Annotated in this window: 50 protein-coding genes (1 of these 50 running past the window's edge); 22 read left to right on the top strand and 28 right to left on the bottom strand. The window is 41.0% G+C overall.

Annotated features, from left to right (window positions below):
* Nucleotides 1-872: the 5' portion of a beta-N-acetylhexosaminidase gene (locus tag BLQ57_RS11760; RefSeq protein WP_087939796.1), read on the bottom strand. The gene continues 742 nt to the left of window position 1, outside the view; 872 of the gene's 1614 nt are visible here — the first part of the coding sequence; its start codon is at nt 870-872; the stop codon falls past the left edge of the window.
* A 241-nt stretch (nt 873-1113) separates the two neighbouring features.
* Here BLQ57_RS11760 and BLQ57_RS11755 point away from each other — a divergent pair, with 241 nt between their 5' ends.
* A complete protein-coding gene (locus BLQ57_RS11755) occupies nt 1114-2571 on the top strand; it encodes a Gfo/Idh/MocA family protein (protein ID WP_087939797.1) in 1458 nt (485 codons plus the stop codon).
* 35 nt (nt 2572-2606) lie between these two features.
* Here the strand turns inward: BLQ57_RS11755 and BLQ57_RS11750 are convergent, their stop codons facing one another.
* From BLQ57_RS11750 to BLQ57_RS11730, 5 genes are all read right to left on the bottom strand, one after another.
* Nucleotides 2607-4235 carry an OmpA family protein gene (locus BLQ57_RS11750; protein ID WP_169712750.1) on the bottom strand — a complete coding sequence of 543 codons (1629 nt, stop codon included), beginning with the start codon at nt 4233-4235 and terminating at the stop codon, nt 2607-2609.
* A gap of 14 nt (nt 4236-4249) precedes the next feature.
* The gene (locus BLQ57_RS11745) at nt 4250-5221 is read right to left on the bottom strand and encodes a deoxyhypusine synthase family protein (RefSeq protein ID WP_087939799.1); all 972 of its coding nucleotides are present in this window, start codon (nt 5219-5221) and stop codon (nt 4250-4252) included.
* A 99-nt stretch (nt 5222-5320) separates the two neighbouring features.
* A complete protein-coding gene (locus BLQ57_RS11740) occupies nt 5321-5926 on the bottom strand; it encodes an OmpH/Skp family outer membrane protein (protein ID WP_240507814.1) in 606 nt (201 codons plus the stop codon).
* Nucleotides 5927-6021: 95 nt separating this feature from the next.
* Nucleotides 6022-6924, bottom strand: coding sequence for a histone deacetylase family protein (locus BLQ57_RS11735; RefSeq protein ID WP_087939800.1), 903 nt, complete (start codon nt 6922-6924; stop codon nt 6022-6024).
* A 51-nt stretch (nt 6925-6975) separates the two neighbouring features.
* Nucleotides 6976-7524, bottom strand: coding sequence for a hypothetical protein (locus tag BLQ57_RS11730; protein WP_394331266.1), 549 nt, complete (start codon nt 7522-7524; stop codon nt 6976-6978).
* A 104-nt stretch (nt 7525-7628) separates the two neighbouring features.
* On the opposite strand from BLQ57_RS11730, the gene BLQ57_RS11725 reads away from it, so the two are divergent.
* Nucleotides 7629-8063 carry an AlbA family DNA-binding domain-containing protein gene (locus BLQ57_RS11725; protein ID WP_087939802.1) on the top strand — a complete coding sequence of 145 codons (435 nt, stop codon included), beginning with the start codon at nt 7629-7631 and terminating at the stop codon, nt 8061-8063.
* Here BLQ57_RS11725 and BLQ57_RS11720 read toward each other — a convergent pair.
* Nucleotides 8052-8417, bottom strand: coding sequence for a phage holin family protein (locus BLQ57_RS11720; RefSeq protein ID WP_087939803.1), 366 nt, complete (start codon nt 8415-8417; stop codon nt 8052-8054). The two genes, BLQ57_RS11725 and BLQ57_RS11720, sit on opposite strands and share 12 nt — an antisense overlap.
* A gap of 134 nt (nt 8418-8551) precedes the next feature.
* Between BLQ57_RS11720 and BLQ57_RS11715 the strand changes: the two genes are divergently transcribed.
* Both BLQ57_RS11715 and BLQ57_RS11710 read left to right on the top strand, forming a co-directional pair.
* A complete protein-coding gene (locus BLQ57_RS11715) occupies nt 8552-9301 on the top strand; it encodes an acyl-CoA desaturase (RefSeq protein ID WP_087939804.1) in 750 nt (249 codons plus the stop codon).
* A 151-nt stretch (nt 9302-9452) separates the two neighbouring features.
* On the top strand, nt 9453-9782 hold the full coding sequence (locus BLQ57_RS11710) for a BlaI/MecI/CopY family transcriptional regulator (RefSeq protein ID WP_087939805.1): 330 nt from the start codon (nt 9453-9455) through the stop codon (nt 9780-9782).
* A gap of 824 nt (nt 9783-10606) precedes the next feature.
* On the opposite strand, the gene BLQ57_RS11705 is transcribed toward BLQ57_RS11710, so the two are convergent.
* Complete coding sequence (locus BLQ57_RS11705; protein WP_087939806.1) at nt 10607-13825, bottom strand: S41 family peptidase; 3219 nt, start codon at nt 13823-13825, stop codon at nt 10607-10609.
* 173 nt (nt 13826-13998) lie between these two features.
* Between BLQ57_RS11705 and tyrS the strand changes: the two genes are divergently transcribed.
* Nucleotides 13999-15291 (top strand): tyrosine--tRNA ligase, encoded by a 1293-nt coding sequence (gene tyrS, locus BLQ57_RS11700; protein ID WP_087939807.1) that lies wholly within the window; start codon nt 13999-14001, stop codon nt 15289-15291.
* 141 nt (nt 15292-15432) lie between these two features.
* Complete coding sequence (locus BLQ57_RS11695) at nt 15433-16128, top strand: TetR/AcrR family transcriptional regulator (RefSeq protein ID WP_087939808.1); 696 nt, start codon at nt 15433-15435, stop codon at nt 16126-16128.
* A 61-nt stretch (nt 16129-16189) separates the two neighbouring features.
* On the opposite strand, the gene BLQ57_RS11690 is transcribed toward BLQ57_RS11695, so the two are convergent.
* The gene (locus BLQ57_RS11690; RefSeq protein ID WP_087939842.1) at nt 16190-17683 is read right to left on the bottom strand and encodes a peptide MFS transporter; all 1494 of its coding nucleotides are present in this window, start codon (nt 17681-17683) and stop codon (nt 16190-16192) included.
* Between the two features lie 345 nt (nt 17684-18028).
* On the opposite strand from BLQ57_RS11690, the gene pckA reads away from it, so the two are divergent.
* From pckA to BLQ57_RS11675, 3 genes are all read left to right on the top strand, one after another.
* On the top strand, nt 18029-19630 hold the full coding sequence (gene pckA / locus BLQ57_RS11685; RefSeq protein ID WP_087939809.1) for a phosphoenolpyruvate carboxykinase (ATP): 1602 nt from the start codon (nt 18029-18031) through the stop codon (nt 19628-19630).
* A 246-nt stretch (nt 19631-19876) separates the two neighbouring features.
* Nucleotides 19877-20314, top strand: a complete 438-nt coding sequence (locus BLQ57_RS11680) for a peptidylprolyl isomerase (RefSeq protein ID WP_087939810.1) — start codon at nt 19877-19879, stop codon at nt 20312-20314.
* A gap of 119 nt (nt 20315-20433) precedes the next feature.
* Nucleotides 20434-21033: a hypothetical protein gene (locus BLQ57_RS11675; protein WP_087939811.1), complete on the top strand. Its 600-nt coding sequence runs from the start codon at nt 20434-20436 to the stop codon at nt 21031-21033.
* On the opposite strand, the gene BLQ57_RS11670 is transcribed toward BLQ57_RS11675, so the two are convergent.
* The 6 genes from BLQ57_RS11670 to BLQ57_RS11645 all read right to left on the bottom strand — a co-directional run bounded on the left by BLQ57_RS11670 (nt 21030) and on the right by BLQ57_RS11645 (nt 27778).
* A complete protein-coding gene (locus BLQ57_RS11670) occupies nt 21030-21728 on the bottom strand; it encodes a TrmH family RNA methyltransferase (RefSeq protein ID WP_087939812.1) in 699 nt (232 codons plus the stop codon). The genes BLQ57_RS11675 and BLQ57_RS11670 overlap by 4 nt on opposite strands.
* Nucleotides 21729-21746: 18 nt before the next feature.
* Nucleotides 21747-24359 (bottom strand): DNA gyrase/topoisomerase IV subunit A, encoded by a 2613-nt coding sequence (locus BLQ57_RS11665; RefSeq protein ID WP_087939813.1) that lies wholly within the window; start codon nt 24357-24359, stop codon nt 21747-21749.
* A 4-nt stretch (nt 24360-24363) separates the two neighbouring features.
* Nucleotides 24364-24561: a hypothetical protein gene (locus BLQ57_RS11660; protein WP_139162718.1), complete on the bottom strand. Its 198-nt coding sequence runs from the start codon at nt 24559-24561 to the stop codon at nt 24364-24366.
* A 96-nt stretch (nt 24562-24657) separates the two neighbouring features.
* Nucleotides 24658-25287, bottom strand: coding sequence for a SatD family protein (locus BLQ57_RS11655; RefSeq protein ID WP_087939815.1), 630 nt, complete (start codon nt 25285-25287; stop codon nt 24658-24660).
* A gap of 98 nt (nt 25288-25385) precedes the next feature.
* On the bottom strand, nt 25386-27272 hold the full coding sequence (locus BLQ57_RS11650) for a DNA topoisomerase IV subunit B (protein ID WP_087939816.1): 1887 nt from the start codon (nt 27270-27272) through the stop codon (nt 25386-25388).
* An 11-nt stretch (nt 27273-27283) separates the two neighbouring features.
* The gene (locus BLQ57_RS11645) at nt 27284-27778 is read right to left on the bottom strand and encodes a DNA topoisomerase IV (protein ID WP_087939817.1); all 495 of its coding nucleotides are present in this window, start codon (nt 27776-27778) and stop codon (nt 27284-27286) included.
* 297 nt (nt 27779-28075) lie between these two features.
* Here BLQ57_RS11645 and BLQ57_RS11640 point away from each other — a divergent pair, with 297 nt between their 5' ends.
* Nucleotides 28076-28459: a hypothetical protein gene (locus BLQ57_RS11640; RefSeq protein WP_087939818.1), complete on the top strand. Its 384-nt coding sequence runs from the start codon at nt 28076-28078 to the stop codon at nt 28457-28459.
* On the opposite strand, the gene BLQ57_RS11635 is transcribed toward BLQ57_RS11640, so the two are convergent.
* Genes BLQ57_RS11635 through BLQ57_RS11625 form a run of 3 tightly spaced genes read right to left on the bottom strand, consistent with a single transcriptional unit; the run spans nt 28440 to nt 30765 of the window.
* Entirely contained in the window at nt 28440-29375 is a 936-nt protein-coding gene (locus BLQ57_RS11635) for an ROK family protein (protein ID WP_087939843.1), read from the bottom strand. The two genes, BLQ57_RS11640 and BLQ57_RS11635, sit on opposite strands and share 20 nt — an antisense overlap.
* Nucleotides 29376-29417: 42 nt before the next feature.
* On the bottom strand, nt 29418-29906 hold the full coding sequence (locus BLQ57_RS11630; protein ID WP_087939844.1) for a YkgJ family cysteine cluster protein: 489 nt from the start codon (nt 29904-29906) through the stop codon (nt 29418-29420).
* Between the two features lie 28 nt (nt 29907-29934).
* A complete protein-coding gene (locus BLQ57_RS11625) occupies nt 29935-30765 on the bottom strand; it encodes a CvfB family protein (protein WP_087939819.1) in 831 nt (276 codons plus the stop codon).
* Nucleotides 30766-30944: 179 nt separating this feature from the next.
* On the opposite strand from BLQ57_RS11625, the gene BLQ57_RS11620 reads away from it, so the two are divergent.
* Together BLQ57_RS11620 and BLQ57_RS11615 are read left to right on the top strand one after the other, a co-directional pair.
* Nucleotides 30945-31835, top strand: a complete 891-nt coding sequence (locus tag BLQ57_RS11620) for a 3-hydroxybutyryl-CoA dehydrogenase (RefSeq protein ID WP_087939820.1) — start codon at nt 30945-30947, stop codon at nt 31833-31835.
* Nucleotides 31836-31859: 24 nt separating this feature from the next.
* The gene (locus BLQ57_RS11615) at nt 31860-32477 is read left to right on the top strand and encodes a deoxynucleoside kinase (RefSeq protein ID WP_087939821.1); all 618 of its coding nucleotides are present in this window, start codon (nt 31860-31862) and stop codon (nt 32475-32477) included.
* Nucleotides 32478-32512: 35 nt separating this feature from the next.
* Here BLQ57_RS11615 and BLQ57_RS11610 read toward each other — a convergent pair whose 3' ends face one another.
* The 3 genes from BLQ57_RS11610 to BLQ57_RS21155 are packed head-to-tail and all read right to left on the bottom strand — an operon-like array spanning nt 32513 to nt 33800.
* Nucleotides 32513-33190 (bottom strand): DUF7255 family protein, encoded by a 678-nt coding sequence (locus BLQ57_RS11610; RefSeq protein ID WP_087939822.1) that lies wholly within the window; start codon nt 33188-33190, stop codon nt 32513-32515.
* 5 nt (nt 33191-33195) lie between these two features.
* On the bottom strand, nt 33196-33654 hold the full coding sequence (locus BLQ57_RS11605; RefSeq protein WP_087939823.1) for a DUF2452 domain-containing protein: 459 nt from the start codon (nt 33652-33654) through the stop codon (nt 33196-33198).
* The gene (locus BLQ57_RS21155) at nt 33651-33800 is read right to left on the bottom strand and encodes a hypothetical protein (protein ID WP_169712751.1); all 150 of its coding nucleotides are present in this window, start codon (nt 33798-33800) and stop codon (nt 33651-33653) included. The genes BLQ57_RS11605 and BLQ57_RS21155 overlap by 4 nt, the downstream gene beginning before the upstream one ends.
* Before the next feature lie 161 nt (nt 33801-33961).
* On the opposite strand from BLQ57_RS21155, the gene BLQ57_RS11600 reads away from it, so the two are divergent.
* The 3 genes from BLQ57_RS11600 to ggt are packed head-to-tail and all read left to right on the top strand — an operon-like array spanning nt 33962 to nt 38399.
* Complete coding sequence (locus tag BLQ57_RS11600; protein ID WP_087939824.1) at nt 33962-34297, top strand: Hpt domain-containing protein; 336 nt, start codon at nt 33962-33964, stop codon at nt 34295-34297.
* Nucleotides 34298-34318: 21 nt separating this feature from the next.
* Nucleotides 34319-36694, top strand: coding sequence for a S9 family peptidase (locus BLQ57_RS11595; RefSeq protein ID WP_087939825.1), 2376 nt, complete (start codon nt 34319-34321; stop codon nt 36692-36694).
* A complete protein-coding gene (gene ggt, locus BLQ57_RS11590) occupies nt 36687-38399 on the top strand; it encodes a gamma-glutamyltransferase (RefSeq protein WP_087939826.1) in 1713 nt (570 codons plus the stop codon). The genes BLQ57_RS11595 and ggt overlap by 8 nt, the downstream gene beginning before the upstream one ends.
* A 44-nt stretch (nt 38400-38443) precedes the next feature.
* Here the strand turns inward: ggt and BLQ57_RS11585 are convergent, their stop codons facing one another.
* Nucleotides 38444-39934 (bottom strand): calcineurin-like phosphoesterase C-terminal domain-containing protein, encoded by a 1491-nt coding sequence (locus tag BLQ57_RS11585; RefSeq protein WP_087939827.1) that lies wholly within the window; start codon nt 39932-39934, stop codon nt 38444-38446.
* Nucleotides 39935-39945: 11 nt separating this feature from the next.
* A complete protein-coding gene (locus BLQ57_RS11580; protein ID WP_087939845.1) occupies nt 39946-40965 on the bottom strand; it encodes an alkaline phosphatase D family protein in 1020 nt (339 codons plus the stop codon).
* Between the two features lie 239 nt (nt 40966-41204).
* Between BLQ57_RS11580 and BLQ57_RS11575 the strand changes: the two genes are divergently transcribed.
* Both BLQ57_RS11575 and BLQ57_RS11570 read left to right on the top strand, forming a co-directional pair.
* Nucleotides 41205-42266 (top strand): alpha/beta hydrolase, encoded by a 1062-nt coding sequence (locus tag BLQ57_RS11575; RefSeq protein WP_087939828.1) that lies wholly within the window; start codon nt 41205-41207, stop codon nt 42264-42266.
* Between the two features lie 3 nt (nt 42267-42269).
* The gene (locus tag BLQ57_RS11570; protein WP_139162717.1) at nt 42270-43874 is read left to right on the top strand and encodes an amidohydrolase family protein; all 1605 of its coding nucleotides are present in this window, start codon (nt 42270-42272) and stop codon (nt 43872-43874) included.
* Nucleotides 43875-43888: 14 nt separating this feature from the next.
* Here BLQ57_RS11570 and BLQ57_RS11565 read toward each other — a convergent pair whose 3' ends face one another.
* A complete protein-coding gene (locus BLQ57_RS11565; RefSeq protein WP_087939830.1) occupies nt 43889-44848 on the bottom strand; it encodes a tryptophan 2,3-dioxygenase family protein in 960 nt (319 codons plus the stop codon).
* A 120-nt stretch (nt 44849-44968) separates the two neighbouring features.
* Between BLQ57_RS11565 and BLQ57_RS11560 the strand changes: the two genes are divergently transcribed.
* Nucleotides 44969-46174 (top strand): acyl-CoA dehydrogenase family protein, encoded by a 1206-nt coding sequence (locus BLQ57_RS11560; RefSeq protein ID WP_087939831.1) that lies wholly within the window; start codon nt 44969-44971, stop codon nt 46172-46174.
* On the opposite strand, the gene BLQ57_RS11555 is transcribed toward BLQ57_RS11560, so the two are convergent.
* The 3 genes from BLQ57_RS11555 to BLQ57_RS11540 all read right to left on the bottom strand — a co-directional run bounded on the left by BLQ57_RS11555 (nt 46175) and on the right by BLQ57_RS11540 (nt 52617).
* On the bottom strand, nt 46175-47293 hold the full coding sequence (locus BLQ57_RS11555; protein WP_087939832.1) for an acyloxyacyl hydrolase: 1119 nt from the start codon (nt 47291-47293) through the stop codon (nt 46175-46177).
* 455 nt (nt 47294-47748) lie between these two features.
* Complete coding sequence (locus BLQ57_RS11545) at nt 47749-51501, bottom strand: T9SS type A sorting domain-containing protein (RefSeq protein WP_087939834.1); 3753 nt, start codon at nt 51499-51501, stop codon at nt 47749-47751.
* 24 nt (nt 51502-51525) lie between these two features.
* Nucleotides 51526-52617 carry a DUF1573 domain-containing protein gene (locus BLQ57_RS11540; RefSeq protein ID WP_087939835.1) on the bottom strand — a complete coding sequence of 364 codons (1092 nt, stop codon included), beginning with the start codon at nt 52615-52617 and terminating at the stop codon, nt 51526-51528.
* Between the two features lie 69 nt (nt 52618-52686).
* Here BLQ57_RS11540 and trpS point away from each other — a divergent pair, with 69 nt between their 5' ends.
* The 3 genes from trpS to BLQ57_RS11525 all read left to right on the top strand — a co-directional run bounded on the left by trpS (nt 52687) and on the right by BLQ57_RS11525 (nt 55820).
* Entirely contained in the window at nt 52687-53661 is a 975-nt protein-coding gene (trpS, locus tag BLQ57_RS11535) for a tryptophan--tRNA ligase (protein ID WP_087939836.1), read from the top strand.
* Between the two features lie 138 nt (nt 53662-53799).
* Complete coding sequence (locus BLQ57_RS11530) at nt 53800-54450, top strand: inorganic diphosphatase (RefSeq protein WP_087939837.1); 651 nt, start codon at nt 53800-53802, stop codon at nt 54448-54450.
* Nucleotides 54451-54890: 440 nt separating this feature from the next.
* Entirely contained in the window at nt 54891-55820 is a 930-nt protein-coding gene (locus tag BLQ57_RS11525) for an NAD-dependent epimerase/dehydratase family protein (protein ID WP_087939838.1), read from the top strand.
* 269 nt (nt 55821-56089) lie between these two features.
* On the opposite strand, the gene BLQ57_RS21150 is transcribed toward BLQ57_RS11525, so the two are convergent.
* Entirely contained in the window at nt 56090-56263 is a 174-nt protein-coding gene (locus tag BLQ57_RS21150; RefSeq protein WP_169712816.1) for a hypothetical protein, read from the bottom strand.
* Between the two features lie 302 nt (nt 56264-56565).
* Between BLQ57_RS21150 and xerA the strand changes: the two genes are divergently transcribed.
* The gene (gene xerA / locus BLQ57_RS11520) at nt 56566-57669 is read left to right on the top strand and encodes a site-specific tyrosine recombinase/integron integrase (RefSeq protein ID WP_092824103.1); all 1104 of its coding nucleotides are present in this window, start codon (nt 56566-56568) and stop codon (nt 57667-57669) included.
* Nucleotides 57670-57671 lie beyond the last annotated feature (2 nt).

Below are 57671 nucleotides of genomic sequence, written 5' to 3'. Positions count from 1 at the left end.
TTTTCAATGCTTTTGGTAATCGTTTCAAAATTACCATCCGGAAGATTGATTCCAGGATTGAGATCCCCATAAGATGCCAACGCAGCATTGGTGTGCCCAGGCATATCAATTTCAGGAACTATAGTGATAAATCGATCTGCTGCATACTGCACTAACTCTTGATACTGAGCTTGAGTAAAATATCCTCCAGGTCCGCCACCAACCTGAGTACTGCCGCCTAGCGCTGTTAAATTGGGCCAAGATTTAATTTCTATTCTCCAACCTTGATCATCAGATAAGTGCAAATGAAGGTAGTTTAACTTAAGGTGGGCCATTTGATCTAGGTAATGCTTAACATCCTCCATGGGCAAGAAATGTCTTGCCACATCGAGCATAGAACCACGGTAGGCATAAGAAGGACTGTCAACAATTTTACCGGCTGGGATTTGAATAGCCTCTTGAATGAGAGCGGTGCCAAAGACCTCTACAGGCATCGCTTGGAGTAAGGTCTGCACTCCATAAAAAACCCCTGCAGCTGATTTTCCCTTAATAGTTATTTCACTTTCACTAATTACCAGTTCGTAAGATTCATCTTGGGAATTATCACCTTCAACCTGAAGCTTAATCGTGCCCTCATCAGTGCCCACAGGCAAGCGGTAGCCACTAGCGGCTGAAAGGCTGGTATTAAAATATTCCGCAATTCCTGCAAGTTTAGGATCCTCCCCTTGGAGCTGAATCTTCGCTTCCGAAGTTAAAAGGAAAGAACCCGAACCATCAGCTACTTGATTGGGTAATGGAATTAGGCCTGTTTCTGAAAGCTTCGGTCCATCTTGGGAACAGGAAAATAAAACCATAAACAAACCAAAACTTAGTAATGTAAATATATGCTTCATAAGTAAATAGGATTTTGGTAAACTTAATTTAAAATTTTAACAATCTTTTTTTTCCTCCTGAAAATATTTGAAAAAGGGGCTTGGTGCGGCAAAAATCTTCTTTGGCGATAAAATGAGATCAAATTTGCTTTGCCTTTGGTCAAATTTTAAAATTTAGACAAGTGCTTTTTAAAAGAATTTAATAATTTGAAATGCGAAAGAATACAGAAAAACAAAACCAAAATAACAGAGCTATCAAACCATGAAAAAAAACGAAAAAGTAGCAGGTAATTCCCGGAGAAATTTTCTTAAAGAATCATCACTGGCTTTAGCAGGATTTTATATTGTACCCCGCCATGTTTTAGGAGGGGATGGATTCGTCGCCCCGAGTGACAGGCTTCAAGTCGCTGGAATAGGCGTGGGAGGTATGGGATACAATGATGTAAGCGGTGTGTTTCGAAGTGGAAAAGCGGATATTGTAGCTCTCTGTGATGTCGATGATACACGAGCTAAAAGAAGTAGAGATGAACATCCTAAGGCAAAATATTACAAAGACTTTCGAGAACTGCTAGAAAAAGAGGATAAAAACATCGATGCGGTAACGGTTTCCTCACCCGATCATATGCATGCCGTACAAGCTATGATGGCGATGAAAATGGGAAAGCACGTCTATGTGCAAAAGCCACTTTCTCACGACATCTATGAAGCGAGAATGCTCACCGAAGCTGCAGAAAAATATAAAGTTGTCACACAAATGGGCAATCAAGGCTCATCTGGGGATGGAGTAAGGAAAATGGTAGAATGGTACAATGCAGGACTGATCGGTGAGGCTACTAAAGTCTACTCTTGGACCAATCGCCCCGTATGGCCACAAGGTATTCCTTGGCCAAATACGCCTATGACTCCCCCTGAAGATTTGGACTGGGACCTTTGGCTAGGTACAGCCCCCTATAAGGATTATGTAGGTAATTTAGTCCCCTTCAATTGGAGGGGTTGGTGGGATTATGGTACAGGTGCTTTAGGAGACATGGCATGTCACATCATGGAGCCTCCTTTCCGTGTATTGGAGTTAGGCTATCCGAAATCAGCCGAATGCTCTGTGGGTTCAGTCTATGTAGGCGAGTTTCAGCGTGGATATTTTCCCGATAGCTGTCCGCCTTCATCACATATTACCCTTCGGTTTGATAGGCCGGGAAAAGAAGACTTAGAATTTCACTGGATGGATGGAGGAATTCAACCCACTCGACCGGAGGAACTTGGACCCAATGAGCAGATGGGAGATGGTGGCAATGGAGTGATTATAGAAGGCACTAAGGGTAAAATGATGTGCTCTACCTATGGAGTAAATCCTCAACTGTTGCCCACTTCTAAAACAAAGGAAATCAATGTAGCAGAAACACAATACAGGGTACCTGATGGAGACAGAGGACACTATAATAACTGGGTAGAAGCATGCATCGCAGGCTATGGATCTCAGGAATTCGAAAGGTTGAGTTCGCCATTTTCTATCGCCGGCCCTTTGACTGAATCCGTACTAATGGGCAATCTAGCCATACGAAGCTACGATTACAGAGTGCCAAGAGATGGAAATCCTAATCAGTTTGACTACCCCGGAAGAGGAATCAAGCTGGTATGGGATGGTCCTAATATGAAAGTAACAAACTTCGAACCCGCCAATCAATTTGTCAAAAGGGTTTATAGAGGCAATTACAGCTTATAATAAAAAAGGCTGTCTCTATGGTGAGACAGCCTTTTTTATTGTTCTACAGTCATTTCTACTCTTCTATTTTTTGCACGGCCTGCTTCCGTGGCATTTGATGCAAGTGGTCTCGTGCCACCCCATCCAGCAATCCTGAGTCTTTCGAAAGGGACACCCTTATCCACTAAAAAATCTCTGACAGCTCCAGCCCGCTCTAAGGAGAGTGCCTTATTTAATCCGGGATCTCCTGCTCCATCAGTGTGTCCACTTATCCTGACTTTAAAACCATCATTTTCATTTAAAAGATTTGCCATTCCCTCCAAAAACAATAAAGTATCCTCCCCCTCTAACTCGGCTGTTCCCCTTCGGAAGCTGACCGCATCTAAAAGAATATTAGCCCCCGGCTCCATCTTAGTCATCAGGGCTAGTGTTGGTCCTTGAGACATGAGTAAAGAAGTAGATAGAAATTTTGGAAAATACCCTTTAGATTCTATTCTAATTTCACCCACCAAGTTTTCTTTTAGAATATTTTTGGGATCAAGGGTTTGCCACTGTCCCATACGCTTCTGAGAGACAGTAAATTCCTCAAGAGCTTTTTTTGTCTTTTCATCTACGGCAATTAACTGATAAGAGGCTTCAGCATTCGGAGATTCTTCTTTAGTCATTTGATTCTCACTTTCAAACCTTACCTCAGGTATCCCTACACTTACTTGGGGAAATATAGGTACAGGCTTCATGCCTGTACCCGAAGGTGAAGAAGAAATTGGTGTTTGAGAAGCTTCTGCTAAACTTGGAATTTCGAAATCGGAAGGAATCTCAAGCGGAACAAGTACTGCAAATGTCAACAAATCTGCAAATCCATCTGAATTTTGTGTACTTGTCCAAACGATCTCCTCGGGGGAAATAAAGGTGACTGAACCTTCTGATCCTCTGGAGCTAATCTGTACCCATCGCTTTGGTTTAGACCAGTTTTGAAAGGTTTCATCCAAAGCCTTGGCAACGAAAATATCTTTTCCATTTGCTCCCTCATGCATGGTAGAGGCAAAATATAATTCTTTTTTCTTAGCGTCAAAAAATGGACTTACTTCCTGACCTACCGTATTGATAACAGGACCAAGATTTTGAGGCAAGGTCCAAGTAGCCGCGCCTGATTTTTGGCTTACGAAAAGGTCATCACTACCAAAACCTTGATCACTTTTGGCAGAAAAGAAGATAAGATCACCACCTTGGGAAACTCTTCCTTTGAGTTCACCTTCAAATGTCTCAATTCCAGGAATTTCTATTTTTCTCAGAAAATTCCAATCAGAGCCAAATTTAGAATATTGAAAAACACCCTGTCTTTCCTTCTCCTGATGATAGATTAAAAGTGTAAGCACATCCTCAAGCCCCAAAGGAACATCATAGCCTGAGGTGCTTAAATCAGGTCTATGTATCGCTTGTGTCCACTCTCCACTTTCATCCCGCTTTGTCATCCAAATATCTCCAGGATCAGATTCACCTCCTAAGTTTTCAGGATGAAAAGCTCTGGAGAAAAGTAGTGTATTGGATCCAATCCAAACGGGATTTTGATCATCTTGGGGACTATTTGCCCCGGATAGGCTTTTTACTTCCTGACCCTCAACGCTCAGGATAGAAAATGAAAAAGCAAGCAATAAAGTACTGCCTGCTTTTGTAAAGGTTTTCACTAATTTATAATTCATTATTGTCCCAGTACAATGGCAAATACCAGTGGGGCAACGATTGTGGCATCAGATTCTATAATAAATTTCGGCGTGTCTAATCCCAGTTTTCCCCAAGTGATTTTCTCATTGGGAACAGCACCGGAATATGAACCATAAGAGGTAGTCGAGTCAGAAATCTGACAGAAATAACCCCAAAGTGGAATATTATCCCGCTGAAGATCTTGATGCAACATCGGTACCACACAAATCGGGAAATCTCCTGCAATTCCCCCGCCAATTTGGAAGAATCCTACTTTACTTTCTTCTTTGGCATTTTCGGTATACCACTCTGCCAAGAACATCATGTATTCGATACCACTTCTTACCGTGTGAACATTTTTGACATCTCCAGCTATCACATGACCTGCAAACATATTTCCAAGCGTAGAATCTTCCCATCCTGGAACAATGATTGGAAGGTTCTTTTTGGCTGCCTCAAGAAGCCAACTGTCCTTTGGATCAATTTGAAAAGAATCATCCAATTTGCCCGAAAGGAGAATTTTATAAAAAAACTCATGAGGGAAGTAAGCTTCTCCTTCTTTATCTGCTTTTACCCACTCCTCAAGGATAACATTTTCGATACGACGCATTGCCTCCATCTCTGGGATACAAGTATCGGTGACTCTATTCATGTGACGATCTAATAGGTCCTGCTCTTGCTCAGGAGACAATTCTCTGTAGTTAGGAATGCGCTCATAATAATCATGTGCCACAAGATTGAAGACATCTTCTTCCAAATTAGCCCCTGTGCAGGTAATGATTTGAACTTTGTCTTGTCGAATCATTTCGGCAAGGGAAATCCCCAATTCTGCGGTTGACATAGCGCCGGCAAGGGTAATCATCATCTTACCGCCCTCATCAAGGTGTGTTTTGTAACCTTCAGCCGCGTCGATCAAAGCTGCCGCATTGAAGTGTCTATAGTGACGTTTTAAAAATTCTGTAATTTTCATTCGCTTATTTATTCGTTTGGACCTCAAAAATACCGTTTTTTTTCATTAAAAAAGCCCGAACAAGTCCGGGCTTCAAGATTATTAGGTATTGAAATCTAATTATTTTACTGAATCTTTAGGGCTTTGGTTGTATTCCTTGTTCAAACCTTCGATCACTTCATTGGTTAGATCAAAAGCTTTCTTACCATACCAAATGGCTCCACCTCTGGTGTAGCTCAAAATCAAATCTAGATCTTTTTCTTCAGCATAGGTTTTCAAATAGCTCTGTACTTGCTCAAAAACCTCATTGTAAAGGTTTGACTCATCTACAGATAATTCTTGCATTAAGTTGTCTCTATAAGTGACCAAGTTTTGCTCTTTTTTCATCAACTCTTCTTGCTTTGCGCGCTGCTGATTCAAGGTCATATTGCCACCACTCTGTTGGAAGTTTGCCACCTCTTGCTCAAATCCCCTAGCTCTGCTCTGCAGATCGCCTTCAAATTTTCTTCCTTTCTCTGTGATTTCATCAGAGCGTTTTTTAAAGTATTCATACTGATTAATGACACTATCAGTGTAAACATAGGCCACTTTCATATCTACGGGCACATCTGAGCTCGAATCAGAACTTGAAGTGGAAGAATTTGAATCAGTAGCTGCTGGCTGACAAGCATAGGAAAGCATCCCAACCAAACCTAATACTGCGAATATTTTGAATCCTTTTTTCACTTTTAAAATTATTATTGATGACAAGGGCGCAAATATAAAGAAAGTATTGATTTTCCAAGAGTCTAACTTGTGAGGAAATCTTAAAATCAACACAATCAGAAAAAAAGCTCTTGAGCCAGACGATAAACTTGAGCGTGTGCTTCTATAATTTGAGCAATTTTGCCGCTATATCCTCCTCCCATGCAGCACATGATAGGCAATTCTTGACGCTTAGCAAATTCCAATACCTGTTTATCTCTCTCTTTTACTCCTTCTATAGTCATCCCAAGTCGACCGAGCTTATCCGTGCTGAGTACATCCACACCACATTGATAGATAATAAAATCAGGATCAAATCGCCGCTTTAAAGTAGCTAAACTCTCACTGAGTAAATTTAAATAATGCTCATCTTGCGTTCCATCCTCTAGAGGAATATCCCAATCGGATTGCTCCTTTCGATGAGGATAGTTTTTGGCCCCATGCATACTGAAAGTAAAAACTGAGGGATCATCTTTGAAAATCTCGGCAGTACCATTTCCTTGATGAACATCAAGATCAAGGACCAATATTTTTTTTGCCTTGTCACTTATTTGTAAATACTTGCTGGTAAGAGCAATATCATTCAGCAGGCAAAAGCCCTCTCCCCGATCCGAATAGGCATGGTGGGTGCCACCAGCTATATTCAGCGCGATGCCATACTTAAGGGCAAAATCAGCGGCCTGAACAGAACCTCCTGCAATCAGTACTTCCCGGTCGATCAAAGATTTACTCAAAGGAAAACCCGTTGCCCTGATTTCAGATTTAGAAAGACTCAGGGTTTTCAATTTTTTCCAGTATTCCGGATGATGCGCTTGCAAAATCAAATCCTCAGTTACTGGAGTTGGTTTGAAGAAATTTTGCTGCGTGACTGTACCTTCGTAGAGCAGCTGCTCAGGAAGCAGCTCGTATTTTTCCATCGGAAAGCGATGGCCTTCAGGTAAAGGGTGACAATATTCGGGTGACCAGGCAATTTTAAGCATAAAAAAAACGCTTGAACTTTAACAAGCGCTTCTAAGAAATGTTTTTTTCAATTAAACGTCCTCTTCCTCAGACTGGAAAGTGTACAGCGTATCATCCAGGATAAGCGTGTCATCGTTAAATTCTTGAACAAATTTACGAATAACTGCATCGTCGATAAATTCGACATTTAATGCAGCGTCCAAACCTATCCCGTAGTCATGATGAGTATCCAAATCAACGAACTCCTGAACCTTCACAGTTTCCTCCTCTTCGATCTCCATAATGATTTCGGTGATGAACCAGCCCACCTCCTCTTCTTCACTAGTCAATGGCAAAAGGTTACCGTTTTCGTCTTCCTCATACCGAATGCCATTAAAATCCGGAAATTTTTTGGCAGCTTCATGCTCAGCTAATTCATATACCTCACTGGAATGATGCAATCTTAACGTATAAAGCGCAGCGTCGTAGATCACTTCTTTTCCTTCATACATACCTAAAAAGTAAAAGTTCACATATTCATCTGAATTTTCCTGATCAGGAATAAGTTTATAAGGTTGATTAAGGGATTTTAATTCCGCTTTCAACGCTTCAATGGTATTGGGATCAAAGCCTGGATTCATAATCAAAATAGTATGGAATGGTTATTTCTAATTCTCGTTTCGGAAATATAAGTTAGGAATACTAAGGTCCAAAGTAATTTAGTAGTAAAATTTAATCTCCAAAAATGAATTCTGAAAATATTGAAGAAGATTTTATAGAAAGGACACTAAAATCACAGGAAGATACTCGTCTGGAATTCAAGCAGAAGATAACTTCAAAACGTAAAATTGCCAAAACTATTGCCGCTATGGCCAATGCTTTGGGTGGGACGATTCTCATTGGTATTTCCGATCAAAAACGTGTTGTCGGGATTGATCCAGAAGAAGAGCGATATATGGTCGAAAGTGCCAATGCAGCATATTGTGTACCTCCCGCACAATTGACCACAGAAGAAATTCGATGGGAAGACCCTAATCCATCTCCTTATGAAGAAGTAGAGAAACTTATTCTTAAAGTAAATATTACTAAATCAAAAGAAGGGCCAATAAGTTATCTTTCTACAGACGGTTCGCTTAAGAAATACAAAAGAGAGGGAGACCAGAGTAAATTAATAGTCTGAATTAAGATTGTTTCCGAACAAGGAATTGATCAGACTCGTTAGTATAGCAAAGATGAGTGCCCACCAGAAACCATCTACCGAAAAACCAGGAATGATTTGATCTGCTAATAGGATCATCAGGGCATTGATCACCAACAAGAACAATCCAAGTGTGATCAAAGTCAAAGGAAGGGTCAAGATAATCATCAGCGGCTTAACCGTAAGGTTGATCAGAATAAGGACTGCTGCCAGAAGAATACCTGTGATCCAGCCGTCTATTTGGACACCTGAAAGGAAAAAGGTAGCGATCATCACTGAGATACTTCCTAGTAAAATTTTAATTAAGAAATTTTTGGCAATGGAATTTTGACTCATAGCTGTTGGATTTCTTTAAAATTAAAAAAAATTGATTTAAATCATGCGATTTTCCTAATGTGGGAAAATCCAAGAATCTTAAAGTCTAAGATTCAAGCCTTATATTTGTCAAAACAATTAAAACCAAATTTCGAGTGATTATCATTATCTTCTTTCTTTTGCACTGGTACTTCTCGCTATTTTGCCAGAGTTTCTTTCTACACCGCTATGCAGCACATCAGATGTTTGTAATGAACAAATGGTGGGAACGTTTCTTTTATGTATTCACCTGGATGTGGCAAGGTAGCTCCTATCTATCTCCGAGAGCCTATGCCATTTTGCATAGAATGCACCATGCCTATTCGGATACTCCCAAAGATCCACATAGTCCGCATCATACAGAAAATCTATTTACAATGATGTGGAAGACCAAAAACATTTACAATGATTACTTTTCTTTCAAATTAAAGCCCGAAGAGCGGTTCTCAAAGGATATTCCTGATTGGAACTCTTTTGACAGGATGGCTGATAATATGCTAATCCGATTGGCTTGGGGATTGGTTTACATTGCAATTTACGTATTGAGTATTTCTGTCTTTGAATTAGCCGGTACACATTGGTGGATGTACTTCCTTCTTCCCATTCATTTTTTGATGGGGCCCGTACATGGAGCGATCGTCAATTGGAGTGGTCACAAATACGGATATGCCAACTTTGACAATAACGACAAATCGAAAAACAGTTTGCTTTTAGACGTTTTGATGCTGGGAGAGCTTTTCCAAAACAATCATCATAAACTACCTAACCGGCCAAACTTCGCTGTAAAATGGTACGAATTTGATCCAACCTACCCGATTGTCCGCTTGCTGCACGCAAGTGGTATAATAAAATTAAGAACGGCATAAAAAAAATAGTCTCTTCGGAGACTAATTTTTTTCGCCTAATAATCAAGGACTTATGACTTTTTTTAAACTAAAAAACAAACTCTTTGTCTAATTTCTTTGGATATAAGAAACTAAACTGATAATTTTCTATCGATTTAAAACTTAACACCTTATGAAACCATTAACTAGAGCAGAAGAGGAAATCATGCAAATCCTCTGGGATATCGAGCGAGGATTCGTCAAAGATATCTTAGTCCCAATGCCAGAGCCAAAACCCGCTTACAACACCGTTTCGACGATTGTAAGAATTCTTGAAAGAAAAGGGTTTGTCAGTCACAAGTCTTATGGCAAAAGCCATGAGTATTTTCCCATTGTATCCAAGGATGAATACAGAACCTTTATTATCAAGCGTATGCTTGAGGGATACTTTGATAGTTCGTTTGGAAAGCTTCAGTCCTTCTTCAAGAATGACGACGCTTTGAATAACAAGACCTATCAGTAAAATAGGATTCGTAATTTTTGGATAAGCATTATTAAAGTAAAAAAGCCGGGTTGTTTACCCGGCTTTTTTATTTGCCATCTTTTCACTTCAATTTGGCCTATTCCATATCAAGCAGGATAATTTTAAAATAGGGTTCTACCCTTAATTTAAGGAGAAGACAAGTTTTGTCCGCAATTTTATTTTGATAAAGTTATGAATGAACAGGTTAGTCTTTCCACTCTGAAAATGACATTAAACCTTTTTGTTTTGCTTTATCAGTCGGGTCAAGTGAGGCATGAAAATGATTTGGCCTAAACTGAAATGCTTGGCCTGATCTTAAGCTTTTTAAATCTTTTTTCCTTGATACTTTTGAAGACTCCTCCTTCGGCGGACAGGCAAAAAGTATCCAAAAGTCTTGGCCCCGTTCTTTTCTTTCCGCTGGTGACGCCTTCTACATGTTAAAACCTAGTACACAGCGGAATTTTGTCCTGCTTTGCCACCCTAAAAATGACTCCGTCCCTCAAACCGGCCCAAGCCTAAAAATGCCCACTGGGCATTTTCTTTACGCCTTGTCCTCTCGATACCTCGCGAGCCAAGTCATTTTCTTAACGGGTTTGCAAAGCACTCCAAAACCGAAAATACCGAAGGGCCCCATAACCGAAAGATTTCAGTCCAATTCAAACTATTACGTTGGTAAAATGATTTATTACCAATTTTATCAGAGGTCTTTTCATTAAAGTCGTGGTAGCACCTAAAATAGTAAAAGTAAAGACCTACCCTTCCTTTAGAAAAAGGCAGCCTTTTTCAAATGAGACTCGAAAAAGGCTACCCTTAAATGAACACTATTAATTTACTTCTTTAAGTAATTCTTCGATTGCTCGCTCCAATTGCTGATCTATGCCCTGATCAATTTTCCCTGGCATATTCTTGACTTCAATTTGAGGTCTAGTTTCATTATTTTCTAGCCACTCTCCTGCTTTGTTTTTAGCCGAAATCGGCACAGCTCCCCATCTCACACCATTTGGAAGACTTTCCCAACCTGCAAAAGAGCAGGTTCCTGGAGTAGGCATGCCCACTGTAATCCCAATATTCAGATCGGTATAGCCACAAGCGAAGCAATGTCCATCCGAATAATTGGCTTCATTAAACATCGCCAAGGTAGGCTTAGTCCATCTAGCCGTAGGCTCATAACCTACTACTTTGCTTTCCGTGGCATAGGTCAAGAAGCGATCACCAGTAAAAAACATAGCTAAATCTGCCACCAAGTCTCCGCCACCATTAAACCGAGTATCAACTATCACAGCATCCGTATCGTGGTATTTGCCCATCATTTCTTCATATACATTTCGATAGGGTCCATCACTCATGCCTGGAATATGTACATAGCCTAATTTGCCACCACTTTTCTCAGCAACTTCAGCTTGATTTTTCTTTACCCATCGACGATACAACAAGCGATTTTCTTCTCCCAAGGTGATCGGTTTGATTGTAATTTGCTGAGCATTTGCACCATTGGCGTCGCTGATCTCAAGAAGAGTAAACTTATCCGCCTTTCTGTTGAGAAGCTGCGCAAAGTCTATTGTCGGTGCGATATCTTGACCATCAATTTTCTGAATTATCATTCCTGGTGAAACTGAAAACTCTGATTTGTCTAATGGTCCACCGGGAAGAATCTCTGTAATCTTAATCCCGTTTCCTTCATGATCATAATCCCAGAATATACCCAAAGCGGCTGTTGCATCCGCCATAGGAATGCTTCTGGAATATCTTGCGCCTGCATGGGAAACATTGAGTTCACCTATCATTTCAGAAATCATCTCTGCAAACTCGTAATTGTTACCCACATGAGGTAAGTACTTTTGATAATCTGTTTTGGACTTTTCCCAATCTACGCCATGCATGTCAGGAGTGTAAAAAATTCCTTTTGTTCTCAGCCAGATATGCTCAAATAAATAAGCCAATTCAGCCTCTCTGTCATAGGTCATCTCTCCACTGATTTTAATTGATTCTCTCTTCATGGATTCTGGATTGATTTTAGAGATAGCACCGTCGCTAAGCAAATACAGATTTTTCATGTCTTTGTCCCAAGTCAGTCTACCAAATCCAGCATTTAAAGCAATCTCCTGCTTAGTTTCCTTGGTTCGAAGATTAGTGCTCCACAGGTTCATTCCCTTTTCAAATCGAGCGAGGTAAAACAGCTTTTCCCCATCTTTGCTCAGCACCGCATCACCAAGATTACTGGAATGAATGGTAAGCCTTGCTTTCCGCTCCTCCAAATCATCCCAATCAAAAGATAAAGGCTCTACGACTTCTTTCTTATCCTCTTCTTTAGACGCTTCTTCTTTATCTTTTTTAGATTTTTCAATCTCCTTCATCAAGTCAAACTCGTCTTTAGAGAGATTAAATTTATCCCAAGCGGATTTTTGGAAAAACATCATGTAGACATCGTCCTCACTTCGCCCACTTGTAGCATAACTTCTCAGACCATCACGATTGGAAAACCATAGCATTTGCTTGCCATCATTAACCCAAGTAGCTCTATCATCGCTATAGCCTGACTGAGTGATTTTTCTCATCTCTTCTTTGCCAGAGGCATCGAGCAAAACTACCTCAGAATTGACCATAGTAGGCCGATAAGTAGCCAATAACCATTTACTATCTGGACTCCAAGTGAAATACTGATCTCCGTCGCTCATGTGAAAAAGCTGCTCCGGAGTCATCAAAGTAACTGAACTTTTATTCTCCAAATCCATTACCTTCAGCGTGCGGCGATCTTCTACATAGGCTAATTTTTTACCGTCTGGTGAAAGTTTTGGAAGGTAAGCGTCTCCTTCAAAAGCAAACATTTCTTCTTCTTGAATCAAAGTAGAAGCAAAAAAGAAAGGCTCTTCACTTCTTGATTTTGATGCTTTGAAGATCTGCCAATGCCCTTCCCGTTCACTGGCATAGATTATTGACTTACCATCTGGGGCAAATTCCACAAATCGCTCCTGCTCTGGGGTGTTGGTGATCCTTTTTGTCAGTGATCCATCGACAGAAGTCACAAATACCTCGCCTCTCGCTATGAATGCAATTTCTTTGCCGTCGGGCGAAATACTCATTTCTCTCACTCCACCGTTAATCGAAATAAAATTGTCAGAATTGCTAATGGCTTGCGTACGAAGAGTGACGGCCACTTTCTGCGGAGTACCTCCTTTGATCAGCGTATACAGCTCTCCATCGTAGCTGAATGCCATTTTCCCATCTGCTGAAATGCTTAGAAATCTCACCGGAAAATTTTCAAGACTAGTCAAGGCTTCTATCTCAGAGGGATTATTCAAGGCCATGGAAAAAACATTAAAATTGCCATTGGCCTCGCTCAAATAATAGATTTCAGATTCATCGGGTGAAAAGACCGGATTCCTGTCTTCTCCATAAAAAGTCGTGAGCATTTGATGAGAATTACTTTCCTTATCAAAAATCCAAATATCTCGAGCGATACCGGATTGATGATGTTTTCTCCATTCATTTTCCCCACCTTTCTTATCATGATAGATCATTTTGGTACCATCCTGATTGGACTGAACGTATTCCGCAGGAATAGTCCAGATTTGATCTACCCTTCCTCCGGTGACCGGAACCTGGTAGAGTTCGGGCTGGGAACCGGTAGGATATTGCCGGTGGCTGGCAATGTCCATTCGGGTTGCCCCAAAGATGACCGAACTCCCATCCGCTGAAAAGTCAAAAGGAAGCTCATCGTTAGAGTGAAAAGTCAATCGTTCTGCAGGACCGCCCGTAGCGTCCATGAGGAAAATATCAAAGTTGCCATACCGATCCGAAGCAAAGGCTAACTTTTCCCCATCTTTACTCCATACTGCTTTAAAATCATGTGCCTCATGAAAGGTGAGTTGCTTGGCCTCTCCTCCATCACTTGGTACTGAGTACAAATCTCCTTTGTAGGTGAAAGCAATCGTATTCCCATCGGGTGAAATCGCTGGATAACGCATCCACTTAGGTGCTTCCTGAGCGTATGCTGCTACTCCATTCATGAGCAGCATCCCTATAATAGTAGAAATCTTCTTCATTGAATCATATTTTTGAAGTCGGAAAGTACATAAAATTCTGCTCATCCTTTTTTCAAATTGTTCGATTTAGGATTTTCTCCTTGTAAATGGTCATTTCCTACTAATCCCTATAAGTATTCCTTCCTTCCTTTGTCAGACAAGGCTATATTTGCGGCTTCAATTTGATAGAAAACATGAATTCATTTATAGAAGAACTACGCTGGAGAGGAATGCTCCAAGATATGACCCCCGAACTAAGTGAACACCTGGAAAAAGGGATGGCTTCTGCTTATCTTGGTTTTGACCCTACAGCTGACTCTTTACATATTGGTCATTTGGTTGGGGTAATGACACTCCTACACTTCCAAAGAGCAGGACACAAACCCTTTGCATTGGTTGGAGGAGCCACAGGGATGATTGGAGATCCTTCCTTTAAATCTGCTGAACGAAATCTTTTGGATAAAGCAACATTGGATCATAATGTGGCTTCCATCCAAAAACAACTCTCTAAATTCCTTGATTTCTCCGGGGGCACCCAAAACCGAGCAGAGCTCGTGAACAACTACGACTGGATGTCTCAGTTTTCATTTTTGGAGTTTATCCGAGATGTCGGAAAACACATTACGGTCAACTACATGATGGCCAAAGACAGTGTCAAGAGAAGGCTAGAAGATGGAAACGGACTTTCCTTTACTGAATTTTCCTATCAATTGATTCAGGGTTATGACTTTTACCATCTTTGGAAAAATCAAAACTGCAGCATTCAGCTGGGAGGATCTGATCAATGGGGTAATATTGTGACAGGTACTGAACTGATCCGTAGAATGGGCGGTGGTAGCGCTTATGCACTGACCGTTCCTCTAATTACCAAAGCAGATGGGACTAAATTTGGAAAGACGGAAGGAGGATCGGTTTGGCTAGACCCTGAAAAAACCTCCCCATATGCCTTCTACCAGTTTTGGCTTAATGTATCTGATGAGGATGCTTCTAAATACATCCGGATTTTCACGATTCTGGATCAGGATACGATTGAAAACTTAGAAAAAGAGCATCAGGCCGCTCCGCATCTAAGAATCCTACAGAAGGAAATTGCCAAGCAAGTCACCATCATGGTACACAGCCAATCTGACTATGAGATGGCTGTGAAAGCTTCTGAGATTTTATTTGGCAAATCCTCTACAGAAGATTTAGCTTCTTTGGATGAGCGAACTTTCCTCCAAGTCTTTGAGGGTGTTCCCCAAGTAAAAATACCAAAAACCGAATATGATAACCTGGAGACTGTGCTCGATCTATTTGGTGATTTGACTCAGGGCGTCATTTTCTCTTCCAAAGGCGAAGCGAGGAAAATGATCCAAGGTGGTGGTGTCAGTATCAATAAGGAAAAATTGATTGATTTTGCGGCAGCTCCTACTCGTCATTTGCTTCAGGATAAATACCTACTGGTCCAAAAGGGCAAAAAAAATTATTTTATCGTTGAGGTAATTTAAAAGACTGAAAAGCAGATAAAAAAGGCTCTCAAGTTTACTTCAGAGCCTTTTTTGATACTTGTATCTCAGTTTTTGAATACAGGTTAAAATTATTTTTTGAACCAAGTTTAATATATTTGGAAGTAAGGATGAAAACAAAACATGGCAAAAGATAAAAATAAAGAGAAGCTAATACTAGATGCGGCAATTGCCACTTTTACAAGCAAGGGCTACCATTCCACACGGATGGAAGACATTGCCAAAACAGCTAAAATAAGTAAAGGACTAACCTACTTTTATTACAAAAATAAGGAAGACCTATATATGGCTATGACCAAAAAGGCTTTTGAGCTTTTTAAGGATGAATTTAAAGAAGTCTATCGGAACAAAAATCGTCCTGGTCTCGAAATGGTTGTGGACTTAGTGGACCGGATAATTGATTTCGCAAAGAATCATCAAGCCTTGTACGACTCCATTATTAATTTTTTGGATCTGATGAAAAAATACAATTCCGAAACAGAGCGAGAAAGCATAGATCCCCTTATTTTGGAAAGTGTACATTTTCAAAAACTTCTAGAGGTACAGCATGATCCTGCCAAAATCGGTGTAATGATCGTCAGTATTGGAATCAAAGACGGGAGTATCCGGCCAGAACTACAGCCCGAAATCACCTTTTATACGATTTGGAGCTTGATGGTAGGTTATGACAAAATGAGAGGTCCTGTAGAATATGAGGCAAAAGAAACTAAGATCAGCCCTGAGAACTGGAGGCCTGGTTTTATTAAACTCATCAAAGACATGCTGAAAGGAACCATACAAGCTACTAGACCGGCAACTGTTCAAACCAGCTTATTTTAGAAAAGAAAATCACATAAAAGGAAAAGGCTAGTTCGAACTAGCCTTTTCCTTTTATCAATTTTTAATGCACATTCCCCATCATCCTTTTGATCACAGGCTTAAGCAGGAAGAGTACAAGCGCAGAACCGATCACAGTATAAACAATCAGCATGTATTGATCAGGCATTCGGGCAAGTGCTTCATCTGTGCCCCCACTGGCTTCCCCTGCAATCAAACCTGCAAAGAGATTTCCTAAAGAAACGGAAAGGAACCATATCCCCATCATCTGACCGGCATATCCCTTTGGTGCAAGTTTGGTTACCAAAGAAAGGCCCACCGGTGACAAGCTAAGCTCACCAAAGGTATGAAGCATATAAGTCATCAAAAGCCAAGTAGGAGCTGCTAAATCACCTGAGGCTGCAATTTTTGCTGCGAAATACATCACAAAAAAACCTAAGCCTAAAAGCAAAAGTCCGAAGGTAAACTTCAAAGGAGAACTTGGCTCCAAATTTTTCCGCCCAAGCCATACCCACATGCCTCCAAATATCGGTGCAAAAATGATAATAAACATTGAGTTAATGGACTGAAAATATCCCGTCGGTATTTCGAAACCCAATACCCTCTTATCTGTAAAACGCTCTGCAAATAGGTTTAAAGTAGAGCCCGCCTGTTCAAAACCAGACCAAAACATAGCCGAGAAAAGAAACAAAATGGCAATCACTCCTACTTTATTTCTATCAGAGGTACTCAAGCCCCCAAAAACAATCACATAACCTAAATAGCCAAAAGCCACCAAGGCAATCACTGATCCTGAAGCACCTGCTATTGCAGATACATTGATAGGAATAATTCCTGTAAATAAGACCCCTACCATCACAGCAGCGCCTATACCTATCCAAGTGACCATAGAGCGTAGCTTGTTTTGTTTGACTCGTTCGGTTTCTTCCAATACCACAGGAGCATCACCATAGCCCTCGAGAGAGCTACCTGTTAGTTTATATTGTATCAAGCCTAGTACCATTCCCAAGCCTGCCAAGCCGAAGCCCAAATGCCAGTCATATTCTGCCAGAGTGCTACAAGCAATCGGCGCGATTAATGCGCCCAAATTGATTCCCATATAGAAAATCGAAAAACCAGCATCGCGCTTGGAACTACCCTCTGGATAGAGTTGCCCGACGATTGAGCTGATATTTGGCTTAAGCAAACCCGTACCCAAAACGATCAAAATCAAACCTAGAAAAAACGAATTGGTATCAAGTGCAGTAAGACCGGTCTTATCGGCATAGTTGCCACTGCTGAAAATCCCAGGAAGTGCCATGGTAAAATGACCCAAGGCAATGATTATCCCTCCATACCAAACGGATTTTTTCAATCCAAATAATCTATCCGCAAGCCATCCTCCAGGAAGTGCGAGTAGGTAAACCCCCATGGTATAAAGACCATAAATGGCTCCAGAAGTCTTATCATCAAAGCCCAATCCTCCTTCTGTAATCGCTGCCGTCATAAATAATATGAGCAAAGCTCGCATACCATAATAACTGAATCGTTCCCACATTTCTGTGAAAAACAGGGTCATAAGACCTTTTGGGTGGCCAAAAATCACAGGCCCTTCAAATTCGGGATTATTAGGAGTTTCCAAAGATGTGTAGAATTAAGATTTATAAATTTTACAATGATAAAAGAATTTGTGATTTGTTTCCAAGAGAATTTGAACTCTTGGGTAGATTTATTTTATAAGAAAACAGGACTTTTTTTCTGCCAAAGAAGGTAAAACACAAAAGAAATTTGGAGGAACCAAATAATCAATGGTTTTTTCTTCGAAATCGATTGAGCGCGCAAATTTTAGCGTTTTTTTATTTTGATTTCAATCCAAATACCTAATTTTGGGGAGACAATTTTCAGTTTGTAAACCCAATATTTTATGCAGGATCTAGCTCTGGAAACCCAGACCTCTCCTTTGGACTTTTTATCGCTAAAAACAAGTGGTAAAGTCCATTTTAATCTCAGTCCAGCTGAATTAATAGAGCATTCTCTGGATAGAAAAGAAGGCGCCCTCACTTCTTCTGGCGCTTTGATGGCTGATACCGGTAAGTTTACCGGTAGATCACCCAAAGATCGCTACATCGTCAAGGATGCCAAAACCACTGATGCGGTGTGGTGGGGAGATATCAATATTCCTTTTGAAGAGGAAAAGTTTGATCAGCTTTTGGAGAAGATGAAGGTCTTTCTTTCAGAAAAAGACCTATTTGTTCGGGATGCCTTTGCCGGTGCAGATCCCGAGCATCGTTTAAATATCAGAGTCATCAATACTTGGGCCTGGCACAATCTTTTTTGTAACAACATGTTCCTTCGTCCGGACGAAGATGAACTAGCCAATTTCCAGCAAGACTTTACCATAATATGTGCTCCTGGATTTGAAGCTGACCCTGCTGTAGATGGTACTAAGAATCCGAATTTTGCGATTATCAATCTGAGCAAACGCATGATTCTAATTGGAGGGACAGGATACGCAGGTGAAATGAAAAAAGGTATTTTCTCAGTACTTAATTTCATCCTTCCCCACGAAAAAAATATTCTTTCCATGCACTGCTCTGCCAACGTTGGAAAGAAAGGCGACACGGCCATCTTTTTTGGGCTTTCTGGAACCGGAAAAACCACGCTATCAGCCGATCCAAAGAGGTCTTTGATCGGAGACGATGAGCACGGCTGGACAGAAAAAGGAGTGTTTAATTTCGAAGGAGGTTGCTATGCAAAGGTGATTGACCTCAGCAGAAACAAAGAACCTGAAATCTGGGACGCGATTAAGTTTGGTGCTATCGTAGAAAATACCCGATTTAAGGAAGGCAGCAGAGAGGTAGATTTTGCCAATAAATCCGTGACTGAAAACACAAGGACCGCCTACCCTATTCATTTTATTCCCAACGCCCTGGAAAAATCCATGGCAGGAATCCCTAAAAACATTTTCTTCTTAACAGCGGATGCATTTGGAGTCATCCCTCCGATTTCACGTCTAAACAAAGGGCAAGCCATGTACCATTTTATTTCTGGTTATACAGCTAAAGTAGCCGGTACTGAAATGGGAGTGACAGAACCTAAATTAACCTTCTCAGCCTGCTTTGGAGCTGCATTTCTACCACTTCATCCGACGGCCTACGCCACTCTATTTGGTGAAGCAATGGAAAAAAATGATACCAATGTTTGGCTGATCAATACCGGCTGGACAGGAGGTCCTTATGGTGTAGGTTCAAGAATGAAGTTGGCCTACACGCGAGCGATGATTACCGCCGCACTTGAAGGACAATTGGATAAAGTGGATTATAAGACCCATCGATTCTTTGGATTTCAAGTTCCACAGACTTGCCCTGATGTGCCTGCAGAAGTCTTAAATCCAAGAACAACTTGGGAGAAAACAGAGGACTATGATAATCAGGCTTCTGCACTTGCTTCCTCTTTTATTCAAAACTTCAAACAGTTTGAAGATTTTGCTTCTGAAGCCATTTTAGAGGGAGCCCCTACTCCTTGAAAATACTAACCCAAATGTAACCTAAAGCCTACTCGACTTGAGTAGGCTTTTTTTGTACTCAAACGAGTAGAAATTTACATAGAAATGATACAATCAAAATGAAATTTTGAAGAATTTCTGATCAAATAAGATTCTATAAAGGATTGTATTAAAAAAACAAGAGAGGAAAACGGACTTAATCTACTTTAAATCCAATTCATCGGTTATTTTTGTCTTCTTTTGAATTAAATCTGAAATAAATAGAATATGAAAACTGCTGAAATCATCACCGAAAAAGGAACCATGAAGGTGGAGTTTTTTGAAAAAGACACTCCTAATACCGTGAAAAACTTTGTAGATCTTTCTGAAAAAGGGTTTTACGATGGTCTTACTTTTCATAGAGTAATCCCAAATTTTGTGATTCAAGGTGGATGTCCTAAAGGTGATGGCACTGGAGGACCAGGTTATAAAATTGATTGTGAACTTACAGGAGAAAATCAATACCATGAAAAAGGGGTACTTTCCATGGCACATGCCGGCCGAAATACAGGAGGATCCCAGTTTTTCATCTGTCACAACAGAGAGAATACACAACACCTAGATCGAAAACATACAGCCTTTGGTAAAGTAGTAGAGGGATTAGAGGTCATCGATCAAATCCGTCCCGGCGATAAAATCGAAAAAATTGTAATTTCAGAATCCTAAATTCTTTGGGTTCTGATTGAAAAGCGAGTACAATTGGGTATTCGCTTTTTTTTGGTTTATACTCAAAACGATGGAATTGGAATAGTTATTGAAACAGGAGGTTTTTCAATAACTAATTTATGAAAAAACTGATCCCCATCCTGTTATCTATTTTTATCTCATCCAGCACTTTTGCTCAGCACTACGGAAATGCTTTGGGCTTGAGGCTGGGAAACAGTAATCTAAATAGGACCGTGGGATTAAGTTATCAGCACAGAATCCAAAAAAATATTACACTCGAGGGAATACTGCAGTCTGATTTTGCCAGAAATACGACCGCTCACCTTCTCATAGAGCAGCATCGCCCCATCTTATCTAAAAGGTTAAACTACTACTATGGAACCGGACTTTCTCTGGGAAGTGAGGAAAGTTTTTTGAAAAATGAACAGAACAAAACCATTGTCCATACTTATGGAAACTCCACTGTGGGAGTGGATTTTATTCTGGGGCTGGAGTTTACAGTGCTCAAAACCGTGGTATCCTTCGATTACAAGCCCAATGTGAATTTGACAGGCAGGTCGGAGTTTTTTAGAGGCCAAGCAGGATTTACGGCTCGTATGGTAATTACCAAAAGCAAAGAACAAAAAAGAAAACAAAGACAAAAAGCGAAAGCAAAGCGTAAGGCATCCGGAGAAAGTTTTTCGGATCGTTTCAACTCACTTTTTAAACCTTCTAACTAGGACTGTATCGTCTCTCTGAATTTTTTTTCGTGGATTTCAGCATGTTTGACAATCTGCCTGTACCAAATCAATCTCAATTCATGCTTTTCCTCCTCCGTCAAATAAAAATTAGTATGCTGACTTGGCTTGACTTTATTAACCAAGTTAAATAAAAATATAGAAGCTGATACAGAAATGTTAAAGCTTTCGGTGAACCCAAGCATAGGAATGTGAACCAATCCGACTGCTTTAGACTTTACCTCCTCGCTGACCCCCTCATGTTCGTTTCCAAAGACCAAAGCTATTTTCTCATCAGCCGGTAGGTCATGTATAGAAATGGAATCTTGTGAAGGACTAGTTGCGAATACCTTATATCCATTTTGTCTAAGATTATCAAAGCAACTGCGGACAGCAGAGCCTTCCGGTTCAAAATACTTATGAATTGTCACCCAATCAGAGGCGCCGCGAGTGACGTAAGGATTGACTTTGTATTGGGTGGTTTTCTCTATGATATGCACATCCTGAATCCCAAAACAATCACAGGTTCGTAAAACGGCACTTGCATTATGAGGCTTATAAATATCTTCCAAAACTACAGTGAAGAATCGGGTCCGCTGATTAAGCACTTGCTCCATCAATTGCTTTTTATGCGGAGTGATGTATTGCCTGAAGTACTGCAGCAGACCTAATTCAATTTCCTTTTGATTGGAGGACATGATTTTGATTCAGAAGTTTTAGAATAATCCTAACTGTTCTTCATCGTCTTTATTGGGGCTTAAATCAATGGTGCTCCCCACCTCCAAGTCATCATCACTTTTGTCTGATTTGGCTTCAGTTTCAGTAGATTTAGCTTTTGACTTAGGTTCAATAAGAGATAAATCCTTTACCGTGTTGGTGCTCAGTTTATTTCCTATTGCTTTCCAGCCTTTCACATCAATCAGCATATCCAGGTCATAATCCACTGTTTCGATTTCCTTTCCTTTTTGAATTTGAACAGAAACCTGTGGTTGTTTATCTGTGGAGACCACTTTGAGATAGGAAGAGCGATGATCGGAGATGAAATTAAATTTTTTATTCATGGTCGTCGTTTCCACTAGAAAACGCTTCACATAAAAAGTCTTACTTCCACCATCATAGTAAACTGCAGAAACTACCTTCTCCGGATCAAATTTTTCAATCAGAAGTACCTCTGTCGGTTCGTACCTATTCGTCAATTCAAAATTGGTAAGTTCATAATCTCCAGATTTATAGCAAACCAAGATCTTATCTTCTCCTAAGAAATTTCCGATCAACTTACCCCTTTGATCAGTATTTAGTCTTCCTACAATTGGATCAAAATAAATATCCAAACCACCCAAGGTGGAAACGCCTTCCATTTTCAGCTGAATTTTACGAACAGGATACTTGGTCAGGATATTTCCTCCTGCTCCTCTCCCTTTGATTTCTATTGTCGCAAAATCAAAATCAAATACCTTCACTCTTGCTTTGGCACCTTGAGTCAGGTAAACGGTAATAATCTCTGCCTCTCCATTCGGGTTGGCTGATAAATAAAGGGCTTTAGAGCCTTTAGTTCCTTTGGTCAAGTCATATTCCTTGTCCCTAGTCACTCCACCGGGCTGAAAGCGCTTGACCATCGCCCGACCTGATGTTCCATCTAAATAAATCAGATTGAAGGTCAGGCGATCATCTGATTTGCGATAAATGCCAACATGGAGGATATCCTTACCCATAAAATTCTTCTCTTGAATCCTTGACACCATCATTTTACCATCCTTTCGGATGACGATGATATCATCCAAATCGGAGCAATCACAAACAAACTCATCTTTTTTCAAGCTCATTCCCACAAACCCATCGGTTCGATTGACATATAGCTTGGCATTATTTGCTGCCACTACACTCGCTTGAATGGTATCGAAAGCGCGGATTTCTGTTTTCCGCTCTTTACCCTTTCCGTACTTTTCCAGAAGGTTTGTGTAGTAATTGATCGAATATTCTGTAAGGTGCTTCAGATTATAATTAACCTCTTTCAGCTCTTCCTGAAGCCGGCGCATCAATTCATCTGCCTTGAACGTGTCAAACTTAGAAATTCGCTTGATCTTAATTTCAGTCAGACGGACCAGATCATCTTGGGTGATTTCACGATAAAAGTCAGGCTTATAAGGCTCCAATCCTGCGTCTATAGCTTGCAATACACCCTCCCAAGTGGTGCATTCTTCTATATCACGATAGATTTTATTTTCGATGAAGATCTTTTCTAGAGAAGAGAAGAGTAACTTCTCCATCAATTCTGCTTTTCGAATCTCCAACTCCTGCTTCAGCAAATTTTTAGTTTGCTTGGTGTTGTATTCCAGAATCTGATTAACCGTCAGGAATACCGGCTTATCTTCAATAATTACACAAGCATTTGGCGAGATAGAAATTTCACAATCCGTAAATGCATACAAAGCATCTATGGTCACATCCGGAGAAACTCCGGGAGCAAGATGGATTTGAATCTCCACATCCTTAGCCGTATTATCGACTACTTTTTTGATTTTGATTTTGCCTTTATCATTGGCTTTCAAAATCGAATCTATCAATGAATCGGTTGTAATCCCGTAAGGTATTTCTTTGATAATTAACACTTTGGAGTCCTGCTCTTCAATTCGAGCTCTAACCTTTACCTTTCCTCCTCTGAGCCCTTCATTGTACTCACTGAAATCCGCCAAACCTCCCAACATAAAATCAGGAAGGACATTAGTTTTATTTCCTTTTAAGATTTCTATCGATCCCTCGATGAGCTCGATAAAATTATGAGGAAGAATTTTGGTGGAAAGCCCCACAGCAATCCCTTCTACCCCTTGAGCAAGTAGCAGTGGAAATTTGACTGGCAGGGTGACCGGCTCCCTCTTCCTTCCGTCATAGGACAATTGCCAGTTGGTTGTTTGAGGATTGAAGACTACTTCCAGCGCAAATTTGGAGAGTCGAGCTTCAATGTATCTTGCAGCAGCTGCGGAGTCTCCTGTTCGGACATCTCCCCAGTTTCCTTGGGTTTCGATCAAGAGTTCTTTTTGACCCAGATTGACTATGGCATCTCCGATGGACTGATCTCCATGCGGGTGATATTGCATGGATTGCCCGATGATATTGGCGACCTTATTGAAGCGACCGTCATCCATCTCTTTCATGGCATGAAGAATACGTCGCTGAACAGGCTTCAGACCATCTTCAATAGCAGGAACAGCCCGCTCCAAAATCACATAAGAAGCATAGTCCAGAAACCAGTCCTTGTACATGCCAGTTACCGGCACAGAATCATGTAGACTTTGATCCGAATCTTCAGGTTTGTTTAGTTCTTCGCTCATTTAATTAAATCCACTTTTGATACAGATTGACCACCAAAAGGACAATCCCGACTGAAATCATATTACCGATTAGAAAGTAATCGTTTGATATTTTATTTTCTTCAGTTTTTATTTTTGTTCCTATTTTCAAAGCCCCGAATAATACTAATCCATGATAAATCCCGCTCAATAAAAAGAGACGCTCGATGATTCCATTCCACATAGGGCGATTTGATCCATTACTTCCCAAATAGAATTTTCTGACTCCTCGAAAAATAAAATAAGCCAAAATCTCAGAGACAATATGATACCACTAAAATTAAGAAACATCCTCACTGATTAATTTGACCAATCTTTTCCGTTTTTGATAGGACTTGAATGCCAAAGATTTGAACCTTCTCCAAATCAAAGAAACATCTTTTTCCATAGTTTTGGCAACCTGCTTGTAATCCTTGGTAAGGAAATAACCCGAAATAATGGCTCGGTCTTTCCATTTCCAACTTTGTTGCAATTCTAGGAAAAGATCTAAAGCTAGCTTCAATTCTTCTCGTCTAAGTACTTCGCCAATTATGACCACTCGATCTTCTTCTTCTTTTAATTCCGTCAGCGATTCTCTCACCTTCATAAGCCCACTCCCGATCATTCCATAGGCAATTTCCGAATTGATAGGAGTGGAAATCTCGCCATAACCCAGACTGTATCTTAGATTAACGGGACAGTTTAGACTCCACTTTTGCTCTTCAAGTTTAATCAGAATTTCGACTAATGCCTTCAGGTTTTTGACAACGCACTGAAACTCATCTCCCAAGGTAATGGTCAAGGGAGAAAGCAAATCATCAGCAAAATCCTGGTTGATCTGATCAATCAATTTTGCAAACTCCTGCTGGAGCAGAACAGCATTCTCCTTCCTGCTGTCTATTATATCCCCCATCAAAATCCAATTCAGCATACTTTTTGTCTTGATCTGAATTGTAATTTATTGTATATTTTTTACAATTTAAACATTTATTGTATTTTTTTTACAATGAATGATAGCATAATTTAGATTCAAGCGGCCTCTTCTTCTTCTTTTTTAGGATCATCCAAAGCCAAATCTTTTTCAATTTTTAGATTTTGAATGATGAAATTTTGACGATCAGGAGTGTTTTTACCCATATAGAAAGTCAATAAATCCACGATCTTAGTCTCTTTATTGAGAATGATAGGCTCCAAACGGATATCTTCACCGATGAAGGTTCCAAACTCTTCGGGTGAAATCTCACCCAAACCTTTGAAACGCGTAATCTCAGGCTTATTCCCTAGTTTGTGAATCGCACGCTGACGTTCCTCGTCTGAGTAGCAGTAGATAGTTTCTTTCTTATTTCTGACTCGGAAGAGCGGAGTATCCAGAATAAATAAATGACCATTTTTTACCAAATCCGGGAAAAACTGTAAGAAATAAGTCATGATCAGCAAGCGAATATGCATCCCATCTACATCAGCATCTGTAGCGATCACAATCTTTCGGTACCGCAAATTCTCGATCCCATCTTCAATATTAAGCGCATGCTGCAATAGATTAAATTCCTCATTTTCATACACCACCTTTTTGGTCATCCCAAAACAATTCAAAGGCTTTCCTCTTAGCGAAAATACCGCCTGAGTCTGCACATTTCTCGATTTGGTAATGGAACCCGAGGCTGAGTCTCCCTCGGTAAGAAAGAGCATGGTGTTGTTCTTTAGGTCTTCATTGGCTTTGGGATCATCGTAATGTACCCGACAGTCTCTCAGTTTCTTATTATGGAGATTGGCCTTTTTTGCCCTTTCGTTCGCTAATTTTTTGATACCAGAGATTTCCTTACGTTCCCGCTCGGATTGCAGTATCCTTTTGAGCAAGGCATCTGCCACAGCTGGATTTTTATGTAGATAATTATCCAGCTCTGTTTTGATGAAGTCATTGACAAAAGTTCGTAGCGTAGGACCCTCCGGCCCTACTGATTGTGAACCTAGTTTAGTCTTGGTTTGAGATTCAAACACAGGCTCTTGTACCCGCACAGCAATAGCTGCGACGACACTCTGACGAATGTCGGCTGCGTCATAATCTTTTTTGTAAAACTCCCTGACCGTTTTGACAATGGCCTCTCGGAAAGCTGCCAAGTGCGTACCTCCTTGAGTGGTATATTGTCCATTGACAAAGGAGTAATATTCCTCACCGTATTGATTGGAATGCGTAATCGCTACTTCAATATCATTCCCTTTCATATGAATGATAGGATAGCGAGCGCTATCTTCATCTACCTTATTAGAAAGTAAATCATACAAACCGCGATCCGAGAAAAACTTCTTGCCATTAAAATTGATCGTCAAGCCTGCATTCAAATAGGCATAATTCCAAATTTGATTTTCAAGGTATTCGGGGATAAAGTGATAGTTTTTAAAAATGCCGGCATCGGGAGTAAAAATCACCTTTGTCCCATTTCGATCTGAGCTTTTCTCTATTTTTCTATCCTCAAGCAGAATGCCCTTTTCGAATTCAGCCACTTTGGTTTCACCATCCCGATAAGACTGTACCTTGAAATAGTCAGAAAGTGCGTTGACTGCTTTGGTACCGACTCCATTGAGGCCTACTGATTTTTGAAAGGCTCCCGAATCGTATTTACCACCCGTATTAATTTTAGAGACACAGTCGATGACTTTTCCCAAAGGTATTCCCCGACCGTAATCTCTGATCTCCACTTTATGCTCAGATATTTTAACGTCAATGGTGCGGCCATAACCCATCATGTGCTCATCGATTGAGTTATCCAAAACCTCCTTGACCAAGACATAAATCCCGTCATCTTGAGCACTACCATCACCCAACTTCCCGATATACATCCCCGGTCTCAAACGGATATGTTCTCTCCAATCAAGCGATTTGATACTGTCTTCGGTATATTTTACTGTTTCTGCCATAGTCTTTTATCTCAAACTCCAGATTTCAATTGCTTTGCTTTTCCCACAAAAAGCACAAATAATCCCACGATCCAAACGACCAATAAAATAGGGATTAAATAAAAGAATACGCTGAAGGAGCTAGCCGAAATGCCTTCCTGATTATTGATAGCGTGAAAATAAAATGCCATAATACCTAAACTCACGTTTAGAACCCCTCCAAAAGAATAAAACCAGGTCAGAATGTAGTCCCTATACGGATCTCCGATAGGAAAAATTCGATGCATTTTTTGATGTGATTTGGTTTCCAGCGCTTTAGCTGGAAAAATGGCTATCGCATTCAAAACCATAAATACGCCTATCAACCCATAAAACAATAGATCTTTCCCTATTTTCTCTCCCCCATTTGCGCTTTCGGATAAGCTGTAAAGTACTTGATCACTCATCGCTGAGTAGAAATAAAGCAAAAGAAACAGGAAAATCAGAATACTGAAATAATAGAAGGTCTTTCCAAATCTGTAATACATAGCAACGGCGCGATTGAATGCGCTAATATAAAGGATTTGAGCAAACAGCGGTCCCAATTTTGAGTTTGGTATTCAGACATTATTTGTCACAAAAATTAAGCGAATGATAGTCAAGTATTAACAAAGCCAAGTAAGTACCCATAATTCAAAACAAGAATCCGGTCTCTGAAATTTAATCAATCACCTTAACCAAATTTAATGCTCTTGAAGCTTTTTAAATAGCTTGGAAGCATTTCATTTCAAATACACGCATATCAATCGACTTCCGTACCTTTGCGGCGCTGAATTACATATTTTATGAAAATTACACCTCTCTTAATTCTGATTTTGCTCGTTTTCCTAGGCAGTTGCTCTTCCAAATTGGATACAGGATCGATGAATATAGAAAATTGGAAAAGTGACCGCTATGGATGTAAAAGTCTAAGAATGGAGGACCTGGATGAACTTCAGCGGATCAAAAACAGCTTTTTGGGAGCTGATAATCAGGCCTTGATCAAGACTTTTGGTCGCCCTGACCGAGTGGAGTTGGTTGACAAAAGCCAGAGCTTTTTCTTTTACTACCTCGAGCCAAGTGATAATTGTGATGGAGTACAACTAGAAAAAGAACCCCTAAGAGTTCTTTTTCGAATGAATGCGATCAGTAAAGTTTCTGAGGTAACGATTACAACCCTGAACCCATAAAACAGAGAGCCGCAGCGCCAAGGGTACCTGCGTTGTTTTCTAAAGTTGCTTTTTTGAGTTTGAGGTCTTTGTTATAATAGTTGGTGAGATATTGTCTGATAGTTCGCTCCAAGGCTGGCATCATAAACTCTAGCCCAGCCGAAATCCCTCCTCCAAAGTGAACTTCTGTCACATCGAGGATTCTTACTGTAGAGACGATAGCTGAGCCCAAGATCACACCTACTTCTTCAAATACCATCAAGGCTACTTCATTGCCTTCTCTCGCAGTGGCAACCAAGAGATGCATCCCTAGTTCGGTTTCTTTTAAGCGACCTGCTTTTTCAGGGTATGCAGCAATCATTCGCTCCATAATATCCAAAATACCTCTGCGTCCTACCAAGGTCTCTAAACGGGCATTTCCTTTGGAAAGCATATGTCCCATTTCCATGGCATTGCCACGGGAGCCCTTGAAAATTTGTCCATCCAGTACCAAGGCACTTCCGATGCCTGTACCCATAGTAATGAATAGGAAATTATCTGCCGCATCCTCTTTACCAAAATAAAACTCTCCTATAGCAGCAGCAGCGGCGTCATTTTCCAAAAAGAATTCTTTTCCTGGATATTTTTTTTCTAGTCCTTCTTTGAGTTTGAAATTATTAAGACTTGGAATCGCAGGTATCTCCAATGGCGTGGTCCTATCCTTGCTAATCAGACCGGGAAGACCAATACCCACCTTTTCCACATGGGGATATTTTTGAAAATATTTTTCCAAACCTGCAATAAAAGCCACACCAAAACCTTCAGGATGATCCCTAAACGGGGTGGTATCTTCCTTTTCAAAATCTATTATTGTCCCGTTTTTATCTACGAGTCCGATTTTTAAGTGGGTGCCTCCCACGTCTACGCCTAAAAAGTGCGTCTCCATTTGTTCAGTCATATCATTGATAGGTTTGATATTCAAAAAAGCCAAAAAAATGTTTTACTTCCTATAATCTTTCCCAATCTGCTGGAAAATTTTGTGAACGGCAGGACAAACGAGGGTATTTTTCAAGCTTAGAGCCAAAATTCCATGAATATTTTTTCGATTGGTATGAGGATACTCCCGACAGGCCTTGGGTCTATCTTCATAGACTAGACATTTGTTGTCTGTTCCCAAAAAAGGACAAGGCGAACTATTCAAAACAAAATCCCCCTCCTCATCTCGATGCAAATATTCATCTAAAAATTCCGAGGATTTCATCCGGAACACTTTAGCCAGCCGATCTATATCAGTCTGCAAAAATATGGGACTGGTAGTTTTGCAGCAATTCGCACAATCCAAGCAATCCAACTCATCAAATACATCTTCATGAAGTTGGGCAAAGTCTTCATCGAGCTTTTTTGGTTTGACCCGTCGGAGTCGGTCTTTTAGTTTTTTATTGGCTGGAAAATCCGAAGTACTTTCTTGCTTAAATCGCAACAGATCCATGCCGCTATCTTTTTTTACCTCTGACATTTTACTTGGCCAGAACAATCCCCTCATCCACCAGATTAATCTCTCTTGCCTTATACAATTGACCAATGCATTGTTTAAAGTGCTTTTTGCTCATTCCAAGTACCTGCTTGATTTCTTCGGGATCAGACTTATCGTGAAGCTTTAAAAAACCCTTTTCCTTCAATAGACTCAAGATTTTCTCTGCGCCTTCTTCATATTTGACCCTTCCTGTGGGCAATAGCTGCAAGTCTATCTTACCATCATCCCTTCGCTTCTTGACGTAGAGCTTTCTTTGGCTACCTAGTTCTAAAGGCTCAAAAACTTCATTCGCATAAAGTAATCCTTCGTAACGATCTTCCAGCAAAACTTTATACCCCAAGTCCGTTTTGTCAAAGACCAAACCTTCGACTTCATTGCCTGGCTCGTAGTCTTTGGGCGCAGGATAGATAAAATCCCGGTGTTTGCTACTTCCTATAAGTCGGTTGGTTTTGTAATCTAGACAAACCCGCACCAAATATCTGCCACCCACTTCCATAGGTTTGCCCATTTCGGAATTGGGAACCAAAAGGTCTTTCAATAATCCCCAATCCATAAATGCTCCAAAAGAGGTGACTTCCTTAGCCTCCATCACTGCCCACTCATCGAGCAGGGCTACGGGGCGATTGGTAACTGCTACGGGTCGATCTTCACTATCTGTGTAGACAAAAACCTCAAGCACATCGCCCTCCTTCTCATCTCCGGACAGATAGCCCTGAGGAAGAAGCACTTCTTGGCCCTCCTCCAAGGCCAAGTAGGCCCCGAAGTCGGTAAATCTATTGATGGATAATCTGCTAACTAAACCTAATTCTTTCATAAAGTAAAGGTATGGATAAATCCAAAAAGCTATGGAGAAAAATCAGACAAACAATGACAGGAATCAGGATGTTAAAATTGGAAATCCTTGTCAGGAAAGGTAGTTTTGAATCTTCTAAGATCTTTCGTTCAGATAATTAGACCCAAATAAAACAGTTTTTCTATACTAAAACACTTAAAATGAAACATATAACAGTAATCGGCTCTGGAACTATGGGTAATGGCATTGCCCATGTTTTTGCTCAAAATGAATTTCAAGTATCCCTAGTAGATATCAAGGAGGAATTTTTGCAGAAAGCCTTAGCTACTATAGGTAAAAATCTCGATCGACAGGTAGGAAAAGGAATTTTGACTTTGGAGCAGAAAGAAGCTACCCTCGGAAGAATTAAAACGTTTACACAATTAGAAGAGGGAGTGAAGTCCGCAGATCTTATCGTAGAAGCTGCTACAGAAAACATGTCCATAAAGCTTGATCTTTTCAGACAGATTGATGATTTGGCTCCAAAGTCTGCGATTCTCGCTACTAATACTTCTTCTATTTCGATAACAAAAATTGCTGCAGTCACTAATAGACCTTCTCAAGTCATCGGGATGCACTTTATGAATCCTGTACCCGTGATGAAACTGGTAGAAGTCATCCGAGGATATGCTACCTCTGATGAAGTCACCAAGCAAATCATGGATTTATCCAAAGGACTGGGCAAGGTACCGGTGGAAGTCAACGACTATCCGGGCTTCGTCGCCAATCGGATTTTGATGCCGATGATCAATGAGGCAATCTATTCACTCTATGAAGGCGTGGCCGGTGTCGAAGAAATTGATACGGTGATGAAGCTAGGAATGGCACATCCGATGGGGCCTTTACAGTTGGCCGATTTTATAGGTTTGGATGTATGCCTTTCTATTTTGAAAGTACTTCACGATGGCTTTGGTAATCCAAAATACGCTCCTTGTCCTCTATTGGTCAATATGGTAGAAGCCGGATATAAGGGAGTAAAAACAGGAGAGGGATTCTATCATTATACTCCGGGATCTAAAGATTCGCAAGTAGCAGCGAGATTCAAAAAATAATTACAGCCTAATTTACAAATAATCATGCATCTAGCAGTATCCGGAAATATCGGTAGTGGGAAAACTACGCTTACAGAAAAACTGGCCAAGCACTACGGTTGGAAGGCCGAATTTGAAGCAGTAGATAATAATCCCTATTTGCCGGATTTTTATGAGGACATGAAGCGATGGGCTTTTCACCTACAGGTATATTTTCTGAATTCGCGCTACAATCAGATTCGAAAGATTCAAGACAATAATGAAAATACCATTCAGGATCGTACCATCTATGAGGACGCTTACATATTTGCAGCCAATCTCTATAAAAGCAAGCTCCTCACTGAGCGAGATTATTATAACTATAGAAGTCTATTTGATTCTATGATTCAGCATGTGAAGGCACCTGACTTACTCATATACCTCAAGGCTGATATTCCCAAACTAGTAGGACAAATCGAAAAGCGGGGAAGAACCTACGAGACCACAATGAGAATAGATTACTTAAAAAATCTGAATGCTCACTATGAGGAGTGGATTGGTAATTACAAGGAGGGAAAATTACTCATCGTAGATGTCAATCACTTAGACTTCGTTGAGCGATCAGAAGATTTTTCCTTTATCGTGGAAAAAATCGAAAGAGAAATATTCGGTTTATTTTCTTGATTGGCTAGTATAAAAACCAAAAAAACCAGTCCTATTTAGGGCTGGTTTTGTTTTTCTGTATCCTGTTCAATCTCCATCTTTCTTAATAGCCAGCGTAGCACCACCTTCCGCTGTTCCTCGGTGGGACTCATCAGCATTTGATCCAATCTTCTTAGGGCACCCGAGGTCATGATGGTTTCGTAAGGAGATATCCGAAAAATTTTGTAACCGTGAATTCTGGATTGAAGATCCACTTGCGCTTCATTGAAAGCACGAAGTTTCCACCCGGGGGAACCATTTCCTGTTAAATCTCCAATCTCCTCTGCCTCTCCAAAACATTGTGTGGCAATGGTCGGACCTTGCCAATGTCGAGCTTGCAGTCCTGCCTTCATACACTCCTTTTCATAGGTGCGGCAGAGTCGCTTGTGACTTTCTACAAAGGGAAAAGAAAAATCATCATAAAGTTCTGATCTAAAAGATTTTAATCTATATCTATTAAAACTTAACTCAAAATCAAATATCAGCAATGTTCTGTTGATTTTAAGATCAAATTTGAGTTTTTCCAACAGCGGATTTTTGCCAATTCCATCGAGATCCTCATAGATTTCTTGGAGCCAGGTTCTCCCCTTTTCATCCAAAAAATTTGGATTTACATCCAGATGAAAATTTTCTTCAAAAGCAATTTCTCCTTCTCTCAGACTGGAGAAAAGATTATTGATCAAGATTCCCGACATGAGGCTTAAATAGTTTCTCTTAGTATTTCCCAAGTATGGTCTGCCAGAAGCTTTACTTCAGCCACAAAGTGGGCAAAATCCTTCTTCCTACCCCACTCTTCAGGCGCAATCATACTGAGAAAATCACTTCCATCTTCCTTTTGATACAAGAAGTATTTATGATTGATCAAGGGTTCAAACCCAATAGATGCTTGATAAATTCGCTCAGAAACCTCTACTCTTGCTTTGATTTTTTTTGCCTGCTCAGCAAGCAACTGCATCTGATCGTAGATTTGTGACATTTGCATGTCCGTTTGCGACTGCATTGCCGCCACTGCCCTCCCAGTGATTTTCCCCTTGTCCTCAGGCTTCACTAGGGCGCTGCCAGAATGATGAGCATAGGGCAGCATCCCTGGGTTTTCAGTGGTTTTATCCTTCATTCGCTCGAGATCGAGCTGATCTATATCTATTTTTTTTCCTGTCATTGATCTTGTCCTGTACTGATGCGTTCTTTTAAATTTCCCTTTGAGCCCGGGAATGTCGTCCGCTGAGAGATATCGTAACCGATCCAAAGCATGATCAACATAAATATGACAAATAGCAAGAGAAATAGTTTTTTGTTCTTTTGCATGTGGATTTTTTTTAAAGCTTCACAAAATTAATCTATGTCCACAAAGACATCCTAATTTTGATTCAAATCTTAATTCTCTTAGATAGAAATAATGGTTTTTGAAAAATGTTTTTAATTTTAGAGAATGGAGCTGAATAATTTTTAACACCCGACTAAAAACTATGTATCAAATAATCAGTGAGCAGGCCATATACCAGTATTTTGGTGACGATGATCCGGAAATGATCCGGGAGATGATTCAAATCATTTTAGATACCAATATTCATGACTTGAAGGAATTGAAGGATTTTTACGCTCAAAATGATTTTAAAACCATTAAAAAAAGATGCCATAAGGCAAAACCTAGCATGAGCTATATTGGGGCCTTGAAAACACGAAAAATTCTGGAAGAAATCGAAGCCAATTTGGAAAACTCGGCGGAATTGAATGAGGATCTCCAGAAAGACATCAAAATTATCGAATCAGAACTTGCTCAATTTCTTGGTGCTCTAGCCTAATTGGCATCTAAACCCCATTTCATGAGAATCCATTTACCCCTGCTAGCTATTCTACTTCTATGGTCAGTAGAGTCAATAGCCCAATCTACTTTATCTGTAGAATCCATCATGCGAGACCCCAAATGGATGGGAAGTTTTCCCTCAGGAGCCAGATGGAGTGAGGATAGTAATACCATTTATTTTAATTACAACCCAGACGATAATCCGGCGGATTCCCTTTACAAAATCACACTGGATCAACCTGCCCTAATCCAGAAAGTATCTTTAGCAGAGGAAAAAAGCCTCAGCAGAAGTCAGGCCAGTTTTAATCAAGCAAAAGACCAACGTATTTATGTAGAAAATGGACGGGAGATTTGGCTTGAAAACCTATCAAAAGGAAGTAAAAAGGTCATTTTAGAATGGCATACAAGACTTAGCAACCCCAATTTTTTAGCAGACGAAAACTTTATTTCTTTTGTCAGTGAGCAAAATATTTTTGTACTCACAAGTGCTACAGGAGCAGTAAAACGAATCACCCAGATTTCTACTGGAAACGCGCCTTCCAACCCTAATGACAAAAAATCTGAAAAAACCGAAAAAGGTTTTTTGGAATCCGAGAATTTAAAGCTGCTAGAAGTTGTGAATGAAAGGCAGAAAAAAGATGAGTTGAGGAAAGCCTATAGAGAAGCCACTCGATCGGAGTCAGATGATTTCACCTACTATACCGGAGGAAAAAACCCGGCAAATCTTCAGCTATCACCTGATGCTCGATTTGCCAGTTTTTCATTGTATTCTTCAAGTAGCAATAAAAACACTAAAGTCCCTGATTACGTTGCTGCTTCAGGATATACAGAAGACCTTAATTCCCGACCCAAAGTCGGCACCAACCCGACCAAAACTGAGATCGGTATTTACGATTTGACTCGAGATACCGTATACTTCATTTCCACTGAAAATCTCCCCGGTCTAAAAGATCAACCAGATTATTTAGCGGATTACCCTGATCGAGAATTAGAAGAAAAAGATAGAGAGGTTGCTTTGTTTGGTCCAGTGTTTTCACCGGATGGTTCCAAAGCTATTGTTCAAGCGCGATCTTTTGACAATAAAGACCGATGGATAGCAGAGCTTGATCTCTTGACAGGAGAACTGATCCCCTTGGATCGACAGCGTGATGAGGCTTGGATCGCTGGTCCTGGTATTGGCTGGACCTTTTCAGGTGGAACTTTAGGTTGGCTTCCAGACTCGGAGCACATCTATTTTCAATCTGAAGAAAGTGGCTATTCTCATTTGTATTTGGTGAATGTAGCAACCAAGGAAAAGTCAGCTTTGACTCAGGGAGAATTCGAGGTTTTTGACCCCTTTATTTCTAAAGACCAAAAATCCTGGTACTTGACCACCTCAGAGGTAGATCCAGGAGAGCGACATTTTTACAAAATGCCACTAATGGGTGGAAAAATGGAAAGACTCACCTCAATGACTGGAAATAATGAAGTTCGCCTGTCCCCAGATGAAAAAAAGCTAGCTATTCTTCACTCCTACAGTAATAGACCAACAGAACTTTTTCTTAAGGATAATAAGGCCAAAGCTCAAGAGGTACAGTTGACTCAGGGTCAAAGCGAAGAGTTTAAAGCCTACTCATGGAGAGATCCAGAAATCATCCGATTTGAAGCTAGGGATGGAGCTAATGTTCCAGCAAGAATTTACACTCCTGATCCTGAAAAGAAAAATGGAGCGGCTGTAATCTTTGTTCATGGTGCCGGTTACCTTCAAAATGTACATAAATGGTGGAGTAGTTATTTCAGAGAATACATGTTTCACAATTTATTAACTGATCTAGGCTACACGGTTTTGGATATTGATTATCGTGCTTCTGCTGGGTATGGACGAGATTGGCGAACGGGCATCTACCGTCACATGGGAGGAAAGGACCTATCCGATCAGACAGATGGAGCTAAACATCTGATTGATAACTATGGAGTTGATCCTGATAAAATCGGGATTTACGGTGGCAGCTATGGAGGCTTTATTACTTTAATGGCTTTATTTACAGAGCCTGATGTATTCAAATCCGGAGCAGCCCTTCGCTCGGTAACGGATTGGGCCCATTACAATCATGGTTATACCTCTAACATTCTTAACAATCCCGAAGACGATCCCATCGCATATAGAAGATCATCCCCTATCTATTTTGCTGAAGGACTTCAAGGAAATCTACTAATTGCTCATGGGATGGTTGATGTGAATGTGCATTTTCAGGATGTAGTCCGGCTTTCTCAGCGCTTGATCGAACTCGGAAAAGACAATTGGGAAATGGCTGTTTATCCTGTGGAGGATCATGGATTTGTGGAGCCAAGCTCCTGGACTGATGAATACAAACGAATACTGAAGCTCTTTAACAGCACCCTTCTCGATGAATAAAAAATTTTCAATCAATGGATTAGCTACGCTGATCGGGTTACAGGTATTGATCTTTTCCTGCAGTCAGCCTACGGATGAGCGCATACCCAAAACAGGTCTCATTACTGATAATGCCATGGTCGTCTCTGCACGAGGTGAGGCCTCCCGCATTGGGGTGGAGATTCTGCAGAAAGGTGGTAATGCCTTTGACGCTATGATGGCTACCGAAATGGCTTTGGCGGTTACTTTCCCCTTTGCAGGAAACTTGGGTGGTGGAGGTTTTGCTGTTTATCGAATGGCCGATGGTCAGATTGGTTCCATTGACTACAGAGAAAAAGCTCCGATGGCAGCCCATCGGGACATGTATCTTGATGAAAGTGGCGAAGTGATTCCTGGTTTGAGTACCCAAGGAGCTTTGGCATCAGGTGTTCCGGGAACGATAGCAGGTATATTTACCGCACAGGCAAAATTTGGAAAACTTAGTCCTGCTGAGATCTTACAACCGGTCATTGATTTGGCCCGAAACGGTTTTGTGGTCAGCACGCAGCAAGAATCGAGACTAAGAGGGATTTTGGAAGTGGTGCGCCAAGTCAATGGAGAGGACACTTTTTACGGAATAGAGCGAAAAGCAGGCGATACCATTAAAAACTTGGCACTAGCTGAGACACTTGAGCGTATTGCCCAAAACGGAAAAGAAGAGTTTTACAAGGGAGAGACAGCCCAAGTGCTGGTCGATCACATCCAAGAAATGGGAGGAATTATCACGCTTGAAGACTTGGCAGCATATGAGGCAGTTTGGAGAGAGCCTGTAGTCTTTGATTACAAAGAACTTCGTGTGATTTCTATGGCTCCACCGAGTTCAGGTGGTGTGACGATAGGACAAATTTTAAAAATGGTAGAGCCCTTCGACTTGAAAAAAATGGGGCATAATTCTGCTGAGTATATTCAAGTACTGACAGAAGCCATGCGTAGAGCCTACGCAGACCGAAATTATTACTTGGGAGATCCTGACTTTGTAGCCATACCTGTGGATAAACTGCTTGAAGTGGAGTACTTAAAATCAAGAATGGAAAGCTATGATCCTGATTTGGCAACAAAATCTGAAGCTATCGCAGAAGGAAGTGTACTCTTCGCCGAAAGTATGGAGACTACTCATTATTCCATCATGGATGCTGAGGGAAATGCTCTTGCAGTCACCACTACTTTAAATGGCGCTTATGGTTCCAAAGTGTATTTGGACGAATTGGGCTTTTTTATGAACAATGAAATGGATGACTTTAGCAGTAAAGCGGGTGTTCCAAATATGTTTGGTCTAATAGGTGCGGATGCTAATAGCATCGCTCCAGGCAAACGAATGCTGAGTTCTATGACTCCTACTTTGGTAGAACGCGGCGGTAAGCTTTGGATGATTTTGGGTACTCCGGGCGGGTCTACCATCATCACTGCAGTAGCTCAGACTATTCTTAATGCTTATGAATTTGACATGACTATGCAGGAAGCGGTAGAAGCACCGAGATTTCATCATCAGTGGCTTCCGGATCAAATTTTATTTGAGGAAAACACGCTAGATAGTGCTATTTACCGCAGTTTAACTTCCAAAAACTACTTGATCAATGAAGGTCGGACGCCCATTATTGGTTCTGTAGATGCTATTATGGTTTTGTCCAACGGAAAATTAGAAGGAGGAGCTGATCCAAGGAGAGAAAATGAAGCAGCGGGATACTAAGTGAAAAAGGCCTTGAATTTGATTTTCAAGGCCTTTTTTTAGCTCTACACTTTTTTCGAATACACACGACCAAATCGATCTTTGACTTCTAAAACTAGATTTTCTGTACTATTTGGTTGAAAGAAAAACATATGGTCATTAAGTTGAGGCTCTACCCATTTTCTTCGAGCAGGTAAATTAGGTCCAGTATGTAACTCCATACTCCATGGATCCAAAGCCATGATTTTCTCTGGCGAACCGGCTTTGATTCCATTTTCATACCAATTGAGCTCCCATGCAGGATCATAGTTCCAGCAGTTAACTGAGACATAATCCTTGAAATCAGGATGATACCCTTTGGGATAAACTCGAAATTGCTCTTCTTCGCTTAGGTCCGTTCCTTTATATGTCCAGCGTAATTCCGAGCCTCTTGCTTCGTAAATCGCATAACCACTTGGTGTCCCATCGAAGCAAATCGGACCCGACCACCATGCACCACACACTGTCCCATGACAATGCTCGTAAACATGACCCATGATCATATTATCATTGAAGTGCGTGTGTCCAGAAAGTATGTGAGCATTGTATCCTTCCAAAAGCCGATATAGATGCTCCCGATTACTCACCGTTCCACCCAATGTATCCCGGTCAGGATAGCGCTGAACCGCTCCAGTATACGTAGGAATATGCAGGGAAAGCACTACCGTTTTTCCTTTTTCTACTAAAGACAAATCCTGTTCTAACCACGCCAATTGCTCTTCTGAGATATATCCAATGTATTTGGTGCCCACTCCGAGGTAAAAAACATCATCCAAGACTACATGATGAATTTCTCCTCGATTCCAAGAGTAATAAGTGGGACCGAAATGACCTTTAAACGTTTGCGCCGTACCCGCATCAGACCGAACTCCAAAATCCATATCATGATTACCAATAACTTGAAAAAAGGGAATTCCCGTTGCTCCTATTCCCTGATTATACTCTTTGAAAAGTTCTAGGCGATCGAATACCAAATCACCACAGCCGATTCCAAAAATATTGGGGTCATTAATTTTTGCTATCGTTTTTTGCACATCAGGAATACTCTTGCTGAGCATTTGATCGGCTTCATAAGCATCTTGGATCTGTGTATCGGAAAGCAATAAGAAATGGTGATTTTCATCCGATTGAGTACTTTTTACCAAATCAAAGGATATCTGCTGCTCCTCCTGATTTGTCCTCAGACTTTTAAAAAATAGAGCCGAACCATTTGTCTGACGCTGAATTTGATATCCCGAGGGAAGGGATAAAAAAACAAACTCCCGATCAGAGGAGCTAATAAGGCTGTATTCCCCATTTTGATCCGTATGAACTACCGATCTCCCATCAGAGACAGCCACCCCAGAAACTCCCTTACCAGCAGCGCTTACTTTTCCCCTGACACGGATAGGAGAAAAACGATTCAAAAAGCTTTGCTTTTGACCAGCAATACCTTCTCCCAAAGCAGTGCTTCCAAGTCCCCAAAACAAAGTGGAACTAAGGCCTAATGATTTGATAAATTCTCTGCGTTTAAACATATTTTTCAAGTTTAATTTTTAGAAAACGGAACAGTCAGGCTCGCATAAGTCTCTGCATTTAGCCCTTTGACTTGAAATTCAATGGAACGGTTTTGCCAATCAATCTCGGCCAAACCATAATTTAGTTTTGCGATGAGCTCACCGATTCGAAAGCGATTTTCTTCCTCTCCCACTGAGCTCCAAGTATGTGTCAATCCACTCGATGTGATTTCATAAAGCCCGTTTGGAAAGCGCTCATCTTCCAGTTTCATCAACTCGGCAATATGCCTATCCCCGCTCAAAAGCACAGGAGTACTGACTCCCGAGGACGCGATTAAATTCAGCAATCGCTCCCGCTCATTGGGGAAATTGGCCCATTTTTCATAAACATGATCTACTGGTAAAAACTGCACTCCTGACACAATCAAATTAACCTCTGCTTCGCTGGTCTTTAATTCATTTTCTAGCCACTTCCATTGCTCCTCTCCCAATATTTGTCCCTCCTCATTAGGAATATAAATCCGGTTTTCGCGCATTAGCGTGTCCCTATGATAGCGAGCATCTAGTAAAATTACTTTTACGCGTTGATTACCCGAACCGAAAACATGAGCTGCATAGGCTCCTTCCCGCTTTCGTTCCGGAGCATTATTGGGTACATCCAAAAAATCCAGCATCAGCTGTTGAGATTCTTTTTTCTGTACATAATATTTTCCCCCATCATTGATCCCATAATCGTGATCATCCCAAACACCAATTATCGGAGTCGAATTTCTCAATCGCTGGTATTCAGGGTTCGCTTTTTGTCGGGCATATTTTGCGCGCAGCGTATCCATGTTGTGGGTATCTCCATAAATATTATCCCCCATCCAAATCCATAAATCAGAATTCTCGGCCAAAATCGGCTCCCACAGCGGCTGGGGAGCATCCTGACGGTTGCATGAGCCGAAGGTGATCGTGGTGATAGACTCAGTACCTGAAACGGACTTTTGGGTATCACAGGAAGAGAGCCAAACTAAGGCTGTAAAAACGAGAGAGGTTTTAAGGAACTTCATGAGCATCATGGATTTTTGGATAATCAAAAATGCATCATTAAGCCCAATTCTACCACACCTACAAAAAAGTTAAATATAAAGTAATCTTGAGGAAAAGTATAAATTTTGAATTATCCGTTGTGATTCAGAATAATATTTGCAAATTTTATAGAATACCAATGTAAAGGATAGCTCTTCAGGTCCTGCGTAAATTTTGGCAGGTATTTCCCCTTTTATCAGTTCTTTTAATCAAATATTTTATGGTCACACATTATATCATTACCAACAGGGAGGTCACTTCCCGAAAAAGCAAAAACTACATCCCCGTCAATGAAACTGAATACATGCGGAAAGATGGCGATGAAGAAGCGAGACATAATCTAAGGTACGGAACAGTTTCCTTCGATCCGGTAAAGGCTAAAAAGCTAAATGATTTTAATATCAAGATTATTCCGGAGGTTAAAGAAGATTTATTAGCCAAATATGCCGACGATAAGGATGTCAACAAATCAGTTTTTCCTTCATCTCAGGTATTTAATGAGCTCTATGATGCAGGAGTGAAGGCAGGAAAAAAGTCTAAAGGTTTGATTTCTCAAGAAGACATCTTGGTTTTTGTCCATGGCTTCAAATCGGATTTGGAGACCGCCATGCAAACACTTGCAGAGCTTCATCGAAAATACGTGGAACCTGAGGGTTCCACTATCAAGCATTTGGTGCTCTTCACCTGGCCTGCCAAGAAGAAACTTCTCAAATATCGCTCAGACGCTTACGATGCCACACAGTCTGGTTTTGCCTTGGCTCGATCCATGGCTTCTCTGAAAGAGTTTTTCAAGAAGAAATTTGTGGACGAAAAAAAGCCAATGTGCAATCAAAGAATTCATCTCATGTGTCACAGTATGGGCAATCGCGTCCTTGAAAACATGATCAAGGGAGTGGTAGATATAGGCATGGAGATCAATTCCCTTTTCGCAGAAATTATCCTGGTAGGTGCAGATATAGACTATTATGCCCTCGAACAGCCCCATCCACTCTATCGATTGATCGATTTTGGAGAGCGGGTGCATGTTTATTATCACAACAAAGATCAAGCCTTGGGGATTTCGGAATTAACCAAAAATGCCTTTAATCGTCTGGGAAGATGGGGAGCCAAAAACTCCATCAATCTACCCGATGATATTTATCAGTGTGATGTCACCCCCATACAGGATGATAAAGGACTGCTTCACAATACAGTTCATCACTGGTATTATACCAATTCTCCCTCCGTAGTGGAGGATATTATCCATGTGATCAAAGGTGAAGGTTCCATTTTTAGCTCTTAAGTCATGCGAAGAAAATTTTCAGATCTACATTGTCATAATCACATGCGGGCTCATTTTCAGATGCAGGAAAAGGAGCGTAAATTTCGTCGTAGTGACAAATTCAGCCCTTGGACAGTCATTGCTTCCAATAGACGAAATTACCAAGCTGGAAAAATGGGGGCCTCCTATTCTCAAATGGATCTAGTCAAATGTTGGAATTCGAATTTGCGGCTGAGCTTCAACTCCCTCTACCCGCTAGAACGAGAATTTGTCAAAGGAATGAAGCCTCAAGTGGGCGAGGATAAATGGTATAAATTTTTGATTGCCTTTGCCACTTCGCATAAACTTCCATTAAGGGATTTTATCCAAGTAGCCTATATGCGAATCCCCGATGCAGCAGTTGATTTTTTCCAATCACCGGATTATGATTATTGGGAATCCCTTAATCGGGAGTTGGAATTTGTAAGCATGGACTCTGGCAAAGTAATCGATAAAAATGAAATTCATATTCCAGGAAAGTTTCTAGGTCGAAAAAGGGCTGAAATGAGGAGAATACAGCAGTTTCCCAAGTCCTACATTGCCCAAAAAGCATCTTACAGAATTCCTAAAGACCGGAGGGAACTGGAAGCCTCACTGCCCGATGATCAGGAAATCACCATGGTATTGACCATTGAGGGTGCTCATGCTCTGGGTACAGACCGCGTAAGATCGATTGAAGAAATTTCCGACCGTATTCATTTTATCAAGACGGTCTGGAAGTACCCTGTGTTTTTCATCACCTTTGCCCATCATTTTGATAATCATCTCTGTGGACATGCCCACTCTATTCCGGATACCGGAAAACTGCTCTTGAATCAGCGAAAGCGTCTGAATGGGGGTTTCAATAACGACGGAAGACGGGTGATTAAAGAGCTTTTGAGCATAGACTCAAACTTTGAACGGGATTCAACGCTAGGCTATAGAATTCTTATAGATGTCAAGCACATGAGCGCTCGCTCCCGTAAAGAATTTTACAGCTTAGTGAACAAATGCCTACTCAATGATGATCGAATCCCTGTGATCGCTTCTCATTGTGCCTATTCGGGAATTGAAAGTTTGGAAAAGCATATCGAACTGGAGGATAAGGAAAAAGATGATTATACTGATCCCAGTGGGAAATTCAATGCCTGGAATATCAACATGTGCGATGAAGACATCGAGATGATCGTGAAAACTAAAGGTCTATTTGGACTTTCTTTTGATCAGCGAATATTGGGAATCACTAAAAAAGACCTGAAAGAAAATCCCAACCGAAACGGAATTCAATTGATTTGGGAAAATCTGGAAGCCATCATCAAAAGCGCCTATTCCAATGCCAACTTAAGTGAAGAGGAAAAAGAACAAGTTTGGAATTGCATCACCATTGGAACAGACTTCGAAGGCCTAATCGACCCCGTAGACCCCTATCCTAGTGCATTAGAATTTGAATTGATGGCAAATAATTTGGTTTTTGCCATAGACCAAGCTCGAAAATCAGGAAATAAAAAGTACCTCAACCACCTCCAATCACGGGAAGATGTAGTGGCGGCTGTGAATGATTTTTGTTTTGGTAATGCGGAGCGCTTTGTAATAGAAAACTACCCAAAATAAAAAGATTGGGGAATCTAGTCTTCCCCAAAAATCTCCTTCACGACCCAGCCTTTGCCCCATTCTTCCTTTTCATTTTCGGTCCAGAGTTCGGGGAAAAAGATCACTTTCTGAAAACGCGGAGGAAGGTATTTCTGCCAGTTGGTGCCGCCGGTAGCAGCGATATCCACAGGATCACGTTGCAAGTAGCGCACCGCAGACTTATAATGAGCCAAAGGCCAAAATACATTAGCTTTAAGGTCCAACTGCTTCATCAATTCGGTGAGTTCCTCTTCTGGCTTTTCTATTTCCATATAGCGTTGCCAAAGGTTTTTCCTTCGGTAATTTTCGATCAGTTCTTTTAGCTTTTTCCCATATTTCAGCTCAAAATTTTTCAGTGTCAGGGTCTTCTCTCCTGTCGCCAACTCTATCGCTCCCTGCTGCCAATACAAATGCTCAAAAATATCATCTGATGGAGAATGGTAATCAAATTCCTCTCTTCGACTCAATGCGATCAGTTGAAAAGCATCCGTTGCCATCAGTTCGATTTCCCGGTATTGGGCACTTTGAAAACCCGAGGAAGGGAGTAGCGACATTCTAAACTTCAGGAATTGCTCCCTCTCCATCCCCTTCCACATCATGGCAAAAGATGAAATCAAATGATCCAAGTACATCAGAATTCGCTCCAATCGCTGCTTGAAAAATTCTTGGGAAAGCGGCTTATGATCTGCAATTTGTTCCATTTCAGATATAATCAACTTGAAATAGAGTTCGGTGATCTGATGATAAATGATGAAAATCTTTTCATCCTTGAAGCTCGTTTTGGGTTGCTGAAGGGATAGCAATACATCCAGATTGATATATTCCCAATAGGTCAAATAATCTGCATAAAGCAGGCCTTCCAAATAGGAAAGCATATCTTGTCCAGAAGCTTTGAATTTTTCCTGAAGCAAATGGATTTTGTCTAAAATCTGAGGATCAAACTGGTTTTCTTGCATTGGACAACTTTTAGGAAAAAAGATAGTTTTTTAAGTAGCGATCTATTTATTTCGGGTCTAGGCGGGGAGCTTTTCTCCCCGGTAAAATTGTCTGATAGAATTCAATAAACCAAATTAACTATGGGGACTGAGGGAATCCAAAAATCACAAAAGCAAGATACATTTGAAGGGGTGGATTTTTTAGATATCGATGATCTTTTGACAGAGGAGCATAAGTTGATTCGAACCTCGATGCGGGACTTTGTCAAGCGGGAGATTTCGCCTTATATCGAAGACTGGGCACAGAAAGCCCATTTTCCTTATGAGATCGTCAAAAAATTTGGAGATGTGGGAGCTTTCGGACCACAGATTCCAGAGGAGTACGGGGGTGGCGGACTAGACTACATCGCTTATGGACTGATCATGCAGGAAATTGAGCGTGGAGACTCCGGAATGCGATCTACTGCCTCGGTCCAAGGCTCATTGGTCATGTACCCCATCTATAAATTCGGCTCTGAGGAGCAGCGGAAAAAATACCTTCCCAAGCTGGCTTCAGGAGAAATGCTGGGGTGCTTTGGCCTGACAGAACCAGATCATGGCTCCAATCCTAGCGGAATGACAACCAATTTCAAAGACATGGGTGACCATTACCTTTTAAATGGTGCCAAAATGTGGATTTCCAATTCACCTAAAGCAGATATCGCAGTGGTTTGGGCCAAAAATGAAGAGGGCCGGATTCACGGATTGATCGTCGAGCGAGGAATGGAAGGCTTTTCTACGCCCGAGACACACAGTAAATGGTCCCTTCGTGCCTCCTGTACTGGAGAATTGGTTTTTGATAATGTGAAAGTCCCCAAAGAGAACCTCCTGCCTGGAAAATCTGGTCTTGGTGCTCCGATGATGTGTTTGGATTCTGCCCGTTTCGGAATTGCTTGGGGTGCGATTGGTGCAGCCATGGACTGCTACGAATCGGCCCGAAAATATGCCGCCGAACGTATTCAGTTTGACAAGCCTATTGGAGCATTTCAGCTCACCCAAAAGAAACTGGCAGAGATGCTGACCGAGATCACAAAGGCTCAGCTTTTGGCCTGGAAAGTGGGAAAGATGATGAATGAAGGGAAAGCTAAAACGGTTCACATTTCGATGGCCAAGCGAAACAATGTCGAGATGGCCCTGCATATTGCGAGAGAAGCAAGACAAATCCACGGAGGAATGGGAATCACGGGCGAATATCCTATGATGCGACACATGATGAATCTAGAGTCTGTGATCACTTATGAGGGCACACATGATATTCATTTGTTGATTTTGGGAAATGAGATTACGGGGATTCCTGCCTTTAAATAATTAAAACTTCCAACCCAATCGAAGGTCCATGTTTTCGGCTACGTGCCCATGGGCCTTCATTCCTACTCCCAATCTGAATTTTTCTCCCAAATGATACATCAGTGTATAGCGCTGATAAAAGTTTTTGCCGGCCTGATAATCCGCAGGCTTTTTTGCATACCATGCAAAGCGCTGTTGGAAATCAAAGCGTCCAAAAAGAAAGTGATGGGCTATAAATGGCGCTGGCATCAAGGCTTCCAAGCGGTTTTGCTCCACTTCCAATGAAAAATCCTTGTTTAAATCCAAACCAATGCCAAAAGCCGAAACCGAAGCTACTTGCTGATAAACTCCCAATCCCAAGGTGAAATTGGGTTGCCTGCCGCCCGAGGCAGAAGAGCGAGAGTTGACTCCAAGTTCTAAATAGGTATTCAGTCGATTTTCAATTTTCGTTTTAGTGTGAGATGGAAAGGATTGATTGCTCAAAAAATATTGCATTCCAATGGAAAACATAGAGTAATTCATGCCGCGATTGGGCTGACGCTGCCCCCCATTGGATATGTGGTTGTAATAAAAGGAAGTATTTATTTGTACCTGATCGCTGAGAGAATAAGCCATTACCGGTCTTAAGAATAGTAAAAAGCTTAGCGGCGCGCTAAAGAAGGTATTTCTCGGGTTTTCGATTTCATCATAGACCCGTGTCAAATAAGAGGCACCTATCCCCATATCCAAGGCTAATTCCCAGGAATTTCTTTTCCAAAGAATGGGCTGAAAGCTTCCGTATAGGGTCAAAGCCCTGCCGAGTTCTCTTGAATTTTGAAAATCATGAACCTGTAAACCCAAGCCTAAGTAATGAAAACAATTACAAGCCTCCCAGTTTTCTCGACTGCTATTCATGACTTGATAACGGAGATTCAAGCCCAAAGGAGTGGTCTGGGAGATGGCCTGCAATTCAGCATTGTGCGGAATAATCCAGCCTGCTTGCATATTGAAATCAATGGATTTTCGGATAGCCTGAGCAGCGGCCGATTGGAAAAGAAGGAAAGAAAAAATGATGCATAGAAGAGGTTTCATGATCAAGGCTCTTTGGAAATTAAACTGAATCAATTCCTTAGAGTTACGAAATCCAAGCAATTTTATCATGATCGCGCCTTCAGTGCTATTTTACACTTAGTCCACATTCAAAAATCCCTGAATTAAACCTAAAAGAGATGTATTCAAAACCAAAAGCACTATTAATACCGATCTAGAAAAATATCTTGGGATAATTAAAACAGGCTGTCTCATAAATCAATCCAATATCAGCCTGAGTCTTAAATATTCTGAGAACTTACAAAAAGAGATGACGGAAATTAGGATTTGAATCAAGTTTTTGGTCGCGCGGAGGGGAGTCGAAGCGTCCTCGTACCTTCAGACACCCGTCTTTCGGGTGATCGGACTGACCCCAATTTTGTGATATTAAGCTTCTTTGTCATCGGTAGCGGAGTCGAAGGCTATTTCTATCATTCTGGACCACAATTAGATTTCGATACTCTCGTCTCTCCAGTACTCAATGTGACAAACTTTACTTTTGAGACAGCCTCGAACTATCAGAAAACTTAAAAATTAACCTTACTGAACCGGCCCAAATGAGACTTTCCTCCCTCATCTAAAACCCAAATCAAATACATCCCTGCACTCAATTTCTCTACCTCCAACTCCATTTCAGAACCGCTATTTTTTATAATTAAAATATTATTAGTCAAATATTTACCATCTATTGAATAAAGCTCAACTTGATCAATGTTTAGGCCCGAGTCAGTTGAAAGTTTCACCTGAATTCTATCCCTACCCGGGTTGGGGTAAACCAACAAGTCCAAAACATCAAGCCTAGACAGTAAACCCGAAATCGTCACCTCAATAGCGGAGAGTCTTCTACTGCAACCTTCCTCATTTTCAATAACCACCTCGTAACTTCCCATTTGATTAAGCTCCAAGGTGGAGGAGGTTTCTCCCTCCAGCATTTCCTCGTTTCTATACCATTGATACTTAGCAGCCCCCTCCGGTGCAAAAAGCTTGGAACCCTCTTGCACGATTTCTCCTTCAGGTAATGGGATCAATGTCAATTCAAAATTGGAAGTTTCGGATAAGCACGCCCCTTCATAGCGAATCAAGGCTTGATAAATACCAGCTTCATTTGCTTCTAGGCTTTGGCCTGTCTGAGCTTCAATTTTTTGCCCATTCCTTCTCCACTCTAACACTTCAAAATTTTGATCAGAATTGATTTGAAGCAGGGTGGAGCTTCCTTCACAAATTTGAGAATCTCCTTCTAATTGAAGCGGGTTGGACTCCAATCGATTGACGCTGACTTTTGCTATTCTTTCAGTTGGGTTACCCGATATATCCTCAACCAAAACCAGGATTTCAAGTGTTTTACCCAGATCTTCACAAGTAATTTGACTCTTACTTATACTTTTGCTGGCAATTCCACAATTATCAGAAACCGAAGCTATCAATTCATCGGGATTCAGCGCCAAAATACCAAGGGTCACATCTAAATCCAAAGAGATATTTTGAACCTCAAGCTTTGGAGCAATTCGATCCAGAACTTCTACGCTAGTCGTTTTTGTCCAGACCCGATCGCTTTCATCGATGATTTTCACCTCTATTTCTTGATCTCCAGATTCGCCGCATGAGAATACCGATTTAGAAAGCGTCACTGTCCACTCTGTATTGGGTAAAGGCCAAGTCAAAAACAGGGATGAAGGCTCCAATTCCGCCCTTCCATTTTCATCCAAGTCAAGAATAAGCTCAGATTTCAATTCTGGAAAAATAAACTCCCCTTGCTCCAGTGTCAAGGCATCCGACTTGACTATACAGCCATTAAGCAATTGGAGATCGGCCTGATAAAAGCCAGGATCTTCCACAATAATTGAACTCCCTTTGATTCCTTCCAGCAGTTGCCCATACCTGTACCAAGCCAACACCTCGTACTCCAACTCCTCTCCCAGTCTCAGTTCTATTTCTCCACCTTCTATTAACTGATCCAAGGCAGTTAAAGAGACTTTTTTAGATTCGATAATATTTAGATTTACTTTTCGGGTTTTGGTGGTTTGATTTCCAGATTGATCGCTCAGCGTAATATCCACAGCAATTGGATCAAAAGTCCCATCCGAATTAAAATCAGCACAGGTAATTTCCGTTTTGCTTAAAACTACATTGACTGGATAAGTATTTAAGCAGTTCTCATAAATAAACTCTGTCCGGATATAAAAGCTCTCAGGATCAATGACCACACTGCCAATGGTTTTATCAAAAGCCAGATTGGCATCAGTGGCTTCAAAGTCTGGTGCAATAGTATCCACTACTTCCACCTTGACTACCTTTGTCCAAGTATTCCCTTTGGAATCGCTGATTTTTAATTCATTTTCTGTCCCCGATAAATCCGAGCATGTATAGGTCGTGGATCTCGAGTACACTACTTCCCAGTCTTCCTGTACTTCATTTTCCAAATAATCGGAAAGTACAGTTTCGACAATTCCAGCTTCATTCAATTCCACCCGAATGGATTCCTTAAACTGGGGTTCGATGACGACTACCGCTTCTTTAAGCTCTACCGTAATACTCACTTCATCGTTGTATACCCTCCTTTCGACAGATTGAAGTGTGTAGCTATCGTCCATTATTGGAAAGACATAAACTGGCGTGAAATCTATTCTAGCAAAGGTTTTATCCCCATCCTTCAATTTAACCACATTGACCTCTAAATGCCCGTAATGTTTCCCTCCATCTGTTGGGACTGGATTTGATCCGGAGGTATTCCAAGTTTCAGTCGAATTCTCATCTGCAGTCCAGGCCTTATATGGATTGTAATCTACTTTTGGAAAAAGGAAAGCATCGTAGTCACGCTTCACTCCAAAAATTCCATCTCCAGCAACACCTACATCATAATATAAAATACCTTTTCCATCTCCGTCTTCGTCCACAAAACTCCGCTCAAAAATCTCATCATGACCACTAAGCACAGCGATTACACCATATTCTTCCAAAAGTGGATTTAAAATACGCATAGGTACTCCCGACTGCCCTATTGCCAATTCATGATTTAGCGGGACACCATGCTCACCGGAGCTATAGGCAATGTGATGGTATTGGACAAAAATCAATTGACCCGACTCCGAAGCTTGTTTTAGGTTTTCTTCTAGCCATACATACTGATCCGATCCGGGTGCAAAGCCTGATAAATCCGTCCCGCCATTAGCCTGATACTCTGCTGCAGTAAAATTTTCTTGTGTATCTGTCCCAAGTTCGGTGAGTTCTTTACCTGAAATTTTTTCCTCCTCAGAGAAATCAGAAGCCGACTGATCGGGGGTTCCATTACTGGAATCCAAAGTCAAGATCGTCACAGGGCCATAATCAACCCGATAATAGCTCTGTCTATGTTTTTTAAGCGGGTCCTCTTCTGGTGTCTCGAAATAAGCGTGAAAACGCATTCTCCCTACCTTAGGTGCAAACTCTCCCCGTTCATTGTATTGATACCCCCCGCTGATACCTCCATAATTTTCCCAATTCCCCAAAGCGGGGATGATGGCAGATTTGCTTAGCACCTCATCAAATTCCCCTGCATTATGTCTGAAAAACTCATCCCATGCCGGCTGATAGCCTCCGCCTTGGGTTAAGTCTCCCGGCATCACAATAAAATCTGGATTTCGGGATTTGATCACCTTTAAATTTTCTGCATAACCTTGGGTTTCGCTGAGCAGGTAATGCGGAATTTCGATCCCACTTTGAGTGATAAATCCAAATTTTTCTTTCCACAAGTCAGGAACTGTCAATCCAAAAGGTCGAAGAAGTGGTGTTCCTGGCGCCCAAGGACGATGTCGGTCCCTTCCTCTTGGCTCTGTTTCACTATCCGAAAGTGCGATAAACCGGATATTTTCCCAGTCTTGAGCCGGTTTGGTTTTAAAGTCAGAGCGGAAGGTCTCCGAGGAAAGGCTCACTTCGTAACTCAAGCTTTTACCCGCTTCCAATTCTGGCAAAGCCACCCGATAGCGATACGTTTGGTCACCATAAAGCCAGGAGCCTTGAGATAAGCCTCCGATAAGTTGATTTTTTTCTTGAGAAGTATAATAGATTTCGGGCACGAGTTCTCCCACTACTTCACTTTCCCAAATCACCGTACCTGATCCATCTTTTACCTTGATGGAGCTACTGAGTAGTTGATCTGCAAACCAAGTGATTTGAATTTCTCCCTTTCCAAAGAGTTGTAAATAAGGCTTTACCCTAAACAAAGTATCCACAGAGGCTGATTTGGAGATCATGCCCAAAAAGAGTGGAAGGAGAAAAATAAAAAATAAGCCCTTGCGTACCATACCTTGTAAAATTTATTCGGGAATTTACTTGATTCTGGATTTAATCACTAGCGTTTGAACAGGATTTAAAGGGTCATTGCTAAAAATATAAATATTACGCTGATCGATTCCTTTTCTGCCCTTTGGGTCAAAGGTGATTTCCATTGTCATACTTTCACCCGGTGCCAATTCAGTTTGTGGTACTTTCAGAACCAAGCAATCACAATTACCCTGTATCTTTTTAATTTCCAAAGATTTCTGACCTTTATTCGTCAATGTAACTAGTTGATTTTGAACCGTATTGGCTGAGATTTCTTTCAAATCAATTTCGATTTTATCTATAGACAAATTAGGCACGACTCGCAGGTTTTCTTTAGAAAAAGCAGGATAAAACTCAAAGACATTTGCCAAAACCGCCATTTGCTGAGCAATAGAATCTCCAAAAGTCAAGCTGATTCCCTCTTCAAAGAATCCCAAATCACCCTTTTCTTGACCGTTGTATGAAATTTGAAGTAGGCCCCGTGTCATGGGTGGCACACTGTCCTGAATCAAATCTACTCTTATGTATTCCGGCCCGTAGACCTGCAGACTATCCCTAAAGAAAACAGAAGGTCCAAAATTGAAAAACTCAACATCCTTGATTTTGGGTTCGTTTGTAAATACATCTCCCATATTCACTTTCGACAGCCGAAAGCCCAAGTCTCCTTTTCTCGCTGTATAGACCAACTCAGGATCAGATACGGCCGGGATAGAAACTCCCTCGATGTAGAGAGTGTCTTGCGTATCTTGGAGATTCCCCTTGACCACGACCAACTTTGAAAAATACCCTGCGGTAGTGCTGGGATTGAAAGAAACAGAAACGATTCCCTCCTCCCCTACATTCAGACTATCCTGAGTGTATTCTGCAGTGGTACAGCCACAGTCAGTCCAGACTCTCTCCAATACAAATACGGAGTCTTGGGTATGTGTAAAGCGGAATGTGGCCAATTGAGGTCCGCTTTCTTCAAACACAGTTCCCAAATTCACCTTATTGACCTCCCAAACCAATTTGGAAAGCGGAAGCTCCTGAGCAATACCTACTTGAGTCAAGCTAATGAATAGAATTAAGAAAAAGAGTGATTTTGTGCGGGTCATCATACTGCAAATAACGGATAAATCCAGACGAATTGTAGGCTGATTTATTTAATTTGCGCGAAAATTAGACCAATGGCAAGAGTACTGACAGGCATACAAAGTAGCGGAAGACCACATCTGGGAAATATCTTGGGCGCGATCGTTCCCGCTATCCAACTGGCAAAAGAAAACGACGAGGAATCTTACATTTTCATCGCAGATTTTCACTCGCTCACAAGTTCCAAGGATGGAGCTTTGCGAAAAGAAAACACCCTGGCAGTAGCCGCAGCCTGGTTGGCTTTTGGCCTGGATATAGAAAAGACCGTATTCTACCGTCAGTCCCGACGTCCCGAGGTAGCCGAACTGACATGGTATTTGAACTGTTTCACGCCCTTTCCCATGCTGGCCAATGCCCATAGCTTCAAGGACAAGTCAGAGCGCTTAGCCGATGTCAATGCCGGGCTTTTCACCTACCCTGTGCTGATGGCAGCGGATATTTTATTGTATTCGGCGGATTTGGTTCCCGTCGGAAAAGATCAAATGCAGCACCTGGAAATGACTCGGGACATAGCCTCAACTTTTAATCGAATCGTGGAAGAGGATATTTTGACCCTTCCTGAGGCACGAATCTCAGAATCTGTCAAAACCATTCCCGGCACAGACGGTCAAAAAATGAGTAAGTCCTATGGCAATTACATTGATATTTTTCTTCCTGAAAAACAGCTGAAAAAAAATGTCAATAGCATCGTTACTGACAGTACTCCACTCGAGGAACCCAAAGATCCGGATACATGCAATGTCTTCAAACTCTACAGCCTCATCGCCGATGAAGGACAAACTACCCAACTTCGAGAAAAATACCTGGCTGGAAATTTCGGCTATGGACATGCTAAGAAAGAGTTTTTGGAATTGATTCTGGAAAAATATGCAGAAGAGCGAAAAGCCTTTGATTTTTACATGAGTCATCCAGAAGAAATTGAGGTTAAATTGGCTGCGGGAGAAGCTAAAGCGAAAGTTGAAGGTGAGAAAATCTTGAATCAGGTAAGGGAGAAGCTAGGGTTTAGGTAAAGCACTAAAAATATTTTCCAAGGATTCATCACGATTAAAAAGAAGTTTTCAATTCTATCTCAAAAGCTAAATTGGCTTAATTTCAGGAATTGATCAAATGTATGTTTTGATAGTTTTGACTTGAATATCCTATAAGCTATGAAGCCTATTCTACTACCCATTTTTCTACTCTTACTATTCTCCTGCCAACAGCATTCCGAAGAAGCAATCCAAGCCACAAAGGAAGTTCATCTACTAGACGACATTCCTGCATTTACGCAAGACTCCTTGGTCCAAGTAGTGATAGAAATACCAACAGGTACTCATGAAAAGTGGGAAGTAAACAAGAATACTGGTCAACTAGAATGGCAAAAAATAAATGCTGACTCTTCCCGAGTGATTGACTATCTGGCCTACCCTGCCAACTATGGTTTTGTCCCCCAAACCTTAGTTGCTGAAGAGACCGGCGGTGATGGAGATCCAGTGGATATTTTTGTTCTCGGTCCTGCAGTAGCAAGAGGAAGTATTCTTGAAGTGAGAATCATCGGAATGGTTAGAATGCTGGACAGCGGTGAGGAAGATTCCAAATTAATCGGAATCGATACAAAAAGTAATATTTTGAATGTAAAGTCAATCGAAGGCCTATCCACAGGCTATCCCGGAGTTTTGGAAATTCTTCGCTTATGGTTGGAAAATTACAAAGGAAGGGGAAAAGTCGAACTCGGTACTCTTTTGGAAATGGAATATGCTGTAGAATACCTGAAAATGGCTGTTGAAAATTACCAGAAAGAACTAGCTGAAAAAACATAATGGATATCGAATAGCGATACTCAAACGAGTCACATGGGAGCAAATAACCTTCTTTCGTCCTTAGGAGTAGTCTGTTTGCCCGCTGTAGATCATCACTCACAGCAGACTTTCAAAAACCCTCCAAGGGATTCCGAATCTCCAAAAAATAAAAGCTGAACCAAGTAAATCGAAATCTCAAACGATAAACTCTTGGAGGGTTCGCCCACCAAATTGTGCTGAAAGCGCAAAACATAAAAAACCAAATGCATTTGAGGCAAGAAGGCCAGCATGTTTGAAGAACACTGTAGATGCGGCCTTTTGCTGGAATGCTCCAGATTGCTAACACGGATTTTACAATAGAATCAGCCGATTTCCTGCAAATTCATTTCCATTTAGATCGTTTCGCTTTTACAATTTAATTTTTCAGTAAGTATATTGCCATAACTCTCAAACAAAATCAGATGACTAAAAAACGAATATTCTTCACAGGAGGATCGGGAAAAGCAGGTAAGCATGTCATCCCCTATTTACTCAATCAGGGACATCGGGTAATGAATGTAGATTTGACGCCATTGGACTTTCCTGGAGTGGATAACTTGACTGCAGATATCACCGATTCCGGTCAGATGTTTAATGCCATGAGTTCTTATGCGGGATTTGATGAGATGGAGCCAGGAAATGGAGTTCCCAAGTTTGATGCGGTGGTCCACTTTGCTGCAGTACCGCGGATATTAATCAAGCCGGATAATGAAACCTTCCGTGTCAATACAGTAGGAACTTACAATGTAATCGAGGCAGCCGTAAAATTGGGAATCAAGAAAATTATCATTGCTTCTTCGGAGACCACCTATGGCATTTGCTTTTCAGACGGTCAAACTGATCCGCATTCACTTCCACTTGATGAAGAATACGATGTAGACCCAATGGACAGCTACGGACTTTCTAAGGTAGTCAATGAGAAAACAGCAAGAAGTTTTCAGCGCCGCAGCGGAGTGGACATCTATGCCCTGCGCATCGGAAATGTCATCGAACCTCATGAATATGTAGCCCTTTTCCCCCATTATTTTAAGCATCCTGAGGTGCGTCGCCGAAATGCCTTCTGCTATATAGACGCGAGAGATTTGGGTCAGATAGTGGATTTATGCCTTCAGAAGGACGGCTTAGGCTATCAAGTATTCAATGCGGGAAATGATCATAATGGGGCTATTATTCCAAGTAAGCAATTGGCAGAACAGTTTTTTCCAGGAGTTCCTTTTACCAGAGAAATGGAAGAACATGAAGCTCTATTTTCCAACAAAAAAATCAAGGAGGTTTTAGGTTTTAAGGAAGAGCATAATTGGAAAAAATACGTGCCCGAAGAATCCTATAAATCACTTGATTCTATGGAGTAAGTGATCTATCAATCCTAGCTTTTAAAAACCCTCCAAGGGATTCGAAACTTCCAAACATTAGAAGTTGAACCATGTAAATCGCAATTTCAAATGATAAACCCTTGGAGGGTTCCACGCTATCAAAACCCTCCAAGGGTTTTGCTTATTCGAAAAGAAGGATAATATTTTTTCACAATATTCAAAAAAACCAATCCCTTGGAGGGTTCAGCGAATAGGTAAAAATCAAGCCAATATTGAGGTTCTCAAGACTATTTTCCATTCGGTGCCGATTAGATTACTTGTTCCTTTTCTTGTCCTTTTGGCTTAGCCCAAAAGGACCAAAAACCACAAATCTCAATACCGGTCCATTCTATTATCTTTCGGATTAACCACATCACAGTGATGAGTAGCCCGTCCGCCCTCGATGGATCTCCAGTCACAACTAGAAGACTTCCCTTTTTCATAATCACAGTTAAAACCTAATCCTCAGGAGGGTTGGTTTACCTAAATACGCTGAAGACGCAAAAAATTAGAGCCCCAAATGCAATTTGGGGCAAAAGAGTCAGATCATTACAAGAGCGCTGAAGGCGCGACCTGTTTCAATTCGGATTACAAATCCTAGGATAAGAGTTCGAGATTTCAAATCTCGAACAACCTTCCTTAACCCTGTGAGGCTGGAGGCAAAAATCAAACTAAAAATTTTAATCTCAAACCTGCTCTTTTTCCAAAAAAATAGTAATTTAATCCATCGTTTATTTTTACCGACATGCAGACAATCAGAGTCAAAAGCGCCGGAAGTAAAAAGAAACCTGTAATCCATGTGCAGTTTAACTATGATCCGCTTTTGATCCGTACGATAAAGACCTTTTCGGGAGCTACTTGGAGTCCTAGTCTGCGCGCATGGATTCTGCCCCATTCCGATTCCATCATTTCGGACCTGCTTTCCGCTTTTAAAGGAAAAGCCTGGCTTGATTATTCAGGGTTTAAGAAAATAGAGCAAGCCCCCTCAGATCTCCTCCCCAGACTTTCTGAAGATCGAAAATCGGATATAATGAAGTTTGTCGATTATATGAGAAATCGGCGACTATCAGAATCTACGATAAAGCAATATGCGTCCGGATTAATTCTATTTTTCAGATTTTTGGACAATAAAGAACCCCAGCTGATTGATTCCGAGGATTTACAGATTTTTCAGAAAAATTATATTTTAGAGAATAACTATTCGGTTTCCTATCAATCCGGAATAATCAATGCTGTCAAAAAATTTTTTGAAAAACAAAAAAACAGAAAGCTTGACCCCCTTAATATTGAACGACCCAAAAATGAAAAAACACTACCTCATGTGCTAAGTAAAGCTGAAGTAAAAGCAATTCTGCATGCCCATCAAAATTTAAAGCATAGAACCATGCTCAGTTTAATGTATGCTTGTGGGCTTCGGCGGGAGGAACTTTTGAATCTGCAACTCGAAGATGTAGAATCTGAGAGAGGGATACTAAGAATAAACAAAGGAAAAGGAAAAAAGGACCGAATGGTACCAATTAGCGACAAAACCATTGAAATGCTGCGTCGATATTACCTAAGTTGCAGACCAAAGATTTATCTGTTTGAGGGACAACAGGAAGGCAGACCTTACAGTGAAGGAAGCATTCAAAAAGTATTAAAATCAGCATTAAAAAAGACAAAAATCAAAAAACCTGTCACTCTTCATTGGCTTAGGCATTCTTATGCTACCCATTTGCTGGAAGGAGGTACAGACCTGAGAATCATTCAGGAGCTGCTCGGTCATCAAAGTAGCAGTACTACTGAAATCTATACCCATGTATCTCAAAAGACCTTAAACAAGGTGAAAAGTCCCTTTGATGACTTATAGAT

The organism is Algoriphagus faecimaris (assembly GCF_900101705.1).
Taxonomy (GTDB): Bacteria; Bacteroidota; Bacteroidia; order Cytophagales; family Cyclobacteriaceae; genus Algoriphagus; species Algoriphagus faecimaris.
This window is presented reverse-complemented; position numbering and strand designations above follow the sequence as displayed.

Bases quoted from the DNA above. Each gene is read 5' to 3' on its own strand.
- BLQ57_RS11755 (WP_087939797.1), top strand. From the start codon at position 1,114: ATGAAAAAAAACGAAAAAGTAGCAGGTAATTCCCGGAGAAATTTTCTT.
- BLQ57_RS11745 (WP_087939799.1), bottom strand. From the start codon at position 5,221: ATGAAAATTACAGAATTTTTAAAACGTCACTATAGACACTTCAATGCG.
- BLQ57_RS11735 (WP_087939800.1), bottom strand. From the start codon at position 6,924: ATGCTTAAAATTGCCTGGTCACCCGAATATTGTCACCCTTTACCTGAA.
- BLQ57_RS11730 (WP_394331266.1), bottom strand. From the start codon at position 7,524: ATGAATCCAGGCTTTGATCCCAATACCATTGAAGCGTTGAAAGCGGAA.
- BLQ57_RS11725 (WP_087939802.1), top strand. From the start codon at position 7,629: ATGAATTCTGAAAATATTGAAGAAGATTTTATAGAAAGGACACTAAAA.
- BLQ57_RS11720 (WP_087939803.1), bottom strand. From the start codon at position 8,417: ATGAGTCAAAATTCCATTGCCAAAAATTTCTTAATTAAAATTTTACTA.
- BLQ57_RS11710 (WP_087939805.1), top strand. From the start codon at position 9,453: ATGAAACCATTAACTAGAGCAGAAGAGGAAATCATGCAAATCCTCTGG.
- BLQ57_RS11705 (WP_087939806.1), bottom strand. From the start codon at position 13,825: ATGAAGAAGATTTCTACTATTATAGGGATGCTGCTCATGAATGGAGTA.
- tyrS (WP_087939807.1), top strand. From the start codon at position 13,999: ATGAATTCATTTATAGAAGAACTACGCTGGAGAGGAATGCTCCAAGAT.
- BLQ57_RS11695 (WP_087939808.1), top strand. From the start codon at position 15,433: ATGGCAAAAGATAAAAATAAAGAGAAGCTAATACTAGATGCGGCAATT.
- BLQ57_RS11690 (WP_087939842.1), bottom strand. From the start codon at position 17,683: ATGACCCTGTTTTTCACAGAAATGTGGGAACGATTCAGTTATTATGGT.
- pckA (WP_087939809.1), top strand. From the start codon at position 18,029: ATGCAGGATCTAGCTCTGGAAACCCAGACCTCTCCTTTGGACTTTTTA.
- BLQ57_RS11680 (WP_087939810.1), top strand. From the start codon at position 19,877: ATGAAAACTGCTGAAATCATCACCGAAAAAGGAACCATGAAGGTGGAG.
- BLQ57_RS11675 (WP_087939811.1), top strand. From the start codon at position 20,434: ATGAAAAAACTGATCCCCATCCTGTTATCTATTTTTATCTCATCCAGC.
- BLQ57_RS11670 (WP_087939812.1), bottom strand. From the start codon at position 21,728: ATGTCCTCCAATCAAAAGGAAATTGAATTAGGTCTGCTGCAGTACTTC.
- BLQ57_RS11665 (WP_087939813.1), bottom strand. From the start codon at position 24,359: ATGAGCGAAGAACTAAACAAACCTGAAGATTCGGATCAAAGTCTACAT.
- BLQ57_RS11660 (WP_139162718.1), bottom strand. From the start codon at position 24,561: ATGTGGAATGGAATCATCGAGCGTCTCTTTTTATTGAGCGGGATTTAT.
- BLQ57_RS11655 (WP_087939815.1), bottom strand. From the start codon at position 25,287: ATGCTGAATTGGATTTTGATGGGGGATATAATAGACAGCAGGAAGGAG.
- BLQ57_RS11650 (WP_087939816.1), bottom strand. From the start codon at position 27,272: ATGGCAGAAACAGTAAAATATACCGAAGACAGTATCAAATCGCTTGAT.
- BLQ57_RS11645 (WP_087939817.1), bottom strand. From the start codon at position 27,778: ATGTATTACAGATTTGGAAAGACCTTCTATTATTTCAGTATTCTGATT.
- BLQ57_RS11640 (WP_087939818.1), top strand. From the start codon at position 28,076: ATGAAAATTACACCTCTCTTAATTCTGATTTTGCTCGTTTTCCTAGGC.
- BLQ57_RS11635 (WP_087939843.1), bottom strand. From the start codon at position 29,375: ATGACTGAACAAATGGAGACGCACTTTTTAGGCGTAGACGTGGGAGGC.
- BLQ57_RS11630 (WP_087939844.1), bottom strand. From the start codon at position 29,906: ATGGATCTGTTGCGATTTAAGCAAGAAAGTACTTCGGATTTTCCAGCC.
- BLQ57_RS11625 (WP_087939819.1), bottom strand. From the start codon at position 30,765: ATGAAAGAATTAGGTTTAGTTAGCAGATTATCCATCAATAGATTTACC.
- BLQ57_RS11620 (WP_087939820.1), top strand. From the start codon at position 30,945: ATGAAACATATAACAGTAATCGGCTCTGGAACTATGGGTAATGGCATT.
- BLQ57_RS11615 (WP_087939821.1), top strand. From the start codon at position 31,860: ATGCATCTAGCAGTATCCGGAAATATCGGTAGTGGGAAAACTACGCTT.
- BLQ57_RS11610 (WP_087939822.1), bottom strand. From the start codon at position 33,190: ATGTCGGGAATCTTGATCAATAATCTTTTCTCCAGTCTGAGAGAAGGA.
- BLQ57_RS11605 (WP_087939823.1), bottom strand. From the start codon at position 33,654: ATGACAGGAAAAAAAATAGATATAGATCAGCTCGATCTCGAGCGAATG.
- BLQ57_RS21155 (WP_169712751.1), bottom strand. From the start codon at position 33,800: ATGCAAAAGAACAAAAAACTATTTCTCTTGCTATTTGTCATATTTATG.
- BLQ57_RS11600 (WP_087939824.1), top strand. From the start codon at position 33,962: ATGTATCAAATAATCAGTGAGCAGGCCATATACCAGTATTTTGGTGAC.
- BLQ57_RS11595 (WP_087939825.1), top strand. From the start codon at position 34,319: ATGAGAATCCATTTACCCCTGCTAGCTATTCTACTTCTATGGTCAGTA.
- ggt (WP_087939826.1), top strand. From the start codon at position 36,687: ATGAATAAAAAATTTTCAATCAATGGATTAGCTACGCTGATCGGGTTA.
- BLQ57_RS11585 (WP_087939827.1), bottom strand. From the start codon at position 39,934: ATGTTTAAACGCAGAGAATTTATCAAATCATTAGGCCTTAGTTCCACT.
- BLQ57_RS11580 (WP_087939845.1), bottom strand. From the start codon at position 40,965: ATGAAGTTCCTTAAAACCTCTCTCGTTTTTACAGCCTTAGTTTGGCTC.
- BLQ57_RS11575 (WP_087939828.1), top strand. From the start codon at position 41,205: ATGGTCACACATTATATCATTACCAACAGGGAGGTCACTTCCCGAAAA.
- BLQ57_RS11570 (WP_139162717.1), top strand. From the start codon at position 42,270: ATGCGAAGAAAATTTTCAGATCTACATTGTCATAATCACATGCGGGCT.
- BLQ57_RS11565 (WP_087939830.1), bottom strand. From the start codon at position 44,848: ATGCAAGAAAACCAGTTTGATCCTCAGATTTTAGACAAAATCCATTTG.
- BLQ57_RS11560 (WP_087939831.1), top strand. From the start codon at position 44,969: ATGGGGACTGAGGGAATCCAAAAATCACAAAAGCAAGATACATTTGAA.
- BLQ57_RS11555 (WP_087939832.1), bottom strand. From the start codon at position 47,293: ATGATAAAATTGCTTGGATTTCGTAACTCTAAGGAATTGATTCAGTTT.
- BLQ57_RS11545 (WP_087939834.1), bottom strand. From the start codon at position 51,501: ATGGTACGCAAGGGCTTATTTTTTATTTTTCTCCTTCCACTCTTTTTG.
- BLQ57_RS11540 (WP_087939835.1), bottom strand. From the start codon at position 52,617: ATGATGACCCGCACAAAATCACTCTTTTTCTTAATTCTATTCATTAGC.
- trpS (WP_087939836.1), top strand. From the start codon at position 52,687: ATGGCAAGAGTACTGACAGGCATACAAAGTAGCGGAAGACCACATCTG.
- BLQ57_RS11530 (WP_087939837.1), top strand. From the start codon at position 53,800: ATGAAGCCTATTCTACTACCCATTTTTCTACTCTTACTATTCTCCTGC.
- BLQ57_RS11525 (WP_087939838.1), top strand. From the start codon at position 54,891: ATGACTAAAAAACGAATATTCTTCACAGGAGGATCGGGAAAAGCAGGT.
- BLQ57_RS21150 (WP_169712816.1), bottom strand. From the start codon at position 56,263: ATGAAAAAGGGAAGTCTTCTAGTTGTGACTGGAGATCCATCGAGGGCG.
- xerA (WP_092824103.1), top strand. From the start codon at position 56,566: ATGCAGACAATCAGAGTCAAAAGCGCCGGAAGTAAAAAGAAACCTGTA.